The 55570-nt window shown below is 69.8% G+C and carries 56 protein-coding genes, 1 pseudogene and 1 riboswitch (1 of these 58 cut by a window edge); of the genes and pseudogenes, 29 read left to right on the top strand and 28 right to left on the bottom strand.

Translation table 11 applies throughout. From position 1 onward, the window contains the following. Positions 1-876, top strand: partial view of a dihydropyrimidinase gene (gene hydA / locus EIZ45_RS35120; RefSeq protein WP_134663015.1) — the 3' portion only. It extends 507 nt beyond the left edge of the window; only the last 876 of its 1383 coding nucleotides appear in the window; the start codon falls outside the window, past its left edge; the stop codon is at positions 874-876. 10 nt (positions 877-886) lie between these two features. Continuing rightward, the gene (locus EIZ45_RS35115) at positions 887-1885 is read left to right on the top strand and encodes a TIGR03842 family LLM class F420-dependent oxidoreductase (RefSeq protein ID WP_134663016.1); all 999 of its coding nucleotides are present in this window, start codon (positions 887-889) and stop codon (positions 1883-1885) included. Here the strand turns inward: EIZ45_RS35115 and EIZ45_RS35110 are convergent, their stop codons facing one another. Genes EIZ45_RS35110 through EIZ45_RS35095 form a run of 4 tightly spaced genes read right to left on the bottom strand, consistent with a single transcriptional unit; the run spans position 1886 to position 4759 of the window. Then, on the bottom strand, positions 1886-3118 hold the full coding sequence (locus EIZ45_RS35110; RefSeq protein WP_043837378.1) for a serine hydrolase: 1233 nt from the start codon (positions 3116-3118) through the stop codon (positions 1886-1888). A 10-nt stretch (positions 3119-3128) separates the two neighbouring features. Beyond that, entirely contained in the window at positions 3129-3947 is an 819-nt protein-coding gene (locus EIZ45_RS35105) for a siderophore-interacting protein (RefSeq protein WP_043837376.1), read from the bottom strand. A 57-nt stretch (positions 3948-4004) separates the two neighbouring features. Then, complete coding sequence (locus EIZ45_RS35100) at positions 4005-4364, bottom strand: hypothetical protein (protein WP_238605184.1); 360 nt, start codon at positions 4362-4364, stop codon at positions 4005-4007. Then, positions 4352-4759, bottom strand: coding sequence for an SgcJ/EcaC family oxidoreductase (locus tag EIZ45_RS35095; RefSeq protein WP_043837374.1), 408 nt, complete (start codon positions 4757-4759; stop codon positions 4352-4354). The genes EIZ45_RS35100 and EIZ45_RS35095 overlap by 13 nt, the downstream gene beginning before the upstream one ends. 96 nt (positions 4760-4855) lie before the next feature. Between EIZ45_RS35095 and EIZ45_RS35090 the strand changes: the two genes are divergently transcribed. Further along, positions 4856-5563, top strand: coding sequence for a TetR/AcrR family transcriptional regulator (locus tag EIZ45_RS35090; protein WP_107051056.1), 708 nt, complete (start codon positions 4856-4858; stop codon positions 5561-5563). Here EIZ45_RS35090 and EIZ45_RS35085 read toward each other — a convergent pair. Continuing rightward, the gene (locus EIZ45_RS35085; RefSeq protein ID WP_037813661.1) at positions 5553-6473 is read right to left on the bottom strand and encodes an NADP-dependent oxidoreductase; all 921 of its coding nucleotides are present in this window, start codon (positions 6471-6473) and stop codon (positions 5553-5555) included. The two genes, EIZ45_RS35090 and EIZ45_RS35085, sit on opposite strands and share 11 nt — an antisense overlap. Before the next feature lie 70 nt (positions 6474-6543). Then, a complete protein-coding gene (gene hemW, locus EIZ45_RS35080; protein WP_134663017.1) occupies positions 6544-7761 on the bottom strand; it encodes a radical SAM family heme chaperone HemW in 1218 nt (405 codons plus the stop codon). On the opposite strand from hemW, the gene EIZ45_RS47735 reads away from it, so the two are divergent. The 6 genes from EIZ45_RS47735 (at position 7685) to EIZ45_RS35055 (ending at position 13534) form a co-directional block, all read left to right on the top strand. Next, complete coding sequence (locus EIZ45_RS47735) at positions 7685-8107, top strand: putative leader peptide (protein WP_370318228.1); 423 nt, start codon at positions 7685-7687, stop codon at positions 8105-8107. The two genes, hemW and EIZ45_RS47735, sit on opposite strands and share 77 nt — an antisense overlap. A gap of 107 nt (positions 8108-8214) precedes the next feature. Continuing rightward, positions 8215-9915, top strand: coding sequence for a nitrite/sulfite reductase (locus EIZ45_RS35075; protein ID WP_134663018.1), 1701 nt, complete (start codon positions 8215-8217; stop codon positions 9913-9915). Next, entirely contained in the window at positions 9912-10607 is a 696-nt protein-coding gene (locus tag EIZ45_RS35070; protein WP_134663019.1) for a phosphoadenylyl-sulfate reductase, read from the top strand. Before EIZ45_RS35075 ends, EIZ45_RS35070 begins: the two co-directional genes overlap by 4 nt. A gap of 10 nt (positions 10608-10617) precedes the next feature. After that, entirely contained in the window at positions 10618-11538 is a 921-nt protein-coding gene (gene cysD, locus EIZ45_RS35065) for a sulfate adenylyltransferase subunit CysD (RefSeq protein WP_037813676.1), read from the top strand. Then, the gene (locus tag EIZ45_RS35060; RefSeq protein WP_134663020.1) at positions 11538-12800 is read left to right on the top strand and encodes a sulfate adenylyltransferase subunit 1; all 1263 of its coding nucleotides are present in this window, start codon (positions 11538-11540) and stop codon (positions 12798-12800) included. Before cysD ends, EIZ45_RS35060 begins: the two co-directional genes overlap by 1 nt. Beyond that, positions 12797-13534: a sirohydrochlorin chelatase gene (locus EIZ45_RS35055; RefSeq protein ID WP_134663021.1), complete on the top strand. Its 738-nt coding sequence runs from the start codon at positions 12797-12799 to the stop codon at positions 13532-13534. Before EIZ45_RS35060 ends, EIZ45_RS35055 begins: the two co-directional genes overlap by 4 nt. 3 nt (positions 13535-13537) lie before the next feature. On the opposite strand, the gene EIZ45_RS35050 is transcribed toward EIZ45_RS35055, so the two are convergent. Further along, the gene (locus EIZ45_RS35050) at positions 13538-14395 is read right to left on the bottom strand and encodes an oxidoreductase (protein WP_134663022.1); all 858 of its coding nucleotides are present in this window, start codon (positions 14393-14395) and stop codon (positions 13538-13540) included. Positions 14396-14442: 47 nt separating this feature from the next. Here EIZ45_RS35050 and EIZ45_RS35045 point away from each other — a divergent pair, with 47 nt between their 5' ends. Together EIZ45_RS35045 and EIZ45_RS35040 are read left to right on the top strand one after the other, a co-directional pair. Next, on the top strand, positions 14443-14991 hold the full coding sequence (locus tag EIZ45_RS35045) for a TetR/AcrR family transcriptional regulator (protein WP_167756650.1): 549 nt from the start codon (positions 14443-14445) through the stop codon (positions 14989-14991). Between the two features lie 179 nt (positions 14992-15170). Beyond that, positions 15171-15800, top strand: coding sequence for a hypothetical protein (locus tag EIZ45_RS35040; protein ID WP_037813684.1), 630 nt, complete (start codon positions 15171-15173; stop codon positions 15798-15800). Between the two features lie 44 nt (positions 15801-15844). On the opposite strand, the gene EIZ45_RS35035 is transcribed toward EIZ45_RS35040, so the two are convergent. Both EIZ45_RS35035 and EIZ45_RS35030 read right to left on the bottom strand, forming a co-directional pair. After that, on the bottom strand, positions 15845-17167 hold the full coding sequence (locus EIZ45_RS35035) for a S9 family peptidase (protein ID WP_134663024.1): 1323 nt from the start codon (positions 17165-17167) through the stop codon (positions 15845-15847). Positions 17168-17258: 91 nt separating this feature from the next. Further along, on the bottom strand, positions 17259-17828 hold the full coding sequence (locus tag EIZ45_RS35030) for a transcriptional regulator (RefSeq protein ID WP_134663025.1): 570 nt from the start codon (positions 17826-17828) through the stop codon (positions 17259-17261). 96 nt (positions 17829-17924) lie between these two features. On the opposite strand from EIZ45_RS35030, the gene EIZ45_RS35025 reads away from it, so the two are divergent. Further along, complete coding sequence (locus tag EIZ45_RS35025; RefSeq protein ID WP_134663026.1) at positions 17925-18698, top strand: enoyl-CoA hydratase-related protein; 774 nt, start codon at positions 17925-17927, stop codon at positions 18696-18698. 43 nt (positions 18699-18741) lie between these two features. Here EIZ45_RS35025 and EIZ45_RS35020 read toward each other — a convergent pair whose 3' ends face one another. From EIZ45_RS35020 to EIZ45_RS35010, 3 genes are read right to left on the bottom strand one after another with little or no spacing between them, the layout of a single operon-like run. Continuing rightward, entirely contained in the window at positions 18742-19092 is a 351-nt protein-coding gene (locus EIZ45_RS35020; RefSeq protein WP_037813689.1) for a barstar family protein, read from the bottom strand. Next, complete coding sequence (locus EIZ45_RS35015) at positions 19089-19541, bottom strand: ribonuclease domain-containing protein (protein WP_134663027.1); 453 nt, start codon at positions 19539-19541, stop codon at positions 19089-19091. Before EIZ45_RS35015 ends, EIZ45_RS35020 begins: the two co-directional genes overlap by 4 nt. 11 nt (positions 19542-19552) lie before the next feature. Beyond that, positions 19553-19753 (bottom strand): hypothetical protein, encoded by a 201-nt coding sequence (locus EIZ45_RS35010; protein WP_037813693.1) that lies wholly within the window; start codon positions 19751-19753, stop codon positions 19553-19555. Positions 19754-19813: 60 nt separating this feature from the next. Between EIZ45_RS35010 and EIZ45_RS35005 the strand changes: the two genes are divergently transcribed. The 3 genes from EIZ45_RS35005 (at position 19814) to EIZ45_RS34995 (ending at position 23566) form a co-directional block, all read left to right on the top strand. Further along, positions 19814-20779, top strand: coding sequence for a zinc-binding dehydrogenase (locus EIZ45_RS35005; protein WP_037813695.1), 966 nt, complete (start codon positions 19814-19816; stop codon positions 20777-20779). A gap of 162 nt (positions 20780-20941) precedes the next feature. Further along, a complete protein-coding gene (locus EIZ45_RS35000; protein ID WP_134663028.1) occupies positions 20942-21964 on the top strand; it encodes an alpha/beta fold hydrolase in 1023 nt (340 codons plus the stop codon). Positions 21965-22084: 120 nt separating this feature from the next. After that, positions 22085-23566, top strand: a complete 1482-nt coding sequence (locus tag EIZ45_RS34995) for an amino acid permease (protein WP_037813699.1) — start codon at positions 22085-22087, stop codon at positions 23564-23566. Positions 23567-24281: 715 nt separating this feature from the next. Here the strand turns inward: EIZ45_RS34995 and EIZ45_RS34990 are convergent. Beyond that, positions 24282-25331 carry a nitronate monooxygenase family protein gene (locus tag EIZ45_RS34990; protein WP_037813700.1) on the bottom strand — a complete coding sequence of 350 codons (1050 nt, stop codon included), beginning with the start codon at positions 25329-25331 and terminating at the stop codon, positions 24282-24284. A 59-nt stretch (positions 25332-25390) separates the two neighbouring features. On the opposite strand from EIZ45_RS34990, the gene EIZ45_RS34985 reads away from it, so the two are divergent. Next, complete coding sequence (locus tag EIZ45_RS34985) at positions 25391-25837, top strand: pyridoxamine 5'-phosphate oxidase family protein (protein WP_134663029.1); 447 nt, start codon at positions 25391-25393, stop codon at positions 25835-25837. A gap of 695 nt (positions 25838-26532) precedes the next feature. Here the strand turns inward: EIZ45_RS34985 and EIZ45_RS34980 are convergent. Continuing rightward, positions 26533-27054 carry a Uma2 family endonuclease gene (locus tag EIZ45_RS34980; protein WP_240690628.1) on the bottom strand — a complete coding sequence of 174 codons (522 nt, stop codon included), beginning with the start codon at positions 27052-27054 and terminating at the stop codon, positions 26533-26535. A 133-nt stretch (positions 27055-27187) separates the two neighbouring features. Next, a complete protein-coding gene (lepA, locus tag EIZ45_RS34975) occupies positions 27188-29038 on the bottom strand; it encodes a translation elongation factor 4 (protein ID WP_037813702.1) in 1851 nt (616 codons plus the stop codon). Positions 29039-29154: 116 nt separating this feature from the next. Between lepA and EIZ45_RS34970 the strand changes: the two genes are divergently transcribed. Then, entirely contained in the window at positions 29155-29766 is a 612-nt protein-coding gene (locus tag EIZ45_RS34970) for a class I SAM-dependent methyltransferase (RefSeq protein ID WP_037813703.1), read from the top strand. Here the strand turns inward: EIZ45_RS34970 and EIZ45_RS34965 are convergent. Next, positions 29763-30137 (bottom strand): VOC family protein, encoded by a 375-nt coding sequence (locus tag EIZ45_RS34965; protein WP_037813704.1) that lies wholly within the window; start codon positions 30135-30137, stop codon positions 29763-29765. The genes EIZ45_RS34970 and EIZ45_RS34965 overlap by 4 nt on opposite strands. Before the next feature lie 22 nt (positions 30138-30159). After that, the gene (locus tag EIZ45_RS34960) at positions 30160-31020 is read right to left on the bottom strand and encodes a DMT family transporter (RefSeq protein ID WP_037813707.1); all 861 of its coding nucleotides are present in this window, start codon (positions 31018-31020) and stop codon (positions 30160-30162) included. Positions 31021-31412: 392 nt separating this feature from the next. Between EIZ45_RS34960 and rpsT the strand changes: the two genes are divergently transcribed. Further along, positions 31413-31673, top strand: coding sequence for a 30S ribosomal protein S20 (rpsT, locus tag EIZ45_RS34955; RefSeq protein WP_009081037.1), 261 nt, complete (start codon positions 31413-31415; stop codon positions 31671-31673). A 100-nt stretch (positions 31674-31773) separates the two neighbouring features. Here the strand turns inward: rpsT and holA are convergent, their stop codons facing one another. Beyond that, a complete protein-coding gene (holA, locus tag EIZ45_RS34950) occupies positions 31774-32745 on the bottom strand; it encodes a DNA polymerase III subunit delta (RefSeq protein WP_037813709.1) in 972 nt (323 codons plus the stop codon). Between the two features lie 131 nt (positions 32746-32876). Further along, positions 32877-33010, top strand: a riboswitch (SAM riboswitch). Positions 33011-33023: 13 nt separating this feature from the next. Here holA and thrC point away from each other — a divergent pair. Beyond that, positions 33024-34289, top strand: coding sequence for a threonine synthase (thrC, locus tag EIZ45_RS34945; protein WP_134663031.1), 1266 nt, complete (start codon positions 33024-33026; stop codon positions 34287-34289). Between the two features lie 24 nt (positions 34290-34313). On the opposite strand, the gene EIZ45_RS34940 is transcribed toward thrC, so the two are convergent. From EIZ45_RS34940 to EIZ45_RS34925, 3 genes are all read right to left on the bottom strand, one after another. Beyond that, a complete protein-coding gene (locus EIZ45_RS34940) occupies positions 34314-36692 on the bottom strand; it encodes a ComEC/Rec2 family competence protein (protein ID WP_134663032.1) in 2379 nt (792 codons plus the stop codon). After that, positions 36689-37402: a helix-hairpin-helix domain-containing protein gene (locus EIZ45_RS34935; RefSeq protein WP_370318227.1), complete on the bottom strand. Its 714-nt coding sequence runs from the start codon at positions 37400-37402 to the stop codon at positions 36689-36691. The genes EIZ45_RS34940 and EIZ45_RS34935 overlap by 4 nt, the downstream gene beginning before the upstream one ends. A 463-nt stretch (positions 37403-37865) precedes the next feature. Further along, complete coding sequence (locus tag EIZ45_RS34925) at positions 37866-38252, bottom strand: hypothetical protein (protein WP_134732984.1); 387 nt, start codon at positions 38250-38252, stop codon at positions 37866-37868. A gap of 37 nt (positions 38253-38289) precedes the next feature. On the opposite strand from EIZ45_RS34925, the pseudogene EIZ45_RS47730 reads away from it, so the two are divergent. Then, positions 38290-38481, top strand: a pseudogene (locus EIZ45_RS47730) (GNAT family N-acetyltransferase); the annotation flags it as partial. A 220-nt stretch (positions 38482-38701) separates the two neighbouring features. Here EIZ45_RS47730 and EIZ45_RS34915 read toward each other — a convergent pair. From EIZ45_RS34915 to nadD, 5 genes are read right to left on the bottom strand one after another with little or no spacing between them, the layout of a single operon-like run. Beyond that, positions 38702-39547, bottom strand: a complete 846-nt coding sequence (locus EIZ45_RS34915) for a DegV family protein (RefSeq protein ID WP_037813714.1) — start codon at positions 39545-39547, stop codon at positions 38702-38704. A 4-nt stretch (positions 39548-39551) separates the two neighbouring features. Further along, positions 39552-40280: a diglucosylglycerate octanoyltransferase gene (octT, locus tag EIZ45_RS34910; RefSeq protein WP_134663034.1), complete on the bottom strand. Its 729-nt coding sequence runs from the start codon at positions 40278-40280 to the stop codon at positions 39552-39554. A 4-nt stretch (positions 40281-40284) separates the two neighbouring features. Next, entirely contained in the window at positions 40285-40899 is a 615-nt protein-coding gene (locus EIZ45_RS34905; protein WP_043837324.1) for a histidine phosphatase family protein, read from the bottom strand. Beyond that, entirely contained in the window at positions 40896-41303 is a 408-nt protein-coding gene (gene rsfS, locus EIZ45_RS34900; RefSeq protein WP_134663035.1) for a ribosome silencing factor, read from the bottom strand. The genes EIZ45_RS34905 and rsfS overlap by 4 nt, the downstream gene beginning before the upstream one ends. Before the next feature lie 45 nt (positions 41304-41348). Continuing rightward, the gene (gene nadD / locus EIZ45_RS34895) at positions 41349-41948 is read right to left on the bottom strand and encodes a nicotinate-nucleotide adenylyltransferase (RefSeq protein WP_078870493.1); all 600 of its coding nucleotides are present in this window, start codon (positions 41946-41948) and stop codon (positions 41349-41351) included. A gap of 166 nt (positions 41949-42114) precedes the next feature. Here nadD and EIZ45_RS34890 point away from each other — a divergent pair, with 166 nt between their 5' ends. From EIZ45_RS34890 to argS, 3 genes are all read left to right on the top strand, one after another. Next, positions 42115-44232 carry a RecQ family ATP-dependent DNA helicase gene (locus tag EIZ45_RS34890; RefSeq protein WP_134663036.1) on the top strand — a complete coding sequence of 706 codons (2118 nt, stop codon included), beginning with the start codon at positions 42115-42117 and terminating at the stop codon, positions 44230-44232. Positions 44233-44937: 705 nt separating this feature from the next. Next, positions 44938-46227: an MFS transporter gene (locus tag EIZ45_RS34885; RefSeq protein ID WP_043837322.1), complete on the top strand. Its 1290-nt coding sequence runs from the start codon at positions 44938-44940 to the stop codon at positions 46225-46227. Between the two features lie 57 nt (positions 46228-46284). Further along, the gene (argS, locus tag EIZ45_RS34880) at positions 46285-48003 is read left to right on the top strand and encodes an arginine--tRNA ligase (protein WP_134663037.1); all 1719 of its coding nucleotides are present in this window, start codon (positions 46285-46287) and stop codon (positions 48001-48003) included. Positions 48004-48016: 13 nt separating this feature from the next. Here the strand turns inward: argS and EIZ45_RS34875 are convergent, their stop codons facing one another. Continuing rightward, positions 48017-48640 carry a TetR/AcrR family transcriptional regulator gene (locus tag EIZ45_RS34875; protein ID WP_037813729.1) on the bottom strand — a complete coding sequence of 208 codons (624 nt, stop codon included), beginning with the start codon at positions 48638-48640 and terminating at the stop codon, positions 48017-48019. Positions 48641-48755: 115 nt separating this feature from the next. Here EIZ45_RS34875 and EIZ45_RS34870 point away from each other — a divergent pair, with 115 nt between their 5' ends. Genes EIZ45_RS34870 through EIZ45_RS34850 form a run of 5 tightly spaced genes read left to right on the top strand, consistent with a single transcriptional unit; the run spans position 48756 to position 53584 of the window. After that, positions 48756-49550 carry an enoyl-CoA hydratase-related protein gene (locus EIZ45_RS34870; RefSeq protein WP_134663038.1) on the top strand — a complete coding sequence of 265 codons (795 nt, stop codon included), beginning with the start codon at positions 48756-48758 and terminating at the stop codon, positions 49548-49550. 2 nt (positions 49551-49552) lie between these two features. After that, entirely contained in the window at positions 49553-50698 is a 1146-nt protein-coding gene (locus EIZ45_RS34865) for an acyl-CoA dehydrogenase family protein (RefSeq protein WP_134663039.1), read from the top strand. Positions 50699-50708: 10 nt separating this feature from the next. After that, positions 50709-51443 carry an SDR family NAD(P)-dependent oxidoreductase gene (locus EIZ45_RS34860; RefSeq protein WP_134663040.1) on the top strand — a complete coding sequence of 245 codons (735 nt, stop codon included), beginning with the start codon at positions 50709-50711 and terminating at the stop codon, positions 51441-51443. A gap of 13 nt (positions 51444-51456) precedes the next feature. Then, positions 51457-53079, top strand: a complete 1623-nt coding sequence (locus EIZ45_RS34855; RefSeq protein ID WP_134663041.1) for an AMP-binding protein — start codon at positions 51457-51459, stop codon at positions 53077-53079. A gap of 28 nt (positions 53080-53107) precedes the next feature. Continuing rightward, the gene (locus EIZ45_RS34850; RefSeq protein ID WP_037813741.1) at positions 53108-53584 is read left to right on the top strand and encodes a hypothetical protein; all 477 of its coding nucleotides are present in this window, start codon (positions 53108-53110) and stop codon (positions 53582-53584) included. A 2-nt stretch (positions 53585-53586) separates the two neighbouring features. Here EIZ45_RS34850 and EIZ45_RS34845 read toward each other — a convergent pair whose 3' ends face one another. After that, a complete protein-coding gene (locus EIZ45_RS34845) occupies positions 53587-54858 on the bottom strand; it encodes an NAD(P)/FAD-dependent oxidoreductase (protein ID WP_240692043.1) in 1272 nt (423 codons plus the stop codon). A 64-nt stretch (positions 54859-54922) separates the two neighbouring features. On the opposite strand from EIZ45_RS34845, the gene EIZ45_RS34840 reads away from it, so the two are divergent. After that, positions 54923-55546 (top strand): TetR/AcrR family transcriptional regulator, encoded by a 624-nt coding sequence (locus tag EIZ45_RS34840; protein ID WP_134663043.1) that lies wholly within the window; start codon positions 54923-54925, stop codon positions 55544-55546. Positions 55547-55570 lie beyond the last annotated feature (24 nt).

Raw genomic sequence — 55570 nt, 5'->3', positions numbered from 1 at the left:
CAGCAGGCGCGCGAAATCGGCGCGACGATCATGATGCACGCGGAAAACGGCATCGCGATCGACGAACTGGCCGCGCAGGCGGTCGCCGCCGGGCACACCGACCCCGTGCAGCACGGCCTGACCCGGCCGCCCGAACTGGAAGGCGAGGCGACCTCGCGAGCGATCCGGCTCGCCCAGGTGACCGGATCCCCGCTGTACATCGTGCATTTGTCGGCCGCACAGGCGCTCGCCGCGGTCGCCGAGGCGCGGGACAACGGGCAGAACGTCTTCGCCGAGACCTGTCCGCAGTATCTGTATCTGTCCATTGAGGACTTGGCGAAACCCGATTTCGAGGGCGCCAAGTTCGTCGCTTCGCCGCCGCTGCGGGAGAAATCGCACCAGGCGGACCTGTGGCGCGGACTGCGCACGAACGACCTGTCCGTGGTGTCCACCGACCATTGCCCGTTCTGCTTCAAGGACCAGAAAGAACTGGGGCGCGGCGACTTCCGGGCGATCCCGAACGGGATGCCCGGCGTCGAACACCGGATGGACCTGCTGCACCAGGGCGTCGTCGCGGGCGAGATCTCGCTGGGCCGCTGGGTCGAGACGTGCTCGGCGACGCCCGCGCGGATGTTCGGGCTGTACCCGCGCAAGGGCGTGATCGCGGCGGGTTCGGACGCGGACATCGTGGTGTACGACCCTTCCGCACCGCAGACGCTGTCCGCGGCGACCCATCACATGAACGTGGACTATTCGGCGTACGAAGGGTTTTCGCTCACCGGGAAGGTCCACACTGTCCTGTCGCGCGGTCGTGTCGTGGTCTCTCCGGATGGTTTCCACGGCAGCCCCGGACACGGAAAGTTCTTGTCCCGCGAACTCAATCAGTATCTGAATTGAGGGCCCCCTGATGGATTTCGGGATCGTGCTGCAGACCGACCCGCCCGCGGCGGAGGTCGTGCGGATGATGAAGGCCGCCGAGGACGCCGGGTTCCGGTACGGCTGGACGTTCGACTCGTGCGTGCTGTGGCAGGAACCGTTCGTGATCTACTCGCGGATCCTCGAAGCGACGTCCGCGCTGGTCGTGGGCCCGATGGTGACCAGCCCGGGCACGCGGGACTGGTCGGTGATGGCGTCGACCTTCGCGACGCTCAACGACATGTTCGGCAACCGCACGGTGTGCGGCATCGGCCGCGGCGACTCCGCGCACCGGGTGGTCGGCCGTCCGCCGTCCACTTTGGCCACCGTGCGGGAATGCATGCGCGTGGTGAAGGATCTCGCCGAGGGCCGCGAGGTCACGATGAACGACACCGCGGTCCGGATCCCGTGGATTCGCGGCGGACGGCTGGAAATGTGGATGGCCGGGTACGGCCCGAAGGCGTTGCGGACCGTCGGCGAACACGCGGACGGTTTCATCCTGCAATGCGCCGACCCGGCCATCGCCCGCTGGACCGTCGGCGCGGTCCGGGACGCCGCCCGGGCGGCCGGGCGCGATCCGGGCGGGATCACGATCTGCGTCGCGGCCCCGGCGTACGTCGGCGAAGACCTGGCGCACCAACGGGAACAGCTCCGCTGGTTCGGCGGAATGGTCGGCAACCACGTCGCGGACCTGGTGGCCCGGTACGGCTCGTCCGGCCCGGTGCCGCACGAGCTGACCGACTACATCCGCGAGCGCGAAGGCTACGACTACTCCCACCACGGCCGCGCCGGGAACCCGTCGACCGCGTTCGTGCCGGACGAGATCGTCGACCGGTTCTGCCTGCTCGGCCCGGCCTCGGCGCACATCGCGCGGCTGGAGGAACTGGCGGAGCTGGGGGTGGACCAGTTCGCGCTGTACCTGATGCACGACGAGCGGGAGGAGACGATGGCCGCGTACGGGGCGCACGTGATTCCTAAGCTGACCGCCTGATCAGTCCAGCATCGCCTGGTACACCAACTGCCGCAGCTGCTGCCGGATCGGATGGGTCGACGACGGCAGCAGCTGCGTGTAGAACGCGACCGTCAGGTCCTCGTCCGGATCCACCCAGAACGCCGTCGACGCGGCCCCGCCCCACGCGTATTCGCCGGGCGTGGCAAGGGTTTTCGCCTTCACCGAGTCGATCAGGACCGAGAAGCCCAGCCCGAAGCCGTACCCGTCGAAAGGCATTTCCGCGAACAGCGGGCGCCCGTACGCCTCCAGGTCCACATGGCCCGGCAGGTGGTTGGCCGTCATCAGGTCCACCGTGCGCGGGCTCAGCACCCGCACGCCGTCGAGTTCGCCGCGGCGCAGCAGCATCTGTGTGAACCGGTGGTAGTCCGCCGCCGTCGAAACCAGGCCGCCGCCGCCCGAAAGACATGCCGGACGCGACGTGCCCACCGCGCCGAAGGCGTCGTTGCGGACCAGCTTCTTCGTCCCCGGCGCGGGCAGGTACAACGCCGCCAGCCGGTCGGTGTCCGAAGTCCAGAACCCGGTGTCTTCCATGCCCAGCGGGCCGAAGATCCGCTCGGCGAACACCTCGTCGAGCGGCTTGCCCGCGAGCACCTCGACCAGCCGGCCGAGGACGTCGCTCGCCACCGAGTAGTTCCATTCCGCGCCCGGCTGGAACACGAGCGGGAACCGGGCCCACGCCTTGGTGCATTCCGCCAGGTCCAGCCCGGGCGGCGTGCCCCATTCGTACCCGCCTGCCCGGTAGACCGCGTCGACCGGGTGCGTGTGGTGGAAGCCGTAGGTGAGGCCCGCGGTGTGCGAAAGCAGGTGCCACAGCCGGATCGGTTCGGTCGCCGGCTCGGTGACCGGAGCCAGCGCCGAACCTTTCGCGTACACCCGCGGCTCGGCGAATTCGGGCAGCCACCGGGAAATCGGGTCGGTGAGGTCGATCAGGCCCTCCTCGACGAACGTCATCGCCGCCACCGAGGTGACCGGCTTCGTCATCGAGAAGATCCGCCAGATCGTGTCGGTCTCGACCGGGACGCCCGCCTCGACGTCGCGCGAGCCGTGCGACGCGACGTGCACGATCCGGCCGTGCCTGCTCACCACCGCGAGGAAGCCCGGCAGCAAGCCGTCGTCGACGTACCGGGCGAAATGCCGGTCGATCCGCTGCAGTCGTGCCCCGTCGAAACCCGCGTCGGCCGGATCGGCCTCCACCTTCACCTCGGTCGCCATGGCGGCGACCTTACGCCGGACTGGCCGCCTTCCGCTCCGCCGCCTTTTCCTCGCGCCAGGCCTCGTCGTTCTTGCCCTCGCGCCAGTATCCGGACAGCGACACCGCGTCCCGCGCGACGCCGCGCTCGTCGAACAGGTACCGCCGCAACTCCCGCACGAACCCGGCCTCGCCGTGGACGAACGCGTGCACGTCCTCGTCCGGCCACGGCAGCGCCTTCACCGCGGCGACCAGATCGTCGGACGCCGAGCGGTGCAGCCACGTGACCTGCGCGTCGGCCTTGGTCGCGAGCGGCTGGTGCTCCGATTTGTCCGCCACGAGCAGGAACACGTGCGCCCGCGCCCCCGCCGGCAGCGCCTCCAGCGCGGCGGCGATGGCGGGCACCGCCGATTCGTCGCCCACCAGCAGATGCCAGCCGGCGTCGGCGCGCGGCGCGTACGCCCCGCCCGGACCGGCCAGCAGCAGCTCGTCGCCCGGCTGTGCGCGCTGCGCCCACGGCCCGGCGAGCCCCTCGTCGCCGTGCACGACGAAGTCGAGCACCAGTTCGCCCGCGGCCTCGTCGTACGAGCGGACGGTGTACGTGCGCAGCCGCGGAGCGTGCTCGCGCGGCAGTTCTTCGCGGATCCGGTTCAGGTCGAACGGCTCCGGATACTCCACCCCGGCCACCTTGAAGATCACCTTCACGTACGCGTCGGTGAACTCGTTCGGGCGGAAATCCTTGAGCCCCTCGCCGCCGGCCACGATCCGGATCATGTGCGGCGTGAGGTGCTCCTTGCGCAGCACCTCCAGCCGCACCGCGGTCCTCCCCTTGCGCGCCGGACCTTCGGCCATCGAACACCCCTGTTTCAGTAAGGTTTACCTAAGTCGCGGCTTCCACGGTACGCGCCTTCACCCGTTCCGCCCAGTGCCGCCGTCCCCGAGTCCGGCGAGCGTCGCCCGGAAGCCCGCCCTGACCCGGCCCCGATACCCGGCGAAGAACCGGTTCGCCAGCAGCACCGCCCACCACTGCCCGGTCGCGGCGTTGCGGACGCGGTGCGTGACGCGGGCTCCGGCCGGGTCGTCGGCGACCTCGTACTCGCCGCGGTACCACCAGCCGCCTTGCGCGGCCAGGAACCGGCGATCGCGATCCGCTTCCAGCTTCATCGAGCGGTCCGCCGCGGTCAACCGCTTTTCCAGCCGCGCGAACACCTCCGCGGGCGCGGCCGAGACGACTCCGGAGACCTCGACGATCGTTCTCACGCTTCCCACGGCTTCGACACCCGGGTGTTCTGGAACGCGGTGATCCGCCACCCGTCGTCGCCCCGCACCAGGACGTAGGTCAGCGTGCTTTCACGGCCTTCCGCCGCCGGGTCGTCGCCTCCGGTCAGCGACGAACCGCCGCCGGTCACGATGACCGCGACGTCGTCCCGCAGGAAACGCACCCGCGGTTCGCCGAAGCCGGTGAGCTTCGAGCCCTTCAGCGGCCCCTGGAACAACTCCCGGTGCGAGTCCGCGATCGCCTGGCGACCCTCGGACCGGAACCCGAAGAACGTCACGTAATCGGCGTCTTCGGTGAACAGATTCCCGTAGGCGGTGGCGTCGCCGCTGTTCCACGCGTCGGCGAGGCGGGTGAGGACGGACAGGACTTCTTCGCGCTGCGACATGCTGACACTCCTTAACGAACGTCGTTCGCGTACGAGGTCCAGTTGTACTCACGAACACCGTTCGCGTCAAGCGCGGAGGTCGTCTAGGCTTCGGGAATGACCGCACCGCCCCCGCCCTGGCGCCGGACGCCGAGCCCGCGCCGGCGCGCCGCGAAGCAGATGCTGTCGCAGGAACTGATCGTGAAAACCGCGCTCGAAATCCTCGCCGCCGAGGGCATCGACGCCGTCTCGATGCGCCGGGTCGCGCAGCAGCTGGAGACCGGGCCCGCGTCGCTTTACGCGTACGTGGCCAACAAAGAGGAACTGGACGAGCTGATGCTCGACGCGGCGCTGAGCGAGGTGCCGTGCCCGGAACCGGATCCGCAGCGGTGGACCGAACAGGTCAAAGAGCAGGTGCGGCACCAGATCCGGGCGATGATGGCGTATCCGGGCATCGCGAAGGTCGCGTGGCAGACGCCGATCCCGGTGACGCCGAATTCGTTGCGGCAGGGCGAAATCATGCTTCAGCTGCTGCGCGCGGGCGGCCTGGATCTGCGGCAGGCGGTGTTCGCCGGCGACGCGTTGAGCACGTACACCAAGGCATTCGCCTACGAAGCGAGCGGCTGGACGTTCGGCGATTACGACCCGGAGAAAATGAGCGAACGCGAGCGGCAGATGGCGGACTACATGCGGTCGCTGCCGGCGAGCGCGTTCCCGAACCTGTTGCAGGCCGGGGAATTCTTCACCGCGGACACCAGCCAGGCCCGGCTCGAATTCGCCTTGGAGGCGTTCGTGGCCGGGCTGGCGGCGATGGTCAGAAAGTGAGCACGATCTTCCCGCGCGCGTGTCCCTGTTCCAGCTCGCGGTAGGCGGCTTGGACCTCCGCGAGCGGATACGTCGCGGCGATCGGGACCTCGAGCAATCCCTTGTCCGCCAAGGCAACGAGGTCGCGCATGACCTCGGCGCTCGCGCCGGCGATGTTGCCCTCGGTCTTCACCCGGTACTTCTCAGCGGCGTCGAAGTCGACCACCGTGTCGATCCGGCCGGGGTAGACGCCGAGCCGCAAGGCCAGTTCGACGTAACCGTCGCCGTAGGTGTCGATGAACGCGTCCACCCGGTCGCCAGTCAGCTCGCGGAGCCGCTCTTCGAGCCCTTCGCCGTACGCGATCGGGACGATCTCGTGCTCGCGCAACCACTCGTGGTTCGCTTCGCCGGCAATGCCGATGACGGTCGCGCCGGTGAGCTTCGCCAGTTGCACGGCGAGCGAGCCGACCCCTCCGGCGGCTCCGGACACGACGATCGTCTCGCCCTCGCGCGGGCACACCGCGCCGACCGCGGCGTACGCGGTCGTTCCGGCCACGAACAAGCCGCCCGCGACCTCCCACGACAGCCCGTCCGGCTTCGGGACGAGATGCTCCGCCGGGACGAGCACGTACTCGGCGTGGCTGGAGCGGGTGTGCACGAAGCCGACGACCTCGTCCCCCACCTGGATTTCTTCGACGTCCGGGCCCAGTTCGGCCACCACTCCGGCCAGGTCGCTGCCCTGCCCGGACGGGAAGGTGGACGGCCAGCGCTCGGCCAGCGCACCCACCCGGATCTTCGTTTCCCCCGGATTGATCCCCGCGGCCCGGACCCGCACGAGCACCTGTCCGGATTCCGGCACCGGCCGGGGCACTTCGGCCAGCTGCAGCACTTCGATCCCGCCGTGTTCGCCGTATCTGACCGCCTGCGGCATACGCGTCTCCCTCGCTCGTATGGTTAGTCCAACAAACGATCGGACGATTTTATGCCCGGCGGGCGCAAATTCAGCCGGCGAGCCTCCGGACCACGGCGTCCGCGAGCAGGCGGCCGCGATCCGTGAGCACCGCGCGGCCCCGACTGTCCAAATCGGACTGTTCGAGCAAGCCCTCCGCGGCGGCCGCCCGAGCCTCCTTCATTCCGGCCTCGTCGAGCGCGGACAGCGCCAGTCCGTCGGAGATCCGAAGCTCCAGCATGATCCGTTCCAGGTGCTGGTCCTCCGGGGTGAGCACCTCGCGGTCGGCTTCCGGGCTCTGCCCCTCCGCGAGGAGGCTGGAGTACTTGGCCGGATGTTTGACGTTCCACCACCGCACGCCGCCGACGTGGCTGTGCGCGCCCGGCCCGGCGCCCCACCAGTCGCCGCCCTGCCAGTAGCCGAGGTTGTGGCGGCACCGCGCCGCCTCGCCAGTCGCCCAGTTCGACACCTCGTACCAGGTCAGGCCAGCGCCGGCGAGGACGGAGTCGATCATCTCGTAGTAGCTGGCCAGCGTGTCGTCGTCCGGTGCGGGCAGTTCGCCGCGCCGCACCCGGCGGGCCAGCGCCGTGCCGTCCTCCACGATGAGCGCGTACGCCGACACGTGGTCGACGCCCGCCGAAAGCACGGCGTCGAGCGACGCGCGCAGGTCTTCGACGCGCTCCCCCGGCGTGCCGTAAATAAGGTCGAGATTGACGTGCTCGAACCCGGCGGCCCGGGCCTCGCGCGCGGCGTCGACCGGACGGCCAGGGGTGTGCACGCGGTCGAGCACCTTCAGCACGTGCCGGGCCGCGGACTGCATGCCCAGCGAAACCCGGGTGTAACCCGCGTCACGGATGCCCGCGAAGAACTCGGGCGAAGTGGACTCCGGGTTAGATTCGGTCGTCACCTCCGCACCCGGCGCGAGCCCGAACACCGACCGCACGCCGTCGAGCACCTCGGCCAGCCCGTCCGCACCGAGCATGGACGGGGTCCCGCCGCCGACGAACACCGTTTCGGCCTGCGGTGCGTTGCCGAGGATTTCCGCACCGAGCTCCAGCTCGCGGCGCAGCGCGTCCAGCCACGACCGCGGCGAGGCGGCGGAGCCGAGTTCGCCCGCGGTGTAGGTGTTGAAGTCGCAGTAACCGCAGCGGGTCGCGCAGAACGGCACGTGGACGTACACGCCGAACGGACGGGTGCCGAGGCCCGCGAGCGCGGTCTCGGGCAGTCCGGCGGAAGCACGGTGGGTGTCGGGAACAGGCACGACGTCCATTCTCCCCCGCCGCGCCCGGGTCCCCGCGCGCCCCTGCGCCACCCGGCGGAAAGTTCGGCCGCCGAACGATGCAACGCCGGGCGCACCCTCCGCCGCCAAGCCGCCGATACCGTCTCACCAAGAGTCCGAAAGACGGGAAAGACCTGGCAGATCGCCCGCCCCATGCACATCCGGGACGGTTTCGCACCGCTGGAGTGAGCCTTCTCCCACGATCCGGACGCCCTTGGACGACGTTCGGCCCGCGTGGCAATCTGAGCCGGTGAGTCCTGCCGGTGTCCTTCTCGTGGCGCGCCGCCACGTCGACCTTCTCCGGGTCGCGAGCGCGCTCTGCCGGCCTGTTCGCTGACTCCCGCGCCAAGCCTGCCCAGCCCACCACCTGGACCACCGGCCCGCTGCCGCCCCGCGCCGACGCCGCGGCGGAGCCGCCTCGACAACCCCGCCCGGAGGATCTCCATGTCCGCACCCCCGCGTGAAACGCCCGCGAAGGGCCGCACGCCTCGGACGCGCCAGAAGCGCGGCGAGGGCCAGTGGGCGCTCGGCTACCGGGAGCCGCTGAACCCGAACGAGCAGTCGAAGAAGGACGACAACCCGCTCAACGTCCGCGCGCGGATCGAGAACATCTACGCGCACCGGGGCTTCGACGCGATCGACCCGGGCGACCTGCGCGGCCGGTTCCGCTGGTTCGGCCTCTACACCCAGCGCAAGCCGGGCATCGACGGCGGCCGCACCGCGCAGCTGGAGCCGGAGGAGCTGGAAGACAAGTACCTGATGATGCGCGTCCGCACCGACGGCGGCGCGCTCACCACCGAGCAGCTGCGGGTGCTCGGCGAGCTGTCGCAGAAGCACGCGCGCGACACCGCGGACATCACCGACCGGCAGAACATCCAGTACCACTGGATCGGGATCGAGGACGTGCCCGCGATCTGGTCGCGGCTCGAGTCGGTCGGCCTGACCACCACCGAGGCCTGCGGCGACAGCCCGCGCGGCATGCTCGGTTCGCCGGTCGCCGGGATCGCCGAGGACGAGGTGCTCGACGCCTCGCCCGCGCTCGAGGAGATCCGCCGCCGCTACATCGGCGACCCGCGGTTTTCGAACCTGCCGCGGAAGTTCAAGACCGCGATCTCCGGGCTGCCGGACATCGTGCACGAGATCAACGACATCTCCTTCGTCGGCGTCGACCACCCCGAGCACGGCCCCGGCCTCGACCTGTGGGTCGGCGGCGGGCTGTCCACGAACCCGATGCTCGCCCAGCGGCTCGGCGTGTGGGTCCCGCTGGACGAGGCGGCCGACGTCTGGGAAGGCGTCGTCTCCATCTTCCGCGACTACGGCTACCGGCGGCTCCGTTCGCGGGCGCGGCTGAAGTTCCTGGTCAAGGACTGGGGTCCGGAGAAATTCCGGGAAGTTCTCGAAACGCAGTACCTGAAGCGGAAGCTGATCGACGGACCGGCGGTGCAGAACCCGGCCGTCCCGGTCGACCACGTCGGCGTGCACAAGCAGAAGGACGGCAAGTTCTACCTCGGCGCCGCGCCGATCGCCGGCCGGGTGTCGGGCAGCACCCTGGTCGCGGTCGCCGACGCGGCCGAGCGCGCCGGGTCGCGCCGGGTGCGGCTGACCCCGCTGCAGAAGCTGGTCGTGCTCGACGTGCCGGAGGCGGAAGTCCCGGCGCTGCAAGCGGAACTGGCCGAACTGGGCCTGCAGACCAAGCCGTCGCCGTGGCGGCGCAGCGTGATGGCGTGCACCGGGCTGGAGTTCTGCAAGCTCGCGATCGTCGAGACGAAGGTGCGCGCGCAGCAGCTGGTCGCGGACCTGGAGAAGTCGCTCGCCGACATCAACGCGCAGCTCGAAACGCCGGTGACGGTGCACCTCAACGGCTGCCCCAACTCCTGCGCCCGCGTGCAGACCGCGGACATCGGGCTCAAGGGCCAGATCGTCACCGACGCCGACGGCAACCAGGTCGAGGGCTTCCAGGTGCACCTCGGCGGCGGGCTCGGCGCCGACGCCGGGTTCGGCCGGAAGCTGCGCGGCCACAAGGTCACCGCGGGCGAACTGGTCGAGTACGTGGAACGCGTGGTGCGCGCGTACGTCGCGGGCCGCGAACCGGGCGAACGCTTCCCGCAGTGGGTGCTGCGGGCGGACGAAGGGGTGCTGCAGTGACCGCGGTGGCGGACTACCGGGCGCTGGCCGAGCGCGCCGAAAAGGAACTGGCCGACGCGACCGCCGAGGAGGCGCTGCGCTGGACGGCCGACACCTTCGGCGACGACTTCATCGTGGCGTCGAACATGCAGGACGCGGTCCTGATCGACCTCGCCACGAAGGTCAAGCCCGCGGTGGACGTGCTGTTCCTGGAGACCGGCTACCACTTCGCCGAAACCCTCGGCGTGCGCGACGCGGTGCAGACGGTGTACCCGGACGTGCGGATCGTCAACGCGCAGGCCGAGCAGAGCGTCGCCGAACAGGACGCGGAGTACGGGCCGAAACTGCACGAACGCGACCCCGGGCAGTGCTGTTTCCTGCGCAAGGTCGTGCCGCTGCGGCAGACGCTCGGCAAGTACTCGGCGTGGGTCACCGGCGTGCGCCGGGTGGACGCGCCGACCCGCGCGAACACGCCGATCGTCACCTGGGACGAGCGCAACGGCCTGGTGAAGATCAACCCGATCGCGGCGTGGACCGACGACGAGTTCAACGGCTACCTGCACGAGAACGGCATCCTGGAGAACCCGCTGGTGTCGATCGGCTACCTGTCGATCGGCTGCGCGCCCTGCACGGCGAAGGTCGAGCCGGGGCAGGATCCGCGCAGCGGCCGGTGGGCCGGGCAGTCGAAGACCGAGTGCGGATTGCACGGCTGAGAGAGGACGCATGACGACTTTGGAACCGGCGGCCGACGCGGCTGTCGACAACCTGGCCGCCCTTGAGTCCGAGGCCATCCACATCTTCCGCGAGGTCGCGGGCGAGTTCGACCGGCCGGTGATCCTGTTCTCCGGCGGCAAGGACTCGACACTGATGCTGCACCTGGCGATCAAGGCCTTCTGGCCCGCGCCGGTGCCGTTCCCGCTGCTGCACGTGGACACCGGGCACAACTTCGACGAGGTCCTCGAGTTCCGCGACCGCGTCGTCGAAAAGCACGGCCTGCGCCTGGTCGTCGCGAAGGTCCAGGACTGGATCGACGACGGGCGGCTCGAGGAACGCGCCGACGGCCTGCGCAACCCGCTGCAGACCACGCCGCTGCTGGAAACCATCGCGGAGAACAAGTTCGACGCGGTCTTCGGCGGCGGCCGCCGCGACGAGGAGCGGGCGCGGGCGAAGGAGCGGATCTTCAGCCTGCGCAACGCTTTCGGCCAGTGGGAGCCGCGTCGGCAGCGGCCCGAGCTGTGGAACCTCTACAACGGGCGGCACCGTCCCGGCGAGCAGGTCCGCGTGTTCCCGCTGTCCAACTGGACCGAGGCCGACGTGTGGAACTACATCGCGCGGGAAAAGGTCGAGCTGCCCTCGATTTACTACGCCCACCAGCGCGCGGTCTACCAGCGCGACGGCATGTGGCTCAGCGAGGGCCCGTGGGGCGGGCCGCGTCCCGGCGAGGACGTGCGCGAGCTGAGCGTGCGCTACCGGACCGTCGGCGACGGTTCGTGCACCGGCGCGATCGAATCCACGGCGTCCACTGTGGAGGAAGTGATCGCCGAGGTCCAGGCTTCGCGGCTCACCGAACGCGGCGCCACCCGCGCCGACGACCGGATGTCCGAAGCGGCCATGGAAGACCGCAAACGGGAGGGCTACTTCTGATGTCGAGCCTGCTGAGGCTGGCCACCGCGGGCAGCGTGGACGACGGGAAGTCCACGCTGGTCGGGCGGCTGCTGTACGACACCAAGTCCGTCCTCGCCGACCAGCTCGACGCGGTCACCCGCGCGTCCGTCGACAAAGGACTGTCCACTCCGGACCTTTCGCTGCTCGTCGACGGCCTGCGCTCGGAGCGCGAACAGGGCATCACGATCGACGTCGCGTACCGGTATTTCGCCACGCCGAAGCGGTCGTTCGTGCTCGCCGACACCCCGGGGCACGTGCAGTACACGCGCAACACGGTCACCGGCGCGTCCACCGCGCAGCTCGCGGTGCTGCTGGTCGACGCGCGCAACGGCGTGGTCGAGCAGACCCGGCGGCACGCGGCCGTGCTCGCGCTGCTCGGCGTGCCGCAACTGGTGCTGGCGGTGAACAAGATCGACCTCGTCGACTACGACGAGAACACCTTCAGCGTCATCGCCAAGGAGTTCACCGCGCACGCGGAATCCCTCGGCTACGACTCGGCGTCCGTCGTCGCCATCCCGGTTTCCGCGCTGGTCGGCGACAATGTGGCGACCCGGTCCGAGCGGACCCCGTGGTACGACGGCCCGTCTCTGCTGGAGCACCTCGAAAACGTGCCGGTGGCACCGGATCCGCACGATTCGGCGCTGCGGTTCCCGGTGCAGTACGTGATCCGCCCGCGCACCGCCGAGTATCCGGACTACCGCGGCTACGCCGGCCAGATCGCCGCCGGAACGGTGCGTCCGGGCGACGAAATCGTCGTGCAGCCGCAAGGGATCCGCAGCCGCGTCGAGCGGATCGACACCGCGGACGGGCCGTTGGAAGAAGCAGGCGCCGGCACCTCGGTGACCCTGCTGCTCTCCGACGACATCGACATCAGCCGAGGCGACCTGATCGCGGCCGCCGACGCGTCGCCGGAGGTCACGGACGAGATCACCGGCACGCTGTGCTGGCTGTCGTCGAAGCCGCTCAAGACCGGCGCGCGGGTGCTGATCAAGCACGGCGCCCGGACCGTGCAGGGGCTCGCCACCGAGTTGCACGCCCGGTTCGACGAGCAGACCCTGTCCAGTGTGGACTCTCCGGCAAGCCTGGAGCTCAACGACATCGGCAGCGTCAGCCTGCAGCTGGCCGAGCCGCTGCCGGTGGACGACTACGGCGTGAGCCCGCGCACCGGCGCGTTCCTGGTGATCGACCCGAAGGACGGCGACACGCTCGCCGCCGGTCTCGTCGGCGAGCGATTCTCGTGACGCCGCCCCTGGTCGCCGTCGCGCACGGCAGTCGCGATCCCCGCTCCGCCGCGACGGTGCGGGCGCTGGTCGACGTCGTCCGTGCGCAGGCGCCGGGGCTGGACGTGCACGAGTCGTTCCTCGACCTGTCGGAGCCGCGGGTCACCGACGTGCTCCGCGGGCTTTACGCACAGGGGCACCGCTCCGCGGTCGTCGTGCCGTTGTTGCTGGGCAGCGCTTTTCACGCCCGGGTCGACCTGCCCGCGCTGGTCGACGAGGTGACCGCGGAGTGCCCCGGGTTCCGGATCCGGGTGTCGGACGTGCTCGGCGCCGACCCGGCTCTCGAAGCCGTCGCCCTCGACCGGCTCGCCGGAGCCCGCCGCCGCGGCGGAACCGGGGTGCTGCTGAGCGCGGTCGGCTCCTCGAACCCCGAGGCCAACGCGGTCGTCGCCGGAGTGGCCGCACGCTGGGAAAAGCGGCTCGGCCTGCCGGTCAGCGAGGCGTTCGCCAGCGCGACCCAGCCGGACATCCCGGCCGCCGCGGCCCGGCTGCGCGACCGCGGCGCGCGGCATCTCGTGGTGGCGTCGTGGTTCCTGGCCCCCGGCCTGCTGCCGGACCGGATCGCGGCGCTGGCCCGCGAGGCCGACCCGGGCGCGTTCATCGCCGAGCCGCTCGCGGACGACCCGCGCGTGGCGGACGTGGTGATCGGCCGGTACGCCGCCGCGATTTCCGGGCTGCTGCGCACCGCCGCCTGACCTTCACACCGGGCAGCCCACCCCGGTCGCCCGCAGCGAGGCCTCCCACAACCGCTTCTGCAGGTCGGCGTCGTGCGAGCGCGCGCTGGACTTGACCAGCTCCGGGTAGCCGCGGATCTCGAAAAGCCCGCCGGGGCCGTAATACTCGCCGTTGCGCGCGCCGGGATCGGTCGCCGCCCGCAGGGTCGGCAACGCACCCATCGCGGGCGTCCGCCCGAACAGCCGCGCGATCGCCAGGTTCGCACCCCGGAACACGGACGACGAGTGCCGGAAAATCTCGGTAGTCGCCCCGCCGGGATGCGCGGCCAGCGAGACGGTTTCGGTGCCCCGCAAGCGTTTCGCGAGTTCGTAGGCGAACAGCAGATTGGCCAGTTTCGACGCCGAATACCCGCTGGCCGCGCGCAAGTCTTCCGGGTCGATCCGGCCGAACCGGTGCGCGATGCTGCTGACCGTCACCACCCGCGAGCCCGGCACTTCCAGCAACCGGTCGAGCAGCAGCGCGGTCCACGCGAAGTGGCCGAGGTGGTTCACCCCGAACTGCATCTCGAACCCGTCCGCGGTGCGGCCGGGCGCGTTGGTCACGCCCGCGTTGTTGATCAGCAGGTCGATCCGGTCGTGCCGGGCGCGCAGCTCGCCGGCCGCCTCCCGCACGGAGTCCAGCGACGCCAGGTCCAGCCGGACGACCTGGGTTCCCCGGCCGATCCGGCTCGCCGCGTCGCGTGCTTTCCGCTCGTCTCGGCAGGCCAGCACGACCCAGGCCCCGTGCTCAGCCAATGCGCGGGCCGTGGCGAAGCCGAGGCCGGTGTTCGCTCCGGTGACCACCGCGACGCGTCCGCTCGCCAACCTGAACCACTCGTTCATGTTGTATAGTGAACCATCAGTTCACCTTTATCGGCAAGGAGCGAGCAGTGCGGGCAGACGCGGCACGAAACCGGGCGGCAATCCTCGCGGCTGCGCGACGTTTGCTGGTGACTCGTGGCCCCGAAGCCGGAATGGACGAAATCGCCGCCGAAGCCGGGGTCGCCGTCGGCACTCTCTACCGGCATTTCCCGACCAAACAGGATCTGGTGCGGGAGATCGCCGAAGACCTCGGCACCGCGATCGCCGACGTGCTCGACAACGCCGCCGCCCGCGTCGCTGCCGGGCAGGCCAGCGCGGCCGACGAACTTCTCGACCTGATCCGCCGCGTCGTCGTCGACCTCAGCGAAGAACGCCTTCTCCGCACCGCACTCTCGAACCTGTCGCCCGAGCCGCTGCAAGCGATGCGCCAGCACGCCACCCGCACGATCGAATCCCTGATCACCGCCGCCCATCGGGACGACGCCTTGCGCCCGGGAATCTCCGCCGACGACATCGGCCTGCTCCTCGCCACCTCGCCGGGCGCGGACGTTCCGGAGCCCGCCCGGCAGCGCTGGGTCGAACTGGCCTGGCTCGCCCTGTCGGACCACCGTCGGTAGGCCCGAACGGCCGATCAGCCCACTGTTACCGCCACAAGGTGAGCAGTATTCACATTTTTCGTCACCGTGCGCTGCTGTGAACGGTCAATCCTTGACGCGCTACTTAACTTGCCGGTAACTCTCTAATCGCTGCGCAGCTTTCTCTCTCCCCCGTGAAACCCGCAGGTAGGAGCACACAGATGAAAGCACCTCACTTTTACCGGCTGGCCGCGCTGACGGCGGCCGCCGCCCTTCCGCTCGCGCTGGCGGCCCCGGCGTCCGCCGCGACCGCGATCAACTTCGACTGCCAGGCCGACGCACCGGTGGTCGGCCCGCAGCAGGTTTCGCTGACCCAGAACGCCGACGTCACCGCACCCGCGACGGTCGCGCCCGGCGGCGCGTTCGACGTCGTCATCGACCCCGCGCCCAACACCGTCCCGAGCGACGTCGGCGGCAACAAGGTCAAGAACATCAACACCTTCGCGCTGAAGTTCCCCGTCCCGGCCAACTCGACCTACGTCAGCGCCGACCTCGCCGGCGGCTCCGGCCTCGGCGACACCGCGCCGACGATCAGCGTGGCCGACGGCGTCGCGACGCTGAGCTTCCCCGGCCCGATCGCCGGCGGTTCGACCTTCGAACTGCCGACCATCACCGCGCACCTCAAGGCAGGCGACTCCGGCACGATCGAAACGAAACTGTCCGGCACCAGCTACAGCGACCCCGGCCTGACCTTCAAGGCCGTGGCGAGCAGCATCATCGGCGACGTGACCGCGCCGACGGCGTGCTTCCCCAACCCGAGCCCGGTTTTCACCACCACGACCATCGGCTGACCCGGACCGCGGCCACCCGCTGCGCCCGGGTGGCCGCGGCCGATTCACGGCAGCAGCAGTCCCCAGTAGACCGCCCACGGCACGAACACCAGCCCGGCCGCGAGCGGCGCGATCGCCCCGCGCCGCCGGTCCGGTTTCCGCAGCCCGGCAAGGGTTACCGCCCACGCCGCCACCGTCGCGACCGCCAGCACCTGCACCGCCAGCCACGGCAACGGCCGTCCGCCGATGACCGGTCCGAGATCCTTCATCCCGGACATCTGCGCCCAGCCGAGCATCCCGACGAATCCGGCGACCGTCGCCGTCCCCAGTCCGGCCAGCCACCGCGACGATCTGGTCCCCCGGCGACGCACCAGGGCAACCACCCCGCCGACCACAAACCCGGCAAGCAGCAGGATGAGCGCAATCCCCTGCGCCGCAACAGATTCCCACCAGGCCAACGGCGGGAGCGCTTCCGACGGCCGCTGCGCGAAGGCCGCGGTCTCGACGTGCACGCCCTGCCGAGCCGCCAGCCAATCCGCGACCGCTGCCGGATAGCCCGGCACGACCCGCGACAGCCGGTCGAACCCGGCGTCGCTGGTCGCGTAGAGATCCGGCCCGCCACCGGCGATGAACCGGATCGTGTGATTCGGGTGCTGCGCCAACGCTTCCGCGAAGATCCGCGAGCTCTCGACCGGTACGTGGTTGATGTCGAGGTCGCCCCACAACGCCAGGATCGGCTGTTTCAGCCGTCGCAGCACCGGCACCGGGTCGTAGTCCGCCTCGGGAAACAGTCCTGCTCCGACGGCGAACCGCGTTCCCCGCACCGGCAATGTCGTCAGCAGCGAACCGGAAATCCCTTGGTGGCGAAGGACATTGCCCCAGTACCACGAGGTCTGCCGGGCACCGCCCATACCGGATCCGCCGACGGTGATCACATACGAGATGTCCGCTGTCCGCGTCGCGGCGAGCGGCGCGACCCACGCGCCCTCGCTGACGCCCCAGACGCCGACCTCGGCGGCTCCCGAATGCGCCCGCAACGCGCGGACCGCCGATACCAGATCGTCCGCCAGCACGCCGTAATCGCGCTGGGTCTTGGAATAACCACTGGTACGCCGGTCGTACACGAGTGTCGTGACGCCGAGCCGCCTGAACATCTCGGCCTGCACGCGAAGGTTGTCCCGCGTCCGCCAGTCCGAACCGCCTTGCAGGACGATCGCGGATTTCGCCGGACCGTCCGGCCGGAATACCGTGCCGTGCAACGTGATTCCGCCCGAACCGGTGAAGCTGACGTCGCCGGACGGTGGTGCTGATACCGGCTGGGCGGTCGGCAGGACCGAGCCCAGCACGAGGATCGCGGCGGCGAGCCGCGATTTGCCCCAGGGCAGCATGAAGTGTTCTCCTTGCTTCGGGAGATCGTGCGCGTTTTCCCTTATTCCTGGGTGCCGAGTGGCCGCTCGGCACCCAGGGCCTTCCTCGGATTCAGTCCCGGACGGCCTCCTCTCCGCCCGGAGCCGGGAACGCGAGCATCCGCGTCTCGACCCGGCGCGCCCCCTCCGGCGTCTCCTCGTCCGTCCGCTGATACCGCCGCAGCAAAGCGAGATACGCCTCGAAGAAGTCGCCCAGCTCGTCCAGGGTCACGGTGATCGCGCCGCGCGAGTACGGAATCGCGTCCGCCCACTCCCCCAGCTGCGGCCGCTCGCGCTCGAACCGTTCGTACAGTTCGGTGTCGCCCGCGAGCCACAGCCGGTGCAGTTCGCCGATCGCCGCCTTCGCCGGATCGTCCTCGGCAGGCGGCAACCGCACGTCATGCGGCACGGCGCGCCACCAGCGCTCCCGCCCGCGCGCGCGTTCGGGAAGCTCCTCGACGAACCCGTTCTCCGCCAGGACCCGCAGGTTGTAACTCGTCCCGCCGCTGGTCACGCCCAGCCGCTCGGCGAGCGTCGTGGAGGTCGCCGGTCCGGACGAGGACAGCAGCTCGAGAATCCGCTGCCGCAACGGGTTCGCGAGCGCCTTGAGCGCCTTCAGATCAGCGCGACGAGGTTCTGCCATGCCCCCAAGGTAGCGGTGCACGAGTTTTCATGCACGAGTTTTCGTGCATAAACTTCACACCCGCTCCAGGACGGGCGGTGTGCGAAAGTGTCAGGCATGGCTGACGAACTGGTGCACTACGAGGTGGCGGCCGGCATCGCCACGATCACCCTGGACTCCCCGCACAACCGCAATGCGCTGTCGGCGCAGCTGCGGCGGGAACTGAGCGAGTCGCTGACGAAGGCTCGCGAGGACGACGCGGTGCGCGTGGTGCAGCTGACCCACACCGGCCCGGTCTTCTGCGCGGGCATGGACTTGAAGGAGGCCCGCGGCGCCGGTTCGTCCGACCAGGGCGTGAACGAGTTCCCGCGGATCCTGGACCAGTTGTGGACGAGCCCGAAGCCGGTGGTCGCGCGGCTGGCGGGCCCGGCTCGCGCGGGCGGCATCGGCATGGTCGCCGCGTGCGACATCGCGGTCGCGGTCCCGGAAGCGACGTTCGCCTTCTCGGAGGTCCGGATCGGCGTCATCCCGGCGGTCATCAGCCTGACGGTGCTCCCGCGGCTGAACGCGCGGGCCGCACACGAACTCTTCCTGACCGGCGACGTCTTCGACGCGCAGCGCGCGGTGGAGATCGGCCTGCTGAACGCCTGCGTCCCGGCGGAAGACCTGGACAAGACGGTCGAGGGCTACCTCAAGTCGCTGACCCTCGGCGGCCCGAAGGCCCTGGCCGCCACTAAGGAACTGCTGGCCCGTCCGCGCCCGGCGACCCCGGCCGAAGGCTTCGCCGACATGAACGCCCTGTCCGCGGGCTTCTTCGCGAGCGAGGAAGGACAGGAAGGCATCCAGGCCTTCGCCCAGAAACGCAAGCCGAACTGGGTTCCGCAGGACTGACGCTGCCTGTGAGGGGAACCCCGGGGTTCCCCTCACGGCTTTTTTAAGAATCCACCAGCACCAAAGTCAGCCGATGCGCCCCGGAGCCCATCGCCCGCTGCGCGTCCGAAAGCACGCTCCGCACCGCCAGATACGCCTTGGGCTCGGCCGCCTTCAACCCGTCCGACCCGGTCCAGATCAGCACGTGCTCGCCGGCAGGCAGCCACGACAAATCCGTGAGCATGTCGTACAAGGCGTCCAGATTCCGCCCGAAATAAGACGGGAAGGAAAGCGCCTCGCCGATCGCGTCCAGCGCCGACAGCTTGTCCAGCGTCCGCGTTCCGTCGACCCGGTGCGGATAAGCCCCGCGCGCGAACGCCGCGTCCGCCGCGGCCTGCGCCGTCTCCCCGCTCACCGCGCGGGATCCACAACGACGAACGACGCGTAATGGTCGGCTGTGTAATACAACTCTTTCCCCGCCCCCGTGATCAGCCGGCGCGCCCCTCGGTCCGGGCTGCCCGGCGTTTTCACGGTGTACTCGTGGTAATAGCCGTTCTTCTCCGCGGGAAGCACCTTTTCCCGGTTCTGGAAGACGACGTCGTCATTGCGCGGATACGGGTAGGGCCCGCCCTTTTGGATCAGGTTCCACGTGTCCTTCGCCTGCGAAGGCAGCGAGGACAGCGGTTTGACCGGCAGCTTGGAGTCCGCCCCCGGCACCTTCCCGGAAGCGGCGGCGGGAGCGCCCGACGAGGACGAGGGCGCCGGCGAATCCGAGGAGCCGGCGGTTTCCTTGACGAGCCACCCGCCGAGCACCAGCACGAGGAGACCGACGAGCGCAGCGGTGATCCGCCTACGGTTGACCATGGTGTGCCAGCTTAGGAGCGGCCGGGACCGTCGTCGTCACGGGCCGTGCCGAACCAGCGGCCGAAGCGTTCGACCAGCTTGTCGATGGCCCACGCGGCGAGCAGGCACAGCGGCACAAGCACCGCCATCACCAGCACGAACTGCACGGGGAACCAGGCTTGGGCAAGCCACAGCTCGACCCCGTCCCACCAGTTGGCCAAGCCCTCGAACACGAGTGTGAGCCTACGCGCGCTCGACTGCGCCGGGTCGGGCAGGGGAGGTAGGTTGCTGCCATGTTCGCCGTATACGCGCAGGAACCCAACGCCGAGTCCCCGCTCGATTCGCTGGTCGTCGGCGAGCGGCCGGAACCCGAGGCGCCCGAAGGCTGGGTCCGGGTGCACGTCAAAGCCGCCAGCCTGAACATGCACGACCTGTGGACCTTGCGCGGCGTCGGCATCAAGCCCGACCAGTTCCCGATGATCCTCGGCTGCGACGGAGCGGGAACGCTCGACGACGGCACCGAGGTCGTGCTGCATTCGGTGATCAACGCGCCGGGCTGGCAGGGCGACGACACGCTCGACCCGAAGCGCACCCTGCTCACCGAAAAGCACCAGGGCACGTTCGCCGACCAGGTCGTGGTCCCGGCCCGCAACGCGGTGCCGAAGCCGGCCGGCCTGAGCTTCGCCGAGGGCGCGACGATGGGCACCGCGTGGCTCACCGCGTACCGGATGCTGTTCGTGAAGTCGGGTCTGCGGCCCGGCCAGACGATGCTGGTGCAGGGCGCGTCCGGCGGGGTGTCGACCGCGCTGATCGCGCTCGGCCGCGCGGCCGGGTTCCGCGTGTGGGTCACCGGGCGCACCGAGGAGAAGCGCGCGCTGGCCGAGAGCGTCGGCGCGCACCAGACGTTCGAGTCCGGCGCGCGGCTGCCCGAGCGGGTGGACGGGGTGTTCGAGACCGTCGGCAAGGCCACCTGGGGACACACCCTGAAGTCGCTGAAGCCCGGCGGCGTGGTCGTGGTGTCCGGTTCGACCAGCGGCCCCGACCCGTCGGCCGACCTGCAGCGCGTGTTCTTCCTGCAGCTGCGGGTCCTCGGCTCGACCATGGGCACCCGCGACGAGCTGGCCGACCTGCTCGCCTACCTCGACCTGAAGGGCATCAAGCCGCAGATCGGCACCGAGCTCCCCCTCACGGAGGCCCCCGCGGGATTCGCCGCGATGGCCGCCGGGGAGACCGCGGGCAAGATCGTCTTCACCCGCTGATCCTGGTCGCACCGCGCTGGCCTGGGCTTTTGTTCGTCGAACGAGCCTGGGCCAGCGCTTTTACCTGTTCTCCGGTGAATCGTCAACACCCCTGCTTCGCAATCAGATAGTGACCCCCGAAGTTCCACCAGAACTCGACCTTGGGCGGTTAACCTGGAGAACATGACCGCGACGCAGCGGCCCGCACCCGCCGACCGGGGCGGCCGGCACCCCAGCGACCCGGCGCCCGTCCGGGAGTCGTTCCGGCGCTTCGCCGGGATCCGCACGCGCGTGCTCGAGGTCGGGCCCGCCGTCGCCGAGGCGCCCGCACCGAAGCGCACGCGCCGCAAGGGCACCGAGAAACCGCGCGCTCCGCGGCTCGTGTTGCTCCACGGGTATTGCGACAGTGCCGACACGTGGCGTCCGGTACTCGGAGAACTAGCCGCCGCGGGCATCGCCGCGATCGCCGTCGACCTTCCTGGTTTCGGCGACGCGCAGCCGCTGCGCCCCGGCCCGATGCTGCCCCAGCTCGACGCGTTCACCGCCGCGGTGGTGCGCGAACAGGCCGTGCTCGGCCCGGTCGTGCTCGCGGGCAACTCGCTCGGCGGCACGATGAGCCTGCGCGCGGCGCAGAACCACCGGCTGCCGACCACCGGCGCGGTGTCGATCGCCGCGCCCGGTTTCGTCGACTCGTGGCTGGTGCGCACGGTCGGGCGCAATCCGCTGCCGCTGCGGCTGTACTCCTCGCTTCCGTTGCCGGTGCCGGGTTTCCTGGTCCGCGCGGTCGCCGAACAGCTCGTGCCGCGGATCCTCTACGCCGACTCGCGGCACGCGGACGCGGGCCAGGTCCGGCGGTTCACCACGCTGTTCCCCGACTACCGGGCCACCACGTCCCGGCTCGAACAGGCCCGGCAGCTCGTCGCGGAGCTGGCCGACGCCTACCGGCTCGACCAGATCAAGATCCCGCTGCTCGCGGTCGCGTGCGGCAAGGACAAGCTGGTGACGGCCGCGTCCGGGCGGAAGCTGCACACCCTGGTGCCGCACAGCAGGCTCGTCGTCCGCGAGGACTGGGGCCACTGCCCGCAGCTGGACGACCCGGCCGAGGTCGCGGAGCTGCTCGCGTTCTTCGCCGCGGGCGCGGTCCGCTCGGCCGCGCGCCCGGCGCCCACGGTCAGCGACGTCGAGGACGATTCCGCGACTGGGTGACGCAGGGCCGCCGAGATCGTCACACTATGGAGTCGGTGACAGGCGCGGCGCCTCCGGGTACGGTGCCCTGCCAGGGCCCGGAACCCGGGTCCGGCGAACCACCAGTCTGAGGAGACATCGATGTCAGCTCCGCGCGGCGGCCCTAACCTGGGCTCCGGGTCCGGGATCTTCCGGCGGAAGCCGATCGAAACCATCGAGAGCGTCGGCGAAAGCGGCCTGCAGCGCACGCTCGGCCTGCGGCAACTGACCGCGATCGGCGTCGGCGGCATCATCGGCGCGGGCATCTTCTCGCTCGCCGGGGCGGTCGCGAACAAGACCGCGGGCCCGGCCGTGCTGATCTCGTTCCTGATCGCGGGCATCGCGAGCGCCGCGGCGGCGTTCTCCTACGCCGAGTTCGCCGGCCTCATCCCGCGCGCGGGTTCGGCCTACACCTACGGCTACGCGGTACTCGGCGAGATCGTCGGCTGGTTCATCGGCTGGGACCTGCTGCTGGAGTACACCGCGATCGTGTCCGTGGTCGCGATCGGGATTTCCGGTTATTTCAACGATCTGCTGGGCTTCCTGCACGTGTCGCTGCCGCACTGGATGTCCGGCGCACCAGGAACGGAACCGGCGGGCGTCCCGTCCGGGTCCTACAAGGTCAACCTGTTCGCGGTGCTGCTCTGCCTGCTGATCGCCTTCATTCTCAACCAGGGCATGAAAAACGCGGCGCGCTTCGAAACGCTCTTGGTGTATCTGAAGGTCGGCCTGGTGCTGCTGGTGATCGTGGTCGGCGCCTTCCACATCCAGAGCGGCAACTACAGCAACTTCTTCCCATTCGGCCTGAGCGGCGCTTTCACTGGTGCGGCAACGGTATTCTTCGCGGTCTTCGGCTATGACGCCATGTCCACCGCGGCGGAGGAGTCGCAGGACTCCCAGAAGCACATGCCGAAGGCGATCATCTACTCGCTGGCGATCTCGATGGTGCTGTACGTGCTGGCCTGCCTGGTCCTGACCGGCATGGTGAAGTACACCGACATCAACCCGGAAGCGGCCTTCTCGAGCGCATTCGCGAAGGTAGGCCTCGGCTGGCTGGGCGCGATCATCGCGGTCGGTGCGATCATCGGCATCCTGACGGTCCTGTTCACGTTCCTGATGGGCGCGACGCGCGTGGGCTACTCGATGAGCCGAGACGGCCTGCTGCCGAAGTGGTTCTCGAAAACCCATCCGGTGCGCAAGGTCCCGTCCCGCATCACGTGGATCCTGGGCGGCGCTTCGGCGTTGATCGCAGGCGTGCTGCCCATCGGCGAGGCCGCGGAACTGACGAACATCGGCATCCTGCTAGCTTTTGTGGTCGTGTGCATCGCGGTGATCGTGCTGCGCTACAAGCGCCCGGACCTCCCGCGCACGTTCAAGACGCCCGGCATGCCGGTGGTCCCGATCATCGGAGTGGTGTTCTCGATCTGGCTGATCACGTTCCTGAAGCCGGAAACATGGCTGCGCTTCGCGATCTGGTTCGTGATCGGCATGGCCATCTACTTCGCCTACGGCAAACGCCACTCCGCAATGGAACGCGGCTCCGGCGACGACGAGCAGGGCGGGTTGAAGTCCACTTCGGACTGATCGCTTCCAGTCGGCTGAGCGGGTTGTGATGCGGGGGACGCCTTTTGGTGGCGTCCCCCGCGTTTTTTTGCGCTGCTGGTGATGTCGCTCCTGGGGCTCGTCCGCTCGGGGACTCGCGCGGTGTCCGTGCACGATCGGGCATCGTTTCCGGTCTACGAGCGCACTTTGTCTCCGCAGCTTTCCGCGGCTGGATCACGCATAGTTGCTCGATCCGCTCCGCCGCCGAGTCAGCCCGCGAAGGCCTGACTGCTGAGGGATTCCACGGCCAGGAACTCCGACGCGCGACCGGAGCACAGGAACCGGCCAAGCCGTTGTGATCCCCTGCCCGCGCCGCGGCGGGCTCTCCAACGCAACCGCCCAAACCATCGCGACCCCGGTCCCCACCGCAGCAGGCACTCAACACAACCAGCCAAGCCACCGCGACCCCGGCCCTCACCGCGGCAGATCCTCAACTCGACCGCCAAGCCGTCGTGACCCCTGCCCCACTGCAGCAGGCTCTCAACGCAACCCGCCAACCCGTCGCGCCCTTTGCCGCGCCACAGCAGCAATCAGCCAAGCTGTCACGCTTCTTGCCCGCCGCAGCAGGAACCAGCCAAACCGTCACGCCCCTTGCCCGCCGCAGCAGGAACCAGCCAAGCCGTCGTGGCCCTTGTCCCGCCGCAGCAGGCACTCAGCGCAACCGGCCAAGCCGTCGCAGCACTCGCCGCCGGAGGTCTCAGCGCAACCGGTCGAGCCGTTCCGCCGCTGCCTTGGCCTCGGTGCGCAGGCGGGCCACGATCGAGGCCGCCGAACCGTCACCGGCGAGGGGGTACGTCTGGCCAGCCCACAGCGACATCGCCTCCGGGTCGCCGGCTTTGGCGGCCGCCCCGCGGACCGGTTTGCTCAGGTGGTGCAGTTGCGGGTAGGCGGCGGGGGCGTCGGCGGAGAGGTCGCTCAGGACGCGGTTCACCATGCCCCGCGCCGGACGTCCGCTGAACGCGCGCGTGAATGCCGTCGGCCGGCCGGCTTCGGCGAGCGCGCGTCGCTGGGTGTCGCCGGTGCCGGCTTCCGTCGCGAGCAGGAAAGCCGTGCCCAGCTGCGCCGCCGACGCACCGGCGGCCAGCACTGCCGCCACGTCGGCGCCGTTGACCAGTCCCCCGGCGGCGACCAGCGGCAAGCTCGTCCGCGCGCCGAGCAACCGCAGCAGTGCGAGCAGACCGTATTCCTCGCCGCCGGCCGGGTTGCCCGGATCGTCGGTGAACAGCCCTCGGTGCCCGCCGGCTTCGAAGCCCTGCACGACCAGTGCGTCGGCTCCGCGCGCGGCAGCGAGGTCGGCTTCCTCCGGGTTCGTGACGGTGACCGCGACCTTGCCGCCCGCCTCGTGGATCCGCTGCACCTCGGCGGACGTCGGCGCGCCGAAGGTGAACGACACCACCGGAACCCGGTGCCGCACGACGAGGTCGAGCTTCGCCGGGTACTCGTCGTCGTCCCAGACCGGGTCGCCGAGTTCGACTCCGTAGCGGACAGCCTCGGCGAGCAAGCGTTCGCGGTGCGCGCTGAGGTCGGCCACCGACCGGCCGCCAGGGACGAACAGGTTCACGCCGAACCGGCCCCCGGTGAGGTCGGCGGTGTGCGCGATCCGGGCGTCCAGCGTCTCCGGGCTGAGGTAGCCCGCGGCGAGGAAACCGAACCCGCCCGCGTCCGTGACGGCGCCGACCAGCTGCGGAGTCGTCGGCCCGCCCGCCATCGGAGCCACGATCACCGGGAACTCGAGATCATCGAACATGTCCCGAGCCTAGTGCCGGACCGGAAATGCGCCGGGCCGCCGCCGCGTTGCAGAAAAGCATGACGGCAACCCTGGAACAGCTCCGCGCGCTGACGGTGCAGGAGAACGGCCTCGCCACCGTGGCCACGACCCGCGCCGACGGCACCGTGCACGCGTCCGTCGTGAACGCGGGCGTCCTGGACGACCCGGTGACCGGCAAGCCGAGCGTAGGCTTCGTCGCCGTCGGCGGCGCACGCAAACTCGCCCTGCTCCGCCGCAACGGCCACGCGACCGTCACGTTCCGCCGCGGCTGGCGCTGGCTCTCGGTGACCGGCCCGGTCCGCCTGATCGGCCCGGACGATCCCGACCCCGGCTTCCCGGCCGACGGCCTCCCGCCCCTGCTGCGCGAGGTGTTCCGCGCCGCCACCGGCACCCACGACGACTGGGCGGAGTACGACCGCGTGATGGCCGCCGAACGCCGGGCCGCGGTGTTCGTGGAAGTGGGCAAGATCATCGGGAACGGTTGAGCTGTCCCCAGCCCAGGCCAGGCCAGCCCAGTCACGCCGGTCGCGGTATGCGACGGCCTTCGCATCGGCTGGAGCGGCCAGCGGGGACCGTTGACGCGCCGGGCAGTTGATCGCGGCATGGAGTGCTGAGCCGCTGCGTTCACGGAGACCCGCGAGTCACCTGGCAACCTCGAACCCGCCGCTCGACCCGCGCGAGCACCGCCGGACCCGCGAAGGCTGTGAGGGCCGCCGGACTCGCGAACCAACTCCGGCTCTACGGCAGGACGCTTCGCCCGCGAGAGCTACAGCGCGCACGTCACCTCGCCCAGCCACATGAGCGACCCCGCGCCATGACAAGCGAGCCGCCAACGCCGCCGCACACGAGACACACCCTGGGCCGCCACACACAAGCCACGCAGCGCGACCACACGCAAGTCACCCCGCGCCACCACACGCGAACCACGCAGCGCTGCGGCCCGAGTCACGCCACATCACCGCACAGAAGCGACCGCGCGCACCGCACCTGAGACACCTCACGCCACCGCGCGCGACAACGTCACCAGGACCGCGCGAGACCTCTTCCCACCGCCAGACCAACGCCGGTCACGCCGCCAGCACTCCGCACGACCGCCTCCGCGGATGTCGCCGAAACCTCTGGTCCGTCACCAGCACCGTCTCGTCAAGTCACCACTCCCCTCCCGTCCGCCGGATCCGAATCACCGTCGGTTCATAAGCGCCTCCAACCCCACTCGAACCGGAAACGGCCGCGCTGTCTCGAACGTTTCCCCGCGAGCGATTTCCGCGACCTGCTGATAACAACCGTCCTCACTCAGCTCGAATGCCGTCAGAGAAAGCGCTGCCGGATCGACCACCCAGTAGTCCGGCACGCCCATCCGCTCGTAAACCGCTTTCTTCGTAACGCGATCGTGGATCCTGGTGCTCGGCGACACCACTTCGACCACAAGCAGCGGCGGCACCGGCAGGTCAGCATCGGTGAAGTCCCCGGCCCGGCCTACCACCAGATCCGGCCGGAGTTCGACCTGATCCCCGGACCGCACCGCGAACGGACCGCCGACCACGTCCATTCCCGGTGGACAACCCGACTCCAGCAACCCGTAGAGCCGGAATACCGCGTGCTGGTGCGGCAATCCCGGCGCGGGGCTGACGTACAGCACTCCGTCGACGAGTTCGTGCCGCCGTCCGTCCTCCGGGAGCGCGGCGAGATCCCGCACGGTCATCGGTTGTGAATCTGAAGGCCAGCCAGTGAGTGTCATGAGTACGTCCTTTCCGTCGCACCCAAGAACACCAGCCACCACCGACAAAAAACGGCGGCCCCGGAAACCCGGAGCCGCCGTTCACCCGAAAGTGACGCTACTTCTTGTTCTTCCCGTTGTCCTCAGTGGACAGTGCCGCGACGAACGCCTCCTGCGGCACCTCCACCCGGCCGACGGTTTTCATCCGCTTCTTGCCTTCCTTCTGCTTCTCCAGCAGTTTCCGCTTCCGCGAGATGTCGCCGCCGTAGCACTTGGCGAGCACGTCCTTGCGGATGGCGCGGATCGTTTCGCGCGCGATGATCCGCGAGCCGATCGCCGCCTGGATCGGGACCTCGAACTGCTGGCGCGGAATCAGTTCCCGCAGACGCGTCGCCATGCGGTTTCCGTACGTATAAGCGGCGTCCTTGTGCACGATCGCGGAGAACGCGTCCACCGTCTCGCCCTGCAGGAGGATGTCGACCTTCACCAGGTCCGCCACCTGCTCGCCGGACTCCTCGTAATCGAGCGACGCGTAGCCGCGTGTGCGCGACTTCAGCGTGTCGAAGAAGTCGAAGATGATCTCCGCCAGCGGGATCGTGTAGCGCAGCTCGACGCGGTCCTCGGACAGGTAGTCCATCCCCAGCAGGGTGCCGCGTTTCGCCTGGCACAGCTCCATGATCGTGCCCACGAACTCCGACGGCGCGAGGATGCTCACCTTCGACACCGGCTCGTGCACCTCGGCGATCTTGAGCCCGGTCGGCCAGTCCGACGGGTTCGTGACCACGACCTCGCTGCGGTCCTCCAGCACCACGCGGTACACGACGTTCGGCGCGGTCGAGATCAGGTCGAGGCCGAACTCGCGCTCCAGCCGGTCCCGGGTGATCTCCAGGTGCAGCAGGCCGAGGAAGCCGCAGCGGAAGCCGAAGCCCAGTGCGACCGACGTTTCCGGCTCGTAGGTCAGCGCGGCGTCGTTGAGCTGCAGCTTCTCCAGCGCCTCGCGCAGTTCCGGGTAGTCCGAGCCGTCCACCGGGTACAGCCCGGAGAACACCATCGGCTTCGGTTCGCGGTACCCGGCCAGCGGTTCGGTCGCGCCGTGCCGCTCGGACGTCACGGTGTCGCCGACCTTCGACTGGCGCACGTCCTTCACGCCGGTGATCAGGTAGCCGACCTCGCCGACGCCGAGTCCCTTGCTGGCCTTCGGCTCCGGCGAGATGATCCCGACCTCGAGCAGTTCGTGCGTCGCGCCGGTCGACATCATCTTGATCTTCTCGCGCGGCGTGATCTTGCCGTCCACCACGCGGATGTAGGTGACGACGCCGCGGTAGGTGTCGTAGACCGAGTCGAAGATCATCGCGCGGGCGGGCGCGTCCGCGTCGCCGACCGGCGGCGGGACCTGGCGCACGCACTCGTCCAGCAGCTCGGTCACGCCCATGCCGGTCTTCGCCGACACGCGCAGCACGTCCGAGGGCTCGCAGCCGATGATGTGCGCGATCTCCGCCGCGTACTTCTCCGGGTCCGCCGAGGGCAGGTCGATCTTGTTCAGCACCGGGATGATGTGCAGGTCGTTCTCGAGCGCGAGGTACAGGTTCGCGAGCGTCTGCGCCTCGATCCCCTGCGCGGCGTCGACCAGCAGGATCGCGCCCTCGCAGGCTTCGAGCGCCCGCGAGACCTCGTAGGTGAAGTCCACGTGGCCGGGCGTGTCGATCAGGTGCAGGACGTGGTCCTTGCCGTCCACCTGCCACGGCAGCCGGACGTTCTGGGCCTTGATCGTGATGCCGCGTTCCCGCTCGATGTCCATGCGGTCGAGGTACTGCGCGCGCATGGCCCGCTCCTCGACGACGCCGGTGAGCTGCAGCATCCGGTCCGCCAGCGTCGACTTGCCGTGGTCGATGTGGGCGATGATGCAGAAGTTGCGGATCAACTCCGGCGGCGTGAAGGTGGTGTCGGCGAACGTCTTGGGCGCTGTCACTCGGGCTGTCCTCGGGATGGTGGGGGATGTCCGTACCCCATCGTCCCATGGACCTCCGGGTGCGGGTGGGGGTCATCCCCGATGCGGCCCCGCCCGTCTCGTGATGACCTCGAAGCATGAGCACTTCACCCTCCCCCTCGCCGCCCGGCCCCGGCGTCCTCGACGCCGCGCTCGACCGGGCTTTCGGCCATCCCAGCGGGCTGCTGGGCAGGCTCGGCGGCAAGCTGATGGCGATCGGCAACGCCACGACCGAACACCGCATCGTCGACCTGGCGCGCCTCGAACCCGACGAGACCGTTCTCGTCGTCGGCCCCGGGCCCGGGGTCGGCCTCGACGCGGCGAGCAAACTCGCCGGCGAGGTGATCGGCGTCGAACCCTCCCCGCAGATGCGCGACCTCTGCACGGACCGCTGCGGAGACCGCGCCGAGGTGCGCGCGGGCAGCGCGGCCCGGACCGGCTGCGCGGACGCGTCCGCCGACGTCGTGCTGACCGTGAACAACGTCCAGTTCTGGGAAGACCGCCCGGCGGCCTTCGCCGAGCTGTTCCGCGTGCTCCGGCCGGGCGGACGGCTGCTGCTTTCGGCACACGAGAAGTGGCTCCCGGTGACGCGGCACGAACTGGCCGACGAAGCCGCCGCAGCGGGATTCACCGACCTGCAGACCTGGACCTGGGATCCGCCCGGATTCGCCGCGCTCGCCGCCCAGCTCCGGGCCGTGAAACCGGGCTAGCGCTTGTCGCGGCGCAACGGATGGTCCTCCGGGACCTCGACGAGCACGATCCGCAGCCCGTCCGGGTCGGCGATCCACGCCTCGTCGGTGCCCCACGGCTCGCGCCGGGCCTCGCGCACCGGTTCGACCCCGCGTCCGGCCAGTTCGGCCAGGGTCGCCGGGAGATCGCGGACCTGCAGGAACAGATTGACGTCCGGACCGGGCCCCTCCTCGCCCGTGCCGACCACCTCGATCGACCCGCCGCCGGCGAAAAACCGCGTGCCGCCGGGGAACTCGCGCTCGATCGCGAGGCCGAGGGCGTCGCGGTAGAACGCGGTGGACACCTCGTGGTCGCGGGGGTGGATCAGCACCCGGCTGCTCAGTACGTCCATGGTTCCTGCCTACCCGAGCGGCTCAGGCGACCGCAATCGCAGCGATCCCGGCCAGCACGACCAGCGATCCGGCGAGGCGGCGGACCGCGTTGCGCTCGCGGAGCACGAGCCAGGCGGCGACCCCGCCGAAGACGATCGACAGCTCGCGCGCCGGCGCGACCAGGCTGACCGGCGCGATCCGCAGGGCGTACAGGACCAGCAGGTAGCTGGCCGGCGAGGCGAGCCCGACGATCAGCACCTCGCGCCGATGGTCGCGCCACAGCCGCTTGATCTCCGACCGGCCGCGCGCCGCGGTCGGGGCAAGCAGGATGCTCTGGCCGATCGCGCCGCCGCCGAAGTAGACGAGCGGAGGCACGCCGAGCGACGTGACCGAGTGCGCGTCCCAGAGCGTGTAAGCGGCGATGACGACGCCGGTGGCGACGCCGTAGAACACCCCCGCGCGGCGGGCCCGGGCGTTGCCGGTGCCGCCGCCGAGGCTGATCACCAGGACGCCCGCGACGACGAGGAACGCCCCGATCAGCCCGAGCACGCCAGGCCGTTCGCCCAGGACCGTGACAGCGACGAGCACCGACACCAGCGGCCCGGTCCCGCGGGCCAGCGGGTAGACGATGGACAGGTCGCCGACCTCGTATCCGCGCTGCAGCACGATCCCGTACGCCACGTGCAGGACCGCGGTGCCCGCGGCGGCGAGCAGCCAGGTCCACTGTGGACGTTCCGGTTCGACGGCCAGCGCGACCGCGATCACCGGGAGCATCGCCGCCGCGGAAACCGTGTAGTACAGCCAGACGAACCGCGGGCCGCCGGAAACCCGTTTGGCGGCAAGGTTCCACACGGCGTGCACGACCGCGGCGACGAGGACCATGGCGAGGGCTGTGGTGTTCATCCGGACCCCTTCAGGTTTTCAGCGCACGCTGAAGACCGGGTCCTCCAGGCTTTTGTCCCGTCAGATGAACGGCGGGGCTCTGTCTCCCGCCGAAGGTGCCGCTCGGACCAGGCCCGCCCGCCCTCGTTGTCTTCGCGACCCGCTCTGCGGGACCACGGGCAGGCGACGGAACCCTAGGCACTACCGGACCCCACCGTAACCGAGACGGGGGCGCGATGCCGAGCGTTTGCCTGCTCCGGGGCCGTCGGCAACGCCGCGAACAGGGCTGTTAAGATTTTCGACTGTTGCCGTGCGGCATTCCGTCAGGGAGGAAACCCGGCAGTCCCTCGGGACTGATCCGGAGCCACACGAACGCGGCAGCGACCTTCACCGAGTGAAAGAGGAACGCCTCCATGGCCAACATCAAGTCGCAGGTCAAGCGCATCACGACGAACGAGAAGGCGCGGCAGCGCAACCTGGCGATCCGGTCCTCGGTGAAGACCGCGATCCGCAAGTTCCGCGAGGCCGCCGAAGCCGGTGACAAGGACAAGGCCCTCGAACTGCAGCGCGACGCCGCTCGCAAGCTCGACAAGGCCGTCACCAAGGGCGTCATCCACGCCAACCAGGCCGCGAACAAGAAGTCGGCTCTCGCGAAGCGCGCGAACCAGCTCTGAGCGCAGTCTTTCGGAAAGGCCCGGCGGCTTCGGCTGCCGGGCCTTTCCGTGTCCTGGGGACCGGCTCGGCTCTCCTCAAGGCGTTCCCGGCGCCGGGACGTCAGCGGTCTCCCTTGGCCGCGACCACGTCGAGGACCGCGCGCTGCAACGCGTAGTTCGCGTCGGCCGCCGCACCCTTGACCTCGGCGTTCAGCCGCGCCACGACGCGCATCGCGGTCGCCAGGCCGTCCTGGCCCCAGCCGCGGGACTGCCCTTGCGCCTTGCGGATCTTCCACGGCGGCATGCCGAGTTCGCCCGCCATCTGGTTCGGGTTGCCGCGCCCGGCCGCGGACACGCGAGCGATCGTGCGCACCGCGTCGGCCAGCGCGTCGGCGATCAGGACGTGCGGGACGCCCAGCTGCATCGCCCACTGCAGCGACTCCATCGCGGCGGCCCGGTCGCCCGCGACGGCCTTCTCGGCCACCGCGAAGCCGGTCACGTCGGCGCGTCCGGTGTGGTAGCGGCGGACCGCCCGCTCGTCGACGACTCCCCCGGTGTCGGCGACCAGCTGCGTCGCCGCCGAGGACAGTTCGCGCAGGTCCGAGCCGACCGAGTCGAGCAGCGCCATCAGGCCCGCGGCGTCGATCTTGCCGCCCGCGCGGCGCACCTCGTTGCGGACGAACGCCTCGCGCTCGGCCGGTTTGGTGAGCTTCGGGCATTCGGTGATTTCCGCGCCCGCCTTTTTCAACGCGCCCGGCAGCGCTTTGGCGGCTTTGCTCCGCCCGCCGCCGCTGTGCACGACCACGAGGACGATGCCGTCGGCAGGCGCCTTCACGTACGCGAGGACCGCGTCGGACAGCTCCTGCGAGATGTCCTGCGCCGACTCCAGCACGATCACGCGCCCCTCGGCGAACAGCGACGGGCTCACCAGCTCGGCCAGCACAGGCGGTGTGAGATCGGACACCCGCATGCGCGTGAGGTCGGCCGTCGGGTCCGCGGCCTTGGCCGCGTCGAGGGACGCTCGCACAGCCCGTTCGATGAGCAGTTCTTCCTCGCCCGTGACGAGGTGCAGCGGCGCGGGTGCGGTGGTCACCCGGCCATCTTCTCACCCGGCCGCCGGGCCGCCCGCTCCGGTGATGTGGGCCGCCTCCGTGGCACGAGCTGATCGGGATGTCGTACGGTGTAGCCGAGGACGCGCCCACCGGCGCTCCGACAACCGAATACCGCTCATCCAGAGGGGCAGAGGGAACGGCCCGACGAAGCCCCGGCAACCGGCGTACAGCCTGTCATCCCGCGATCGCGGGGTAGCTGACGACCACGGTGCCAATTCCGGCCCGCTTCGGCGGGGCAGATGAGGAAAGGAACCTCGCGATGACTGCAGCCCTCAGCGCCACCTCCGCCAACAAGACGATCGACCTCGGTCCGGCCGTCGAACTGGTGTCGAAGGAAGAAGGGCACCGGCAGCCGCTCGCTCCGGAATTCGTCTCCGTCGAAGACTTCTCGCCGCTCGAGGTCGCCTACGACTTCGGCCGCGTCCGCCGCGAGGACATCGAGGCGGGCCCGCGCAACATCTGGCGTTACAAGAAACTCCTTCCCGTCCCCTCGACCGTCGAGGAGACCCCGAACACCGAACCCGGCTGCACCCGGCTCGTGCGCGCCGACCGGCTCGCGAAGGAGCTCGGCCTCAAGCGCGTGTGGGTCAAGGACGACACCGGCAACCCCACGCACTCGTTCAAGGACCGCGTGGTCGCCGTCGCGCTCGCGGCCGCCCGCGAGTTCGGTTTCGAGGTCCTGGCGTGTCCCTCGACCGGCAACCTGGCCAACGCGACCGCCGCCGCGGCGGCCCGCGCCGGCTGGCGGTCGGTCGTGCTGATCCCGAAGAACCTCGAACGCGCGAAGATCCTCACCACCGCGGTCTACGACGGCGACCTGATCGCCGTCGACGGCAACTACGACGACGTGAACCGGCTCGCCACCGAACTGGCCGGCGAGCACCCGAAGTGGGCGTTCGTGAACGTCAACGTCCGCCCGTACTACTCCGAGGGCTCGAAGACGCTCGCCTACGAGGTCGCCGAGCAGCTCGGCTGGCGCATCCCCGAGCAGATCGTCGTGCCGATCGCCTCCGGTTCCCAGCTCACCAAGGTGGACAAGGGTTTCCGCGAGCTGGGCCAGCTCGGTCTCGTGGACGCCAGCCCGTACAAGGTGTTCGGCGCGCAGGCCACGGGCTGCTCGCCGGTCTCCACCGCGTACCGCAACGGCCACGACGTGGTCCAGCCGGTGAAGCCGGACACCATCGCCCGTTCGCTCGCGATCGGCAACCCGGCCGACGGCCCGTACGTGCTCGACGTGGTCAACCGCACCGGCGGCGCGATCGAGGACGTCACCGACGAAGAGGTCGTCGAAGGCATCCGGCTGCTCGCGCGCACCGAAGGCATCTTCACCGAGACCGCGGGCGGCGTCACCGTGGCGACCGCGAAGAAGCTCGTCGAAACCGGCAAGCTCGACCCGGACGCGGAAACCGTCCTCCTCATCACCGGCGACGGCCTCAAGACCCTCGACGCGGTCGAGAACCACATCGGCCCGAGGGCCACCGTGCCGCCGTCCGCCGCGGCCGTCGCCAAGGCGCTCGGCTACTGACGCACCGGCCCGGGGTCCGCCGCACTACCGCGGCGGACCCCGCGGCTCGCCCCGGCGCACCACCGCCGGTCCGCTTCCTCCGGGCAGAACGGCGGTGTCCCCGTCGATATCGGTCCGGGTGACCAGCACTCCCATCGTTCCGAGAACGTCCACTGTGGACTTGCTCGGATGTCCGTATCCGTTGCCCGCGCCGACACTGATCAGCGCCGTGCGCGGCCGCACCGCCGCGAGAAACTGCGGCAGCGAATACCTCGACCCGTGATGCGGCACCTTCAGGACGTCTGCCCGCAGGTCGACGCCCTCGGCAAGCAGATCCGCCTGCGCGGCCAGCTCGACGTCTCCGGTCAGCAGAACCCGGCCAGCCGCGGTGTCGGCGCGCAGGACGACCGAACTGTTGTTGATCATCGTGCCGTCCTGCAACGCCGGTGCACGGGTAGTGGCGTAGCGCGGACCGATCACCTCAAGCGACAGCCCCGGCCACTCCAGCCGCTGCCCGTCGCTCAACTGCACCAGTGGCACGCCGCGACGCCGCGCTTCGCCGGAGACCGACTGCCACGCCCACGCGGGCGCACGCCCTGGCCCTACCGCGATCGCCCCGACCGCCCGTCCGTCGAATACCGAGGCGAGACCGCCGATGTGGTCCGCGTGCAGGTGACTCAGCACAAGCAACGGCACCCGTTCGACGCCCAGCCTCCGCAGGCATTCATCGACCGGCCCTGGCTCCGGCCCGGTGTCGACGACCACGGCGCGACCAGGCTCGGCCGTGGCCAGGACGACCGCATCTCCTTGTCCGACATCGCATTCCACCATCGCCCAGCCGTCCGGCGGCCAGCCAGGCACCAAGACTTTGGCCGGCACGACTGTCAGCAGCACGACGACCAGTCCGATCGCCACTAGCAGCCGCAGCCGGCGAAACCGCGCCGCCACCACGATTGCGACCAGCAGGACCGCCGCGCACAATCCTCCCCACCAGCCTCCGGGCCACGAGAGCGCCGCGCCCGGCGCTCTCGCGCCATGCCGGGCGACGGTGATCAGCCATCGGGCTTCCGGATCCGCTAGATGGATCAGCAGATGCCCCGCACCTGGCCACCACGGGCCGACGACCGTTGCCAGCACTCCCAGCACGGTGACCGGCGCGACCACTGGTGCCGCAAGAACATTGGTCACGACCGAAACCAGGCTGACCGTGCCCGCCATTCCGGCGATGACGGGAGCGGTGACCACGAACGCGGCTAGCGGCACGGCTAGCCCTTCGGCGTAACCGGGCGGGACTCCCCGCCGCACCAACGAATCTGCCCAGCGCGGCGCGAGCAGCACCAGCCCTGCCGTGGCGAGAACCGAAAGAGCGAAACCGAAATTGCCCGCCATCGTCGGATCCCACGCCACCAGTACACAAACGGCGAAGGCCAATGCGGGCAACGCTGAACCACGCCGTCCCAGGGCCAGCGCGAGCAGGCCGATGCCGCCCATTACGCCAGCCCGCACCACACTCGGTTCAGGACCCACCAGGACGAGAAATCCCACTAGGCAGGCTCCAGCCGCTGTTGCGGAAAATCTCGGACCTGCTCGGACCAACCGGCACAGCAGCAGTACGGCTCCGCCGATGATTACAAGGTTGCCACCGCTCACTGCCATCAAGTGGGTGAGTCCGGAGGCTTTGAACTCACCTTCGACCCGTTGCGGCAACGCGCTCGTGTCGCCTAGCACCAGTCCGGGCAGGAGGCCCGCGGGTTCCTCCGGCAGGATCGCGCACAGCGAATGCAAGCTGTTCCGCAGAGCTGCGGCGGCTTGCTGCCACCACGGTGCCGGACCGATATCTGCTGGCGCGGCCCGCACGGAGAGGACTGCTGCGGTTAGTTCGCCGCCGCGTGCGGGCAGGAGACGACCGGATGTCGTCACCTCCTGGCCGGGCAGCAGACGATTCCATTCCGCGACCGGTGCCAGCAACAGAACCCGGCCGGTCGATTCGACTGGCAGACCGTCCACTGTGGCCGTTGCGACTCGGGCCGGGATCGCCACTGACCGGGTTCCCGCCTGTTGGTCGGCGTATCCGGCTTGGTGGATCGGCCGCGGGCGCTCGCTGATCTCGACCCGCAGCGTCGCTGTGACGCCATGTGCGGCAGCGGCTCCCAACGGGTCGGATGATGCGTCGTGGATCCGCAGAGCGGTTGGCACTGCGGCAATGAGTCCGACCAGCAGCAGCGCTCCCCCGGCACCGAGGTATCTGGCACGGCCGCGCACTAGAAGCACTGCCGCGCCGATCACCGCTACGGCACCGATCGCTGTCGCGATCCACCAGCCGAGTTGCAGTCCGGCGAGGGTGGCCACCCATCCGGCGACAGCAGCGGGGACGAGACGGAAATCGTGGTCGCGCCGGGCCGTTTCCTCGGTTTCCAGCTTCATCCGACGGTCACCTGCTCGCGGATTTTTTGGAACTTGCTCTCGCCAATGCCGTCGACGTCGCGAAGTTGTTCCACACTCGAGAATCCGCCGTGCTGCGTGCGCCAGTCGGTGATGCGCCGGGCGGTGACCTCGCCGACGCCTGGGAGGCTGTCGAGTTGTTCGGCGGTCGCGGAGTTCAGGTCGATCTTGCTGGCTGCGGCTCCTGAACCGACCGGTGCCGCTTGCGCGGCTGGGACGCCGACCGCCAGCTGCTCGCCGTCGGTGAGTCTGCGGGCGAGGTTCAGCGTGGTCAGGTCGACGCCCGGGTTGGCACCGCCGGCCGCGCGGAGGGCGTCGGCGACGCGGGAACCCGACGGCACGGTGACTAGCCCTGGCGAGCGCACGTGGCCGACCACGCTGATTACCAGATTCTCGTTCGTCTTCGACGCGTGCGGCACCTGCGCACGGGCAGTCGGGAGCGGCGGGGCGATCTCGGCTGCGGGCGAGCGGCCGAAGATGGCCAGGCCTCCGGCAATGACGGCGGCGGCTGCCAGCAATGCCAGGGCGAAGATCATTCCCCGGCGGCCCAGGAAGCCGGGCAGGCCGGTCGAACCGGGGAGCCAGCGCCGGGTCAGGCGATGCTCGATGTGTTCTGGCAGCCAGCTGCGGACCAGTTTGCCGCCGGGCAAGGAGCTTTCCGGCGGGGGTGGGTTGTCGGCCAGTGCAGACAACCGGGCTTTGCGACCCGTGGGCCGCAAGAGCGGCGTACCGTCCGCCAGCTGGCCGCCCAGTAGCGGTGCACTGTCAGCAACTGCAGCTTCCGGACCTGCTGCGCGAGAGTGCCGCCTTGAGTGGACCGCCGCGCCGTCCATGCCTGTGGGCAGGCGAGGATCCGGTTCCCCGCCGGGCACCTCCTGGCTGTCTGCAGTTGCCGACACACTCGCCCGGCTGCGCGCCGACCGGCCCGCACGGCCGAGGGGCAGCCAGCGGCGGACCGGCCCGCTGCCGGGTCCGCTGAGGTGCGGGACCGCGGCCAGCTGGTCGGCCAGCCAGGTGAGCCTGACGTTGACGGGAGTGCCCTGGTCTCGGGCGGAGGGCTCGAACACACGATCGACGCTAGGCGTCGGCCGGTCCGACTGCGAGCGGGTTCCGCGCGATCTGTGGACAACCCGCCCCTTGGGGACAACTCGGCCTTCAGCTCAGGTGCCGCGCCGGATTTTGTCGGGGCACGCGGTCATACTGGCGGGTTTGGCGCGCGGCACCGGTGATCGAAAAGCGTTCGCGTCCGGCGCGCTCGTCCGCCAGCACCCGGTCTCCGGTCTGCAACCGGATGATTCCCGTTGACTGGCGAGGAAAAGCCGAGACCCGAAGCGCGGTCGAAGACCGGATGGGCGCGCTCGAACAGACCCGCGCGCGACTGCTCGCCGAGCGGTTGCGCTTCAAGTGGCGGCCACGGACTCCGGTCGCGCCGCCGCAAACCGCCTGGTCTTCCGAGAGATCCGCGGCTTGGACGGAACGCTCGACGCGCACAGCCGCGACGACCTGACCCGGATGTCCGCCCGTGCAGCGGTAATCCGGCACTACGAGGACGAATTGGCGCCCTACCGCATGGCGAGTCGCCACGCTGCCCGAGCATCGCGGCAATGGCTACCTCGGCGAAATTCTCGCCGAGGGCACCAGAATTCTTGCTGAACAAGACGTTCCTCGCATCCGAACGGCGACACATCTCGGCAACGTCCCGATGGCGAACGCGTTCCGGCGCGCCGGATACCTCACCTTCGAGCGCACGATCACGATGTCTTGGCCGTGATTCGAGTGGAGGCTTGGGAACGCGCGGTCGCCCACGTCGCCACGATGGCGGCTGGTGGGCCAGCGGAACCGTCGTAGCGGGAGTTCACCGCACTCGGTGCCGAACTCGCCGAGGAAGGGCGTCTCGATCCACGAATACTCGGGAAAGCCGCTGGCCACGACGAGCAAGACCTCAAACGCGTCTGGCACCTGCTCGCGCGATTCGGCAACCAGGAAACCAGCTAGGCGCGCTGCACGACCACGCCGAGCACGCCAGGTCCGGTGTGCGCGCCGATGACCGCGCCGATCTCCGACACCACGCATCCCCCGGCACACCCCGGGATCGCTTCCTCGAGCCGGTTCGCCAATTCGACAGCTCGCTCCGGCGAGGCGAGATGATGCACCGCCAATTCGACCGGTCCGGTGCCCGCTGCCTGCACGGACAACTCGACCAATCGCCCGATCGCGCGGTTCATCGTGCGCACTTTCTCGAGCGGCAGGATCCGGCCGTCGGACATGTGCAGCACCGGTTTCACCGCGAGCGCGGTGCCGAGCAACGCCGCGGCCGAGCCGATCCGGCCGCCGCGGCGCAGGTGTTCCAACGTCTCTACCACGAACAACGTCGACGACCGCTCGGCCGCTTTCGTCGCGACCTCTTCGACTTCCGCCGGGCTGGCTCCGGAAGCGGCGGCGTCCGCGGCGTGGAGGGCAGCGAATCCCAAACCCATCGCTGTGGTGCGGGAATCGACGACCCGGACCCGGTCCGAGCCGACTTCTTCCGCTGCCAGCACGGCGGCTTCCCAGGTGCCGGACAGCTCGCTCGACAGGTGCACGGACACGACCGCGTCCGCACCCGCGTCGAGCGCGGCCCGAAAGGCCGTGGCGAACTCGGCCGGGGTGGGCCGGGAAGTCGTGACGATCTTGCGCTCCCCCAGCGCTTCCGCGAGCGCGGCGGGCCCCATCTCGAGGCCGTCGAGCGAACAGACACCTTCCACGAGGACATGCAGGGGCACCACCCGCACCGAGTGCCGCTCGGCGAAGCCTTCGGGCAGGTGCGCGGTGGAGTCCGTGACCACGGCGACCGACACGTCGTCAGCCTACGTGGCCGGAGCCGAGGTGCGGGGCAACGAGTTTCGCCATCGCGGTGCCGACTGCTTCGTGTCCGGCCCATCCCCAGTGCATGCCGTCGGGATTTCCCGCGCCGCTCAAGACATGTTCGCCAACCACGCCGGGCGTGTCGAGCAACGGCACTTCGCGGCGCGCGGCCCACGAAGCGATTGCAGCGGCTGCTTCGGCGCGTCCCGTGTGTACGCGTCCGTACGCGTCGGCGCGGTGCACCGACGGCAGCATTCCGAACACAGGCAACTCAGGCCGCAACGCGCGCAAGGCTTCGACAGACTGGTCCAGATAGCTCACGGTCAGCCGCGCAGGAAGCACGCGAGGACGTCCGCGCATCACGACAGACAACCGTGGCTGCGCAGCGAGATAGGCACCGCGTACAACGCGACGCACGCCGTCGGGACGAAGGTAGCGAAGTCCCTGACGCAAGTACGTCGGCAACGGCGACGGCAGTGTGTCCATGTGGCCGACAGCGAACACGACAGCGTCGACGCGGCGCAGATCCGCCCATACGCGCGGGTCGCCAGTGAGAGACCACCACAGGTCGCGTGCGGTCCAGCCGATGCCTGCGACGAGATCGGCTTGGCCGGACAACGCGTTCGCGGCGACGTTGGGCCACAGGCGCGGGTCGTCGGCCGCGCAAGGGCCCTCGGGGCCGTGGAAACAGAGTGAATCGCCGAAGACGAGCAGCTGCGGGCTCATCGGGTCAGCCGGTGATGCCCGCGTTGTACGCGTGCAACCGCCACTTCCCCTCACGGTGGCCGAGGTCGACCCAGTGGCAGTTCATGATCCCGCCGAGCGACGGCCAGACCTCGACCGGAAGGCCGAGCAGCTTCGCCGTCAGCGCGAGGATCAGGCCGCCGTGCGAGGCGAGCAGGACCGATTCCCCGGCGCCGGAATTCGGCTGCATCAGGTCGTCGACCACCTCGGCGGCGCGTTCGGCCACCTCGACGCGGGACTCGCCGCCCGGCGGGGCCCACGCGGCGTCGCTGCGCCACAGCTCGCGATCGCCCGGGTAGCCCTCGTCGACCTCGGCCCCGGTCAGGCCCTGCCACTCGCCGAGGTGCGTCTCGCGCAGCCGCTTGTCGATCTGCAGCGGCACGCCGATCGCCTCGGTGAGCACCGTCGCGGTGTCGGTGGCGCGGCGCAGGTCGGACGCGATCACCAGCTCCGGCGCGAACCGCGCGAGCGCGGGCACGGCGAAGCGGGCCTGGTTCCAGCCGACCGGGGTCAGCGCCGAATCGAGGTGTCCCTGCATGCGGCCGGCGGCGTTGTAGTCCGTCTCGCCGTGCCGCCAGAGCAGCAGCCGCCGCGGGCTCACGCCTCCGGGCCGTCCGCGTCGCCGGTGTCGTCGGCGGGGACCGCGGCCAGCCCTTCGACCTCGATCCGCGGGCAGTCCTTCCACAGCCGCTCGAGGCCGTAGAACGAGCGCTCGTCCGCGTGCTGGACGTGCACGACGACGTCGACGTAGTCGAGCAGCACCCACCGGCCCTCGCGCGCGCCTTCGCGGCGCACCGGCTTGTGGCCCTCGATGCGGAGCTTCTCCTCGACGTTGTCGACGATCGCGCCGACCTGCCGCTCGTTCGCCGCGGACGCGATCACGAACGCGTCGGTGATCACGAGCTGCTCGGACACGTCCAGGACGACCACGTCGCTGGCCAGCTTGTCCGCCGCCGCGTGCGCGGCCGCCACCGCCAGGTCCCGTGCCTCGGACGTCGCTGCCACAGTGCTCCTTCAAGATTTCGGGTACGCCCGGACGAGGGTACCCGGTCAGGCCTCGGCGTCCTTGCGGTAGAGGTCCTTCTTGGCGATGTAGCGCACAACGCCGTCGGGCACGAGGTACCAGACCGGCTCGCCGCGCTCGACGCGTTCGCGGCATCCGGTGGACGAGATGGACATCGCGGTGACCTCGACCAGGCTCACCTTGCCGCTCGGCAGATGGTGCGAGTTGAGCCGGTAGCCCGGCCGGGTGACGCCGATGAAATGCGCGAAGTCGAACAGCTCGTCGGCCTTGTGCCAGGTGAGGATCTGCTCGAGCGCGTCGGCCCCGGTGATGAAGAACAGCTCGTCGTCCGGGTATTCCTCGTGCAGGTCCCGCAGCGTGTCGACGGTGTAGGTCTGGCCGCCGCGGTCGATGTCGACCCGGCTCACCGAGAAGACCGGGTTGGACGCGGTGGCGATGACCGTCATCAGGTAGCGGTCCTCGGCGCGCGTGACGCGGCGGCCGGACTTCTGCCACGGCTGCCCGGTCGGCACGAAGATGACCTCGTCGAGCGCGAACCGCGACTGGACCTCGCTGGCCGCGACGAGGTGGCCGTGGTGCACGGGGTCGAAGGTGCCGCCCATGACCCCGATCCGGCGTGGTGACATAGCCGGTGAGCCTATACGCGCGGGCACGCGAGGGCTCCCCGTCGCGACTGCGAGCTAGGTTACTGTTGTGACATGAGTCACATAACTCTGCGTTTCCAGCCGGAAACCGTCCGTTCCGGTCCGGGCGGCTCCGGGATTGTCGGGGGCATGGGGTAGACCGGGGGACGTGGACATCACCGATACCACCCCAGACCTCCGGACCCGCGCGGAGACCCTGCTCCGGGCGCTCGCCGGGGACAACGCCGCCCTCCGGGAAGACCAGTGGACCGCGATCGAGGCACTGGTCGCGCACCACCGGCGCGCGCTCGTCGTGCAGCGCACCGGCTGGGGCAAGTCGGCGGTGTACTTCCTGGCCACCGCGCTGCTGCGGGAACAGGGAGCGGGGCCGACGGTCATCGTGTCGCCGCTGCTCGCCCTGATGCGCAACCAGATCTCCGCCGCCGCCAGGGCGGGGATCCACGCGGCCACCATCAACTCGGCGAACGCGCAGGAGTGGGACCAGGTCCAGGCGTCGGTGGCCGCGGGCGAGGTGGACGTGCTGCTGGTCAGCCCGGAACGGCTGAACAACCCGGACTTCCGCGACAGCGTGCTGCCGAAGCTCACCGCCAGCGCCGGCCTGCTGGTGGTGGACGAGGCGCACTGCATTTCGGACTGGGGCCACGACTTCCGGCCGGACTACCGGCGGCTGCGCACGCTGCTGGGCGACCTGCCGGAAGGCGTGCCGGTGCTGGCCACCACCGCGACCGCGAACGACCGGGTGGCCACCGATGTCGCCGAGCAGCTCGGCATCGGCGGCGAGACGGACACGCTCGTCCTGCGCGGTCCGCTCGACCGGGAGAGCCTGCGGCTGGCCGTGGCCGAACTGCCCAGCGACGAGGCGCGGCTGGCTTGGCTCGCCGAGCACCTGGCGGAGCTGCCGGGGTCGGGCATCATCTACACGCTCACCGTCGCCGCCGCGCACGACGTCGCCGCGCTGCTGTCCGACCGCGGTTATCCGGTGGCCGCCTACACCGGGAAAACCGATCCGGCCGACCGCCAGGCCGCGGAGGACGACCTGCTGGAGAACCGGGTCAAGGCGCTGGTCGCGACGTCGGCGCTCGGGATGGGGTTCGACAAGCCGGACCTCGGGTTCGTGGTGCACCTCGGCGCGCCGTCGTCGCCGATCGCGTACTACCAGCAGGTCGGCCGTGCCGGCCGCGGCGTCGAACGGGCCGAGGTGGTGCTGCTGCCCGGGCGGGAGGACAAGGCGATCTGGGCGTACTTCGGGTCGCTGGCGTTCCCGGACGAGCTGCGCGTCACGCAGGTGCTCAACGCGCTCGCGTACGCCGACCGTCCACTTTCGACAGCCGCGCTGGAGCCGTCGGTCGAGCTTTCCCGGTCCCGGCTGGAGATGGTGCTGAAAGTGCTCGATGTGGACGGTGCGGTGCGCCGGGTGCGCGGCGGCTGGGAAAGCACCGGGCAGCCATGGGAGTACGACCGGGAGCGGTACGACCGGGTCGGTGTCGCACGGGCGGCCGAGCAGGAGGCGATGCTCGGGTACATCCGCACCGGCGGGTGCCGAATGGAGTATTTGCGGCGGCAGCTCGACGATCCGGAGGCGGTGCCGTGCGGCCGGTGCGACAACTGCACCGGGGAGCACTGGAGCACCGCGGTGTCCGACGAGATCGCGGGTGCGACGCGGGAACGGCTGGACCGGCCCGGGGTCGAGGTCGCGCCGCGCAAACAGTGGCCGAGCGGGATGAAAGGGCTCGACGTGCCGCTGTCGGGCCGGATCAAAACCGAGGAGCAGGCCGAGCCGGGACAGGTGCTGGGCAGGCTCACGGACGTGGGCTGGGGCGGCCGGCTACGCGAACTGCTCGGCCCGGGCGCGCCGGACGCCGAGGTCCCCGACTCGGTGTTCGACGCGTGCGTGAAGGTGCTCGCGGGATGGCAATGGGCGCAACGTCCGGTGGCGGTGGTGGCGATCCCGTCGGCGACGCGGCCGCAACTGGTGGACAGCCTCGCACTGCGGCTGTCGGCGATCGGCAGGCTGGATTACCTGGGCGAACTGGCGTCGGCCGGACCGCCGCCGCGGCAGGCGAACAGCGCCCAGCGGCTGGCGGATCTGTGGCGGAGGTTGAGCCTGCCGGAGGACGTGGCGGCGAGCGTCGCGCAGACGCGCGGGCCGGTGCTGCTGGTGGACGACCTGATCGACACCGGCTGGACGATGACCCTGGCGGCACGGCTGCTGCGCCGGGCCGGGGCGGAGGGGGTGTTGCCGTTCGCGTTGGCGACCACTGCTTGAGGTGCGCTGGGTCTGGGCGGCTGGGCGAGGTTGCTGGGGCGGCCGGGTCGGTTGCTGGCGGGTGCCCTCTTGTCTGCGGGGCCGGGCGGTGGCGGCTTAGCGGCTAGGCAAGATTGGCTTCGCGGCTAGGCGGGATTGGCTGGGATGGCCGAAGGCGGCTGCTGGCTGGCGAGTGCGGCGGGCCGGGACTAGCCGGGTGAAGTGAGCCCGCGCTCGACGAGCTGCCCGCCGCGGTTGCGAGCGCGGGTCGAGGCACAGCGAAGGCTGCCAGGCTGATCCGAGATGCCGCACGAACGAAGCGGGGCGGGGCGGGGCGGGGCGGGGCGGGGCGGGGCGGGGCGGGGCGGGGCGGGGACGAGCATCTGCCAACCAGCCCGGCTGCCAGCCTCGCGCGAAGCGGCGTGCGCGCCTGCGCCACCGCGCATTTGCCGCGCGGCAACGCCTGCACCACCGCACGAGCCCGTGCAGCTTCCGCCATCGCACGACCCTCTGCGCCCTCACCACCGCACGATCCTGTGCAGCTTCCGCCATCGCACGATCCTCTGCAGCCTGCACCACCGCACGATCCTGTGCAGCAAACGCGATCCCGCGTCACACACCGCAGTGGGACAAGCACCAACTGCCATCCTTCCCCGAGATCTACCGATCTCCGGGCATTTCTGGCAAAGTCCCGTTCCGCCCGTGCGGACGTGTGGAGGTTGCCCGATGGCCGGTTCGACGACCGAAGGCATTGCCCGGCATCGGTTGCCGGTGCGGAAGTTGTTCGCTGCCAGTGCGGGCAATGCGCTCGAGTGGTTCGACTGGACGATCTACGCGACCTTCAGCATCTACTTCGCCGGCGCGTTCTTCCCTCCTGGCAACGAAACGCTCGCCCTGATCAACACGTTCGCCACTTACGCGCTCGCGTTCTTCTTCCGGCCGCTCGGCGGCGTGCTGCTCGGGAGGTTCGCCGACGTGCACGGGCGCAAGCCCGCCATGATTCTCACTATTTCGCTGATGGCGGGCGGGTCGGTCGCGATCGGGCTGCTGCCCACGTTCGCGCAGGTCGGGTGGCTGGCTCCGATTCTTCTCCTGCTCGCGCGGATCGCGCAGGGGCTTTCGCTCGGCGGCGAGGTTTCCAACGCTTCCGCGTACCTCGGCGAGGTCGCGCCCAAGGAACGCCGGGGGCGCTACTCCTCGTTCTTTTACATCTCCACCGGGTCCGCGGTCCTCATCGCGACCGTGCTCGGGTTCGTGCTCGCCCGCACGATGGACAAGGCGCACCTCAGCTCGTTCGGCTGGCGGATTCCGTTCCTGCTCGGCGGGGTGCTCGGGCTGGTCGGGCTGTGGCTGCGCCGCAGTCTCGCGGAAACCGAGCTGTACCACGAGAAAAAGGAGACCGCGCGACGCGTTGAGCGGCCGTTGCTCACCACGATCACCCAGCATCCGAAGGCGGTCGGGCAGCTCATCGGGTTCTCGATGCTCTCGACGCTGTGCTACTACACCTTCTTCAGCGCCCTCACGTCCTTCGCCGTCAAGGGACGCGGCGCGAACGACGTCGACACCTTCCTCGCGCTTTCCATCGCAACCGCGCTCTTCGTCGTCCTCCAGTACCCGATGGGCGCCCTCGCGGACCGGTACGGGCGGCGGCCTCAGCTGCTGGTCTGGTCCGGCGCGACGGCACTCGTGATCGTCCCGCTCTCCTACCTCGTGCGGCCCGGTTTTTGGAATCTGCTCATCGTGTTCTGCGTCGGCCTCGCGCTCTACACCGCGATGACCTCGCTCGCCCCGGCGATCATGAGCGAGCTCTTCCCCACCGAACTCCGCGGGCTCGGCATCGGCGCCTGGTACAACCTGACCGTCGCCGTGTTCGGCGGGACCGCGCCGCTCGTGCTCAGCGCGCTGTCCGCGGCTGGTGCTGCCACTGCCTTCTTCTGGTACGTCGCTGTCGGGGCGGCGATCGCGTTCTTCGTGATCCTCCGGATGCCCGAAACGAAGGGCAGTGAACTGCGGTAAACCCGCTCGCGCGCGGTCGGTAGGCTTCAACGATCGACTACGCGAAGGAGGGACACCGTGCGCAAGCCCGAGGTTAGTGAGGAACTGGCCCGACGCGTGGTGGCCGCGCTCCGCCGCGCGTTCGACGTCGACCTCGACCCGTCCGAGGCGCTCATCGCGGTGTCCACTCGCGACGGTGTCGACTACCAGTGCAACCTGGCGATGAGCCTCGGCAAACGGCTCGGCAAACCGCCGCGCGAGGTCGCGGCGGGGATCGTCGAGAACCTGGAGCTGGACGGGGTCGCCGAGCGGCCGGAGATCGCCGGGCCGGGATTCCTGAACTTCGTGCTGCGCCGGGAATGGCTCGAGCAGCGCGTCGCCGAGCAGGCCCGCGACGACCGGCTCGGAGTGGCCGAAGCCGAGCAGCCGCGCCGGGTCGCGCTCGACTACAGCAGTCCCAACGTCGCCAAGGAAATGCACGTCGGGCATCTGCGTTCCACGGTGATCGGCGACGCGATCAGCAGGTTGCTGCGCTTCGTCGGGCACGAGGTGCTGCCGCACAACCATCTCGGCGACTGGGGCACGCCGTTCGGCATGCTCATCGAGCATCATCTGGACGAACCGTCCGGCGACCGCAGCGACCTCAACGCGTTCTACCAGGCCGCGCGCCGGAAGTTCGACGCCGACGAGGCCTTCGCGACCCGCTCCCGCGAGCGCGTCGTCAAGCTCCAGAGCGGCGACCCGGACACGCTCGCCTTCTGGCAGGAACTCGTCGACGAATCGACACGGCACTTCAACGCGGCCTACCGCAAGCTCGGCATCACGCTCACCGACGAAGACATCTACGGCGAAAGCTTTTACAACCCGTACCTGGGCGAAGTCGTCGACGAACTCGAGGCCGACGGCCTCACCGAGATCAGCGACGGCGCGGTCTGCGTGTTCCCGGAAGGCTTCACCAACCGCGAGGGCGACCGTCTCCCGCTGATCGTCCGCAAGCGCGACGGCGGCTACGGCTACGCGGCCACCGACCTCGCCACCATCCGGTATTGGACCGCCGAACGCGGCGCGACCGACCTGCTGTACGTCGTCGGCACCCCGCAGGCGCAGCACTTCGCGATGATCTTCGCGGTGGCCCGTGCGGCCGGCTGGCTCGACGGCGTGCACGCCGAGCACATCGGGTTCGGCTCGATCCTCGGCGCGGACGGCAAGGTGATGCGCACCCGCGCCGGCGAGACGATCAAGCTCTCCAGCCTGCTCGACGAAGCCGTGGCGCAGGCCGCGGAAGTCGTTGCCGAGCGCAGTGAGCTCAGCAAGGAAGAGCAGCAGGAAGTCGCGCGCGCGGTCGGGATCGGCGCGGTGAAGTACGCCGACCTTTCCAGCGACCGCGAACGCGACTACGTGTTCGACTGGGACCGCATGCTCGCCAAGGACGGCAACACGTCCGTCTACCTCCAGTACGCGCACGCGCGGATCGAGTCGATCCTCGCCAAAGCCGGAGAGCCTGCCGAGGACGCGCCGATCCTGCTTCAGGAGCCAGCGGAACGCGCGCTCGCGCTGACGCTGCTGCGGTTCAGCGAAGCGATCAGCGCGGCGACGTCCGCGTACGCGCCGCACAAGCTGTGTACGTATCTGTACGACACCGCGGTCACCTTCTCGCGCTTCTACGAACAGTGCCCGGTGCTGATCGCGGAAACGCCGGAGCTGCGCGCTTCGCGGGTACAGCTGGCCACGCTCACGTCGCGCACACTCGTGCGGGGCTTGGCGTTGCTCGGCATCGAGGCACCGCGCCGCCTCTAGCACACCGTCCGAGCTATCCGGACTGTCCGATGTGGACGAGCGCCAGCAACGTATCGGCGACCTCGTCCACGGCTTTCCCCCGCGCGGCGGACGGCAGTTCACCGCACCACGTCGGCGCCTGGCTCATCGCGGCGTGCATGCACTGCAGCACGGTGTCGACGCTGGTGACGGTGAACTCGCCGCTCGCCACGCCCTCTTCGATCAGCGCGCGGAAAAGCGCGTCGTGGCGGAGGCGGAGTTCCTTGATGCGCTCGCGTTGCGCGCTCGGCCATTCGCGCGGCATCAGGAACAGCCGCAGCGCCGCCGGATAGTCGTTGACCGCGATCGTGACGTGTTCGTGGATCAGCGCGCGCAGCCGGGCTTCCGGCGTGCCCTCGGTGCGGTCGAGCAACTGCTCCAGCCGGGCCGTCCACTCGTCGCCGAGCGTCTCGATCGCCGCTGTGCCCAGCTCGTCCTTGCTGGAGAAGTAGTAGTACAGCGAGCCCTTCGTGACGTCCAGGCGCTCGGCGACGTGCTCCAGGCTCACCGCGTCGTAGCCGCGTTCGCCGAACAGTTCGGCCGCCGCCGTCAGGATCTCCTGGATCCGCTTGCCCCGCTTGCGCCGCACGCGCTCGGACGGCGGTTTCACCGCGCCCATACTGCTCCTCCCGGTTTTCCGCTGTCCCGGAAGCCTACCGGTTGACTACAAGTTCAACTCTTGACTCTACAGTCAAATTTTGTCACCGTGGTCAGACGACAGACGGGAGCGAACGATGGAGTTCGAGGACATCCGGTACGAGATCGACGGTCCGGCCGCGGTCGTCACGATCGACCGGCCGGAGCGCTACAACGCCTTTCGCGGGCGGACGGTCGACGAGCTGATCAAGGCGTTCCGCTTGGCGTGGGCGGACAAGCACGTGCAGGCGGTGATCCTCACCGGCGCCGGCGAGAAGGCGTTCTGCACCGGCGGCGACGTCAAACAGCGCGCGGAGACCGGCGACTACGGCCCGACCGAGAGCGGCATGTTCGAGATCGGCAACCTGCACAAGCTCATCCGCGACATCCCGAAGCCGGTGATCGCCGCGGTCAACGGCGTCGCGGTCGGCGGCGGGCACGTGCTGCACGTCCTGTGCGACGTCACGATCGCCAGCGAGACCGCGCGGTTCGGCCAGGCCGGTCCGCGGGTCGGGTCGTTCGACGCCGGGTTCGGCTCGGCTTATCTCGCGCGGGTCGTCGGCGAGAAGAAGGCGCGCGAGATCTGGTTCTTCTGCCGCCAGTACGACGCGGCCGAGGCGGAGCGGATGGGTCTGGTCAACGCCGTCGTCCCGCCGGGCGAACTGCTCAAGACCGCCAAGGCGTGGGCCGACGAAGCCGCCGAGAAAAGCCCGACCGCACTGCGTTTTCTCAAGCAGTCCTTCAACGCGGACACCGACCACCAGGCCGGACTGTCCAATTTGGCCATGTCCGCACTCGACCTGTTCACTGCCTCGCCGGAGGGCTTGGAGGGTGCGCAAGCGTTTGCGGAGAAGCGCAAGCCGGACTTCGTCTCGCACGTGAACTGGCACTGACCATGGACTTCACCTTCACCGGCGACGAGGACGCTTACCGGCACGAGCTGCGCCGGTTCGCGACGAAAGTCCTTGCACCGCATTACCAATCCGACGACAAGGCAGCGAAGCTCCGGCCCCAGCTCGTCAGCGACCTGGCGGCGATGGGCCTGACCGGCCTGCGGATCCCGGAACGGCACGGCGGCCAGGAGGCCAGCGCGGTCGTCGCCGGGATGGCGGCCGAGGAGGTCGCGCGCGGCGACTTCAACGCGGCCTACCTGATCATCGTCAGCGCACTGGTCAGCGACATCCTCACCCGCAACGCGACCGAGGAGCAGCAGGCCGCGTGGCTGCCGCCGATCGCGTCCGGCGAGGTCGTGCCCGCGTTCTGCATCACCGAACCCGGACACGGCACCGACGCCGCGAAGCTGGAGATGAAGGCCGAACCGGACGGCGACGGCTGGCGGCTCACTGGCGAGAAAACGTCGATCACCCTGGGCATGTCCGCCGACGTCGCGCTCGTGCTCGCCCGCACCGGCGGTCCGGGTGCCCGCGGCGTCAGTGCGTTCTGGGTCGAACTGGACGACGCGTACGTCTCGCGGGCAGCGTTCGACGACCTCGGCAGCCGGGCGATCGGCCGCGCTTCCCTGCACTTCGACGGACTGCCCGTCCCGAAGGAAGCGTTGGTCGGCGGCGAAGGCCAGGGGTTCGTCTCCGTGATGCAAGGTTTCGACTACTCGCGCGCGATCATCGGGCTCGCCTGCCTTGGCGCAGCGCAGGTTTCGCTCGACGAGGCGTTGCAGTGGTCTCGCGACCGCGAAGCGTTCGGCAGTCCGATCGGCACCTTTCAGGGCGTCGCGTTCCCGCTCGCTGAGCAGGCGACGTACCTGCGCGGCGCCCGGCACGTCTGTTACGAGGCGTTGTGGCGCAAGGACAACGACGCCGAGCACAGCACCGAGGCCGCGATGGCGAAGTTCTGGGCGCCGAAGCTCGCCGCCGAGACCATCCACCAGTGCCTGCTGACGTTCGGGCACCTCGGGTACTCCAGCGAAAGCCCGGTCGGTCAACGGCTTCGCGACGTGATCGGCCTCGAAATCGGCGACGGCACCGCGCAGGTGTCGAAGCTCGTCATCGCGCGCAACCTGCTCGGCCGCGCCTACGCCCCCTAAGGAGAGCACCATGCTCAAGGACAAAGTCGTCATCGTGACCGGCGCGGGTCAGGGCATCGGCCGAGGTATCGCCGAGAAGCTGGCCGCCGAGGGCGCGACCGTCGTGGTCAGCGACATCAACGAGACCACCGCGAAGGAAACCGCGGCCGCGATCGGCGGGATCGGCGTGAAGACCGACGTCACCTCCCCCGAATCCGTCGCCGGCGCGGTCGAGCAGGTTCGCGCGCAGCTCGGCCGGATCGACGTGCTGGTCAACAACGCCGGCTGGGACAAGGCGGGTCCGTTCGTCGAGTCCGACCGCGCCGATTGGGACCGCGTCGTGCAGATCAATCTCTACGGCGTGCTCAACACCTGCCGGGAAGTGCTGCCGGTGATGGTCGAGCAGGGTTTCGGGTCCGTGGTCAACATCGCCTCGGACGCCGGTCGCGTCGGCTCGTCGGGCGAGGCGGTGTACTCGGCGGCGAAGGGCGGCATCATCGCGTTCACGAAGTCGATCGCCCGGGAACTGGCGCGCAGCACGGTCAACGCCAACGTCGTCTGCCCTGGTCCCGCGGACACCGAACTGTTCGCCTCGCTCGGCGGCGACAACCCGAAGCTGCGCGAAGCACTGACGAAAGCCATCCCGTTCCGGCGGCTCGCGCAGCCGTCCGACATCGCGAACGTGGTCGCCTTCCTGGCCTCCGACGAGGCCGCCTACGTCACCGGCCAGACCGTCAGCGTCAGCGGCGGCCTCACCATGAGCTGACCCGGAGCCCGCCATGTTCGCGACGATCCTCGACGACGAGACGATCGAAGCCCACACCCGCGCCGGGTACTGGGCGAACCGCACCATCACCGACTATCTCGACGACGCCGCGGCGGCCGCGCCGGACAAGACCGCGTTCGTCGATTCGCAGCGCAGCGTCACGTTCGGCCAGCTCAAACAGGAGGTCGACCGGTGCGCGCTCGGGCTGCTGGAACTGGGCGTCCGGCCTGGCGACGTCGTGTCCTTCCAGCTGCCGAACCGGATCGAGTGGATCGTCGTGCACTACGCGGCGAGCCGGATCGGCGCGGTCAGCAATCCGCTCATCCCGATCTACCGGGACCGCGAGGTCGGCTTCATGGTGGCGCTCGCGAAGTCGAAAATCCTGGTGGTGCCGCGGGAATTCCGCGGTTTCGACTATCCGGCGATGGCGGAGCGGCTCCGTCCGCGGTGGCCGGACCTGGAGCACGTGCTGGTGGTCGGGTCGTCCTGGGACGAGTTCGCCGCGACCCCTTGGGAAGAGCGGCACGAGCTGCCGTCGTGGCGGCCTGATCCCAACGACGTCACCCTGCTGATCTTCACCTCCGGCACCACCGGCGAGCCCAAGGGCGTGATGCACACGCACAACACGGCCGTCGCCGCGAACAACCCGCTCCCCGACCGGCTCGGCATCACCTCCGACAGCGTCCTGCACATGGCGTCGACGCTCGCGCATCTCACCGGTTTCCTTTACGGCGCGAGGCTCGGCGTGCAGAACGGCGCGACCTGCGTGCTGCAAGACGTGTGGGATGCCGCGCGGTTCGTGGAACTGGTCGCCGAGCACGGCATCACCTACACCTCGGCCGCCACGCCGTTCCTGCACGACCTGCTGTCCGCGCCGAATCTCGCCGACCACGATCTCAGTTCCCTGCAACGGTTCTGCTGCATGGGCGCACCGATCCCCCGCGCGCTCGTACGGCAGGCGCGGCAGAAACTGCCCGGTCTCGTCGTGCTCGGCGGCTGGGGGCAGAGCGAAGACGCGCTGGTCACGCTCGGCATCCCGGGCGATCCGGACGACAAGCTGATCGACACCGACGGTTATCCGTGGCCCGGAATGCGGATCCGGACCGTCGACGCGGACGGGGCCGAACTGCCGCCGGGCGCGGAGGGCCGCCTGCAGGTCGCCGGGCCGTTCCTGTTCGTCGGCTACGCCGAACGGCTCGAACTGGCCCGCGAGAGTTTCACCGGCGAGTGGTTCGACACCGGCGACCTCGCGACCATCGACGCCGACGGCTACCTCCGCATCGCCGGCCGCACCAAGGACGTGATCATCCGCGGCGGCGAGAACATCCCGGTCGTGTATGTGGAGAACGTCCTTTACGAACATCCGGACGTCGAAGCGGTCGCGGTGGTCGCGGTCCCCGATCCGCGGCTTCAGGAACGCGCGTGCGCCTGTCTCGTGCTGAAACCCGGCGCGCACCTGGATCTGGAGAAGCTGCGCGGTTTTCTCGCCGAAAAGGGCGTCGCCAAGCAGTACTGGCCGGAGCGCGTGGAACTGTTTCCGGAACTCCCGCGGACTGCCAGCGGCAAGATCCAGAAGTTCCAGCTCCGGTCGCTGGTGGACAAGCAGAGCGGGACCGGTCCCCGGCCGGGTCAGTAGCTTCGGGCGCGAGAGAGGGGAGGATCTCGTGTCCCGCAACGATCCCGACTACGCCCGTGCCCTCGCGTTGCTGGAGGAAGCACGGTCCCGGCTGCACGGCCCGATCCGCCGCGAACGACGGCGGCTTCGCTGGGAGCGCTGGTGCAGGCGGCCGTACTACCGCTTCGAACCGGACGGCAAGAAGCCGCAGCTCGTGCATCTCGCCGGACTTCGGGTCACTCCGCTGTGGACGATCGCGGGCACCGGGGTTTCCGACGTCGACGTGCGGTATCCGGTGTCCGCCCGCCGCCGGTTCACGATCGGGTGGCGCTGGCTCGTGCGACACGACTACGACGAGTACCGGATACCGATCTCGCTGGTCGCCGACGCGAACGGCCGGGCTGTGCTGATCGCGCCGGGCGGCCGGACGTTCACCGCCGACAAAGCCGGCTGGCAAACCCTGGCCGCCCTTCTGTACACGGAGTACGCCATGCCGCCGGGCGGACGCTGGTATGGCGCGGGCTGAGGTCAGCCGCGCAGTTTCCGTCGCAGCGAGAGGGCTGCTCCCAGCGCGGTCATCGACGCGCGCGTCAACCCGCGGCTGAACCGGCTTTCCGTCACGAACTGCTTAGCGCTGCGGAGCGAACCACGCACTTGTGGGTACGCGTACTTCCGCATCTGCCGCTCGTAGTCGGCGACCGCAGCGGTCACGTCGCCGCCGTGGGAAAGGTTGCGGCACAACACTTGTGCGTCGCGCAGTGCGATGTTCGCGCCGATGCCGCGGAACGGCGTCATGCTGTGCACGGCGTCGCCGAGCAGGGTGACTGGGCCGGTCTCCCAGTCGCGGACCGGCACCGACGTGCGGATCGGCAGCATGCTCACCGTGCCGTCCGGCGAATCCCGCACCAGTCGGCTGAACGCCGGATGCCAGTCGCGGATCCGGTCCAGGATCAGCGAACGGAGGGCGGGAGCGTCCAGTTCGGCGAGATCGGCCGGGAAGCGTTCAGCTTTCGCACCGTAGGACCACATCACGTAGCTGCCGGTGTTGTCGAACAGCACCGGGTCGACGACCGCGGTCTCGTCGTTGACCGAAGCCGCTGGAAACTCGTGCGGCGCGGTGAACATCCCGCAGCCGGGCGGGGGCAACACGAGCGTGGGGGCCGTCGCGAGCTGCCGCGGAAGCTGCGTGCGAGCCGCTTCGGTCAGCGGGAATTTGCCGATGACAGTCCGGATTCCGGTATCCACGCGCTTCGCGTGCGGCAACAGTTGCGCACGGACGCGGGAGCTCGCACCGTCCGCGCCGACGACCAGGTCCGCCTCGGCGGTGGTGCCGTCCGCGAAGTGCAGGCCGACGCCCTTCGAATCAGTCTCGTAGCGCACGAATTCCTTGTCGTACCAGAGGATTCCGTCCAATCCGGACGACAGGACCTGGTGCATCGAAATCCGGCTGACCGAATGGTGCGCGGCGGTCGGGTCAGCGCTGGGTGGAGCGTCGAAGACCGCCAGCTCGCGCATTTTCTCGGTGACGAAGCCGAACGTGCCCTCGCTGACCCCCGTCGTGGCCAGGAACTGGTCCCACGCCGCAGGCGGGAGGCACTCGTGCAACGCGGCGGAACCCATCGGCGCGATGTGCACGCGGTAGCCCTGCAGGCGCTCGGTCCGGGTGCGGCTGCGCTCGTACACCGCCACCTCGACTCCGGCCCGCGACAGGCCGTGCGCGAGGCACAACCCGCCGGTGCCGCCGCCTACCACTGCCACCTTGATCTTTTTCACGGTCATCCCCTCTCGGCCGGTCTCCATAATCATCCTCGTAGATGATTGTGTCAACCTTCAGGATGATTACTGCGTCGGTTAGGCTGCCCAGGTGTCCGAGACCACCCCGCGCCGCGCGCCGCGCCCCGGTGAGCGCCAGCGCGATCCCGAGCGCACGAAGGCGCGCATTTTCGAGGCGGCCAAGGCCGAGTTCGGCAGCAAGGGGTACGCGGCCGCGCGGGTGAGCGACATCGCGCAGCGCGCGGGGGTGAACAAGCAGCTGATCTCGTACTACTTCGGCGGTAAGGAAGGCCTGTACGCGGAGGTGGCGAGCGAACCGTTCGCCGGGTTCTCCGCGATGACCACGCCGGACCGCCCGCTCGCGGACGTGGTCACGGATTTCGCCAGGAGCGGGCTCTCCGACCAGGACCAGGCGCGGTTGTTCCTGCGGGAGAACATGGCCGAGGGCGCCCCGAGCGAGGCGGGGGCGGAGTCGCAACGCGAGTTCCTGCAGGGGCAGCTCAAGTACATGCGGGCACGGCAGGAAGCGGGCGACTTCCCGTCCGATGTGGACCCTCGGACGTTGCTGCTGATGCTGATGGCGGCGGCGAGCGCGCCGACGTCGCTCCCCCGGATCGCCGAGGCGCTTACCGGGGAGGATCCGTCGTCAGAGTCCTTTGTGGAGTATTACGCGGAGCAGCTCGCACGCGTTGCTCGGCATCTCTCGGGGTCTTAGCGGCGCAGCGGCACGAGGTCGTCC

It is taken from the genome of Amycolatopsis sp. CFH S0740 (assembly GCF_004522315.1).
In the GTDB taxonomy this organism is placed as follows: Bacteria; Actinomycetota; Actinomycetes; order Mycobacteriales; family Pseudonocardiaceae; genus Amycolatopsis; species Amycolatopsis nivea.
This window is presented reverse-complemented; position numbering and strand designations above follow the sequence as displayed.

Bases quoted from the DNA above. Each gene is read 5' to 3' on its own strand.
- EIZ45_RS35115 (WP_134663016.1), top strand. From the start codon at position 887: ATGGATTTCGGGATCGTGCTGCAGACCGACCCGCCCGCGGCGGAGGTC.
- EIZ45_RS35110 (WP_043837378.1), bottom strand. From the start codon at position 3,118: ATGGCGACCGAGGTGAAGGTGGAGGCCGATCCGGCCGACGCGGGTTTC.
- EIZ45_RS35105 (WP_043837376.1), bottom strand. From the start codon at position 3,947: ATGGCCGAAGGTCCGGCGCGCAAGGGGAGGACCGCGGTGCGGCTGGAG.
- EIZ45_RS35095 (WP_043837374.1), bottom strand. From the start codon at position 4,759: ATGTCGCAGCGCGAAGAAGTCCTGTCCGTCCTCACCCGCCTCGCCGAC.
- EIZ45_RS35090 (WP_107051056.1), top strand. From the start codon at position 4,856: ATGACCGCACCGCCCCCGCCCTGGCGCCGGACGCCGAGCCCGCGCCGG.
- EIZ45_RS35085 (WP_037813661.1), bottom strand. From the start codon at position 6,473: ATGCCGCAGGCGGTCAGATACGGCGAACACGGCGGGATCGAAGTGCTG.
- hemW (WP_134663017.1), bottom strand. From the start codon at position 7,761: ATGGACGTCGTGCCTGTTCCCGACACCCACCGTGCTTCCGCCGGACTG.
- EIZ45_RS35075 (WP_134663018.1), top strand. From the start codon at position 8,215: ATGTCCGCACCCCCGCGTGAAACGCCCGCGAAGGGCCGCACGCCTCGG.
- cysD (WP_037813676.1), top strand. From the start codon at position 10,618: ATGACGACTTTGGAACCGGCGGCCGACGCGGCTGTCGACAACCTGGCC.
- EIZ45_RS35060 (WP_134663020.1), top strand. From the start codon at position 11,538: ATGTCGAGCCTGCTGAGGCTGGCCACCGCGGGCAGCGTGGACGACGGG.
- EIZ45_RS35050 (WP_134663022.1), bottom strand. From the start codon at position 14,395: ATGAACGAGTGGTTCAGGTTGGCGAGCGGACGCGTCGCGGTGGTCACC.
- EIZ45_RS35040 (WP_037813684.1), top strand. From the start codon at position 15,171: ATGAAAGCACCTCACTTTTACCGGCTGGCCGCGCTGACGGCGGCCGCC.
- EIZ45_RS35035 (WP_134663024.1), bottom strand. From the start codon at position 17,167: ATGCTGCCCTGGGGCAAATCGCGGCTCGCCGCCGCGATCCTCGTGCTG.
- EIZ45_RS35030 (WP_134663025.1), bottom strand. From the start codon at position 17,828: ATGGCAGAACCTCGTCGCGCTGATCTGAAGGCGCTCAAGGCGCTCGCG.
- EIZ45_RS35025 (WP_134663026.1), top strand. From the start codon at position 17,925: ATGGCTGACGAACTGGTGCACTACGAGGTGGCGGCCGGCATCGCCACG.
- EIZ45_RS35015 (WP_134663027.1), bottom strand. From the start codon at position 19,541: ATGGTCAACCGTAGGCGGATCACCGCTGCGCTCGTCGGTCTCCTCGTG.
- EIZ45_RS35005 (WP_037813695.1), top strand. From the start codon at position 19,814: ATGTTCGCCGTATACGCGCAGGAACCCAACGCCGAGTCCCCGCTCGAT.
- EIZ45_RS35000 (WP_134663028.1), top strand. From the start codon at position 20,942: ATGACCGCGACGCAGCGGCCCGCACCCGCCGACCGGGGCGGCCGGCAC.
- EIZ45_RS34995 (WP_037813699.1), top strand. From the start codon at position 22,085: ATGTCAGCTCCGCGCGGCGGCCCTAACCTGGGCTCCGGGTCCGGGATC.
- EIZ45_RS34990 (WP_037813700.1), bottom strand. From the start codon at position 25,331: ATGTTCGATGATCTCGAGTTCCCGGTGATCGTGGCTCCGATGGCGGGC.
- EIZ45_RS34985 (WP_134663029.1), top strand. From the start codon at position 25,391: ATGACGGCAACCCTGGAACAGCTCCGCGCGCTGACGGTGCAGGAGAAC.
- EIZ45_RS34980 (WP_240690628.1), bottom strand. From the start codon at position 27,054: ATGACCGTGCGGGATCTCGCCGCGCTCCCGGAGGACGGACGGCGGCAC.
- EIZ45_RS34970 (WP_037813703.1), top strand. From the start codon at position 29,155: ATGAGCACTTCACCCTCCCCCTCGCCGCCCGGCCCCGGCGTCCTCGAC.
- EIZ45_RS34965 (WP_037813704.1), bottom strand. From the start codon at position 30,137: ATGGACGTACTGAGCAGCCGGGTGCTGATCCACCCCCGCGACCACGAG.
- EIZ45_RS34960 (WP_037813707.1), bottom strand. From the start codon at position 31,020: ATGAACACCACAGCCCTCGCCATGGTCCTCGTCGCCGCGGTCGTGCAC.
- rpsT (WP_009081037.1), top strand. From the start codon at position 31,413: ATGGCCAACATCAAGTCGCAGGTCAAGCGCATCACGACGAACGAGAAG.
- thrC (WP_134663031.1), top strand. From the start codon at position 33,024: ATGACTGCAGCCCTCAGCGCCACCTCCGCCAACAAGACGATCGACCTC.
- EIZ45_RS34940 (WP_134663032.1), bottom strand. From the start codon at position 36,692: ATGAAGCTGGAAACCGAGGAAACGGCCCGGCGCGACCACGATTTCCGT.
- octT (WP_134663034.1), bottom strand. From the start codon at position 40,280: ATGAGCCCGCAGCTGCTCGTCTTCGGCGATTCACTCTGTTTCCACGGC.
- nadD (WP_078870493.1), bottom strand. From the start codon at position 41,948: ATGTCACCACGCCGGATCGGGGTCATGGGCGGCACCTTCGACCCCGTG.
- EIZ45_RS34885 (WP_043837322.1), top strand. From the start codon at position 44,938: ATGGCCGGTTCGACGACCGAAGGCATTGCCCGGCATCGGTTGCCGGTG.
- EIZ45_RS34875 (WP_037813729.1), bottom strand. From the start codon at position 48,640: ATGGGCGCGGTGAAACCGCCGTCCGAGCGCGTGCGGCGCAAGCGGGGC.
- EIZ45_RS34870 (WP_134663038.1), top strand. From the start codon at position 48,756: ATGGAGTTCGAGGACATCCGGTACGAGATCGACGGTCCGGCCGCGGTC.
- EIZ45_RS34865 (WP_134663039.1), top strand. From the start codon at position 49,553: ATGGACTTCACCTTCACCGGCGACGAGGACGCTTACCGGCACGAGCTG.
- EIZ45_RS34860 (WP_134663040.1), top strand. From the start codon at position 50,709: ATGCTCAAGGACAAAGTCGTCATCGTGACCGGCGCGGGTCAGGGCATC.
- EIZ45_RS34855 (WP_134663041.1), top strand. From the start codon at position 51,457: ATGTTCGCGACGATCCTCGACGACGAGACGATCGAAGCCCACACCCGC.
- EIZ45_RS34845 (WP_240692043.1), bottom strand. From the start codon at position 54,858: ATGGAGACCGGCCGAGAGGGGATGACCGTGAAAAAGATCAAGGTGGCA.